Source organism: Paraburkholderia sp. LEh10 (assembly GCF_017814945.1).
In the GTDB taxonomy this organism is placed as follows: Bacteria; Pseudomonadota; Gammaproteobacteria; order Burkholderiales; family Burkholderiaceae; genus Paraburkholderia.
Window position 1 is genome coordinate 1 of sequence record NZ_JAGIPX010000065.1, and the last position, 44,268, is coordinate 44,268.

Here is a 44,268-nt window from a genome sequence, read left to right on the forward strand (position 1 = left end):
ACGGCCGGTCGATCATCAACGCGACGGCGACCATCGGCGACGGCTTCCAGACGTCGCCGTCGTCATCGCGCAGCATGGTGGGCGTGGGTGTCGGCATGGTGCACCGGTTCTGATACCGTTCGACGTTCATCGAGCAGAGCAAGCAGAGCAGGGCGCCGCAATCGCGGCGCTTTGTTTTTTGGGGCGCGTGACGCAATGTACCGTGAAACAACGGACACAAGCGCAGCGGGACCGAGGCTTGCTCGCCGCGTCGGCTGCGGGCAAGCTGTCGCGCGAACGTGGACTGTCACCGTCTTGCTCAGGGCGATAGGGCGGCGATTAACCGCGAGACGGGGACGCTCATCGACGCGCCGACGCCTGTCGACAGCAAACCGCCATCAAGATGGCGCATGCTGGCCCAGCGGCTGCATGCAGTCCAGCGGCGTGAAGATGCCGGTCGGCTGCTACAATCCTGCGTCATTGCAATGAAGGTGAACACATGGGCTTTGAACAACTGGCGAAACTGAGGGACCAGCTCGCCAAACAGGCAAACGCACAACGCAAGCAGAAACAGGCCTCCGAGCGGCATCCGTCGCACGCGGGCGACAAGGATGCCAAGGCGAAGGACACGAAAGCCAGAGACGCCAAACCTGCGGCCAGGACGGCCGACAGGCCTGCTGCGAAGACGGGTGCCCGCAAGCCGGAGCATGCTCGCCCGGCAGCGAGGCAGAATCAAAATCCCGTCGATCCCGTCGTGCATACCATCGGCAAGTTGCAAAAGCGTTTCCCGCTGGCGTTTCCGAAGAATCCCGCGCCGAAGGTGGCACTGAAGATCGGCATTCTCGAAGATCTGCTCGCGCAGGCGGGTGAATTGAAGCTGACCGAGCAGGAAATCCGCGATGCCGTCAGTACCTGGTGCCGCGGCAGCCGCTATTGGGCGAGCCTGACGGAAGGCGCGCCGCGCGTGGATCTGGCGGGCGCCGAGACGGGCAAGGTCACCGCAGCGGATTCGGCGTTTGCACGGCGTCGATCGTCGGGCGGGCGGACGAGGCCCGCGAAGGCCAACGAGGAAGCGGCAGCAGCGGCGAAGACGGGAGATGAAGATGCGTCGACGGCGGGCGACAAAGGCAACGCGCCGGAAGCGGATCAGGCGCAAGGTTGATGTTATCGGCGGCCCGTACTCCAAAACGGTGCCGCCATACAGGCTGCTGCGTTACCCGGTTTTTGCGGTCAGCCATGATCGCTCGCTGGCGCGCGGTTGTTCCGGGCGCGGCTAACAGCAGTGATTGCCTTGGAACGCCGCATGCGCAATGCCGACATCGAGCGACCAGACGGGAGGTTTGCGATGTCCACATCAAATGCGCCTAGTGCGCCTGGGCGGACGTTCGTCGACGTGTAAAAGACGCACAAGGGAGCGTGATTTCCTGCACCGCACCTAAGCAAGACCTCCTGAAGACGGCGAAGCAGAACGCCGCCGATGAAGACGCCATGGAAGCGCTAGCGGCATTGCCCGGACGGAGATTTTGAAAGCGCGACGGCAGTGGCGAATGCGATAGGCAGTCGTGAGTGAGAATGCCGTGGTGCTGTTATCGGCGGGGTGAAACTGGCTAGGGAATGACGGTCATCAGTGACATGGTACTCAGGTGAACACGGCTAAATATAATTTGACATAATCTTAATTATCAACATTCAGACTGTAGGTCCCAAATAGAAATGTCGGGTTTTGCCATTGCTGGCAAGCCCACAACCTCGCCTTCATGAATGCACACCGCGAAACCGGCTGGCGCGAGCCGTCGTTGACAGACGACGGCAGAATCCGTGACTTTATCGTGACAGGCAACGACACATGAGCGTTCCCGTTCCGTTGTGTACAACCCCGCTCAATCGAAGTCCGCCGTGCCGCCGCCAAGCGGCAAAGTCACGCGGAAGACGGTTTCCGTGGGACGTGAACAGGCTTCGATCGTACCGCCGTGCCGATTGACCACGATACGATAGGCGACGTGCAGCCCCATTCCCACGCCATGTCCCTGCACAGCGCTGGCCGGCTTCGACGTAAAGAATGGCTCGAATAGATGACGCATGGCGTCTTGCGGAATACCCGGTCCCGTGTCGGCAATCTCGACTACGGCACGGTCGGAATCGCGACGTGTGCGGATAGTCAGCTGGCCACGCCCGCTCATCGCCTCAACGGCGTTTTCGATGATCCGTGTCCACACCTGATTGAGTTCGCTGCCATATGCGGGAACACGTGGCAAATCGCGGTTGAAGTCGCGCACTATCGCAACGCCTGACTTGAGTTCATGCGCCATCACGGTCAATGTGTCTTCGATACCCTCGTGAATGTCGACTTCCTGCCGCGGCCCCTGGTCCATGTAGGTATAAGACTTGACTGCTTTCACAATATCGGAGATCCGGGTTGCGCCGCGCGTCGCATCGCGCATCACCGAGCGCAGCTCCAGAACCTTTGCGATCCACGAGATGGCAGCATCGAGTTGATCCGTGCTGAGGCGGCCGGCCAATTGCCCGAGGTCATCGGATGTGATCCCGTGCGCGACCAGGCATGGCGCGACAAGCCACGGTTTCGCCATGCCATGCGCAGCAAGCCAGTCACCGAGCAGCGACTCCGCTTCGGCGTGCCGCAGTGCATCCGTGGCGCTCGCGGCGGCCTCTGTTGCGCTGCGCGCAGCAAGCGCTCTCAATTCATCGACAGCGTCGCGAGGAACCGCGCGCACCCCAAGCGCGAGAGCCGAGTCCTCGAGCGCATCGAGTCCGGCAAGCATGTGGTCGAGCGAGCGTGCCACGGCTGAAGCAGGATTGTTCAGCTCGTGCGCGAGTCCCGCCGACAGCTTGCCCAATGCGGCCAGTTTCTCGCGATTCAGCCCAGCCGTTTCGAGCGCGGTGAGCCAGTCGGTCATCACGCGGGCGACGACGCGGGTGAAAGAACCGCATGACACGAAAAGTTCACGGAAGGCCGCCTCCGGAAGCCGCGCGATCCGGCAATCGGTCGCCGCCTTGAGCGTCGCCGGAAAGGGGATCGATGCAACCATGCAAGGTGTGCCGAAAATTTCGGGAGCGCTATAGCGTTCAGCGGAAAGCTCGCCGGCGGCTGCCCTCGTCGTCCTGACCTCTCCATCGAGCAGGACCAGCAGATTGCTGCTCATCTCTCCTTCCTCGAGCAGCACGTCCCCGGATCTGGCGGCGAATTCCGTCAGGTTCTCGCACAGCCATTGAAGACGCTCACGCGGAAGGTCCGCAAATACGGGCATCCCGCTCAGTTCGTCGAGTTCGATCATGATTCGCTCCCGCCTCGCGACGCAAACACAAGCGAAAAAGCCGGCGAGCGCTTCGTTGTGCAGCGTCCCCTGCTGGATGCGGCGCGCCTGTACTTATCATAGGCAGTCGGAACGGCGGTCGGCTCGCGCAGAGTGTTGTGTCCATAGCCACAGCGAAACATGACGCGCTTTATCTGGCAAATGGCCGATCCTGACGGGGCCCTCTTTTCCTTCCAAGTTCTGTGTTCATCACACTTGCTATCTTCGACGATTTCGGTCTACCTTAACAATCCAAAACATACTGGAGGGCGTATGGTGGAACCGAGTTCGCGTCTTCACATAGTCAGCGATCCTGTCGAGTTTCGCGCTCTGCGGCGGGAGTGGGACGAGCTCTGGTCAAGAGCGGAAGGCCGCTACCACCAGGCTTTTGCCGTTTGCTGGCTGTGTTGGACCAAGGTCGCCGAACCACGCGGCCGGAAGCTGTGTTGCATCACCTTGCGCGAACACGGGCGGCTTGTCATGGTATGGCCGCTCGTCGTGTACCGGAGGCTTTGCTGGACGGTTGTGCGTCCCCTTGCGAGTGAATCGACGGACTACACGAGCATCCTCATTCAAGACGCGCAGATGGCTTCAAATGTGATTGAGCGCGCGTGGGCGGAGGTCCAGAAGCAATTCGGCGCCGATATCATTCTTCTACCCTATCTCCACGCCGACACCCGGTTGTTTGAACTGGCGTCCACGAAGCGTGGCGTCGTCACAAAGACACCGCACCCGGCAGCCGTCGGCTTGCTCAGCCGCGAGACCGATTGGGATTCGTTTAGCGCTTCGCTTGGGCGATTATTCAAAAACAAGCCCGGTGCGCTGGAACGACGCCTGGCGAAAAAAGGCGACTTGAAAATTCGCTTTCTTGGCCCCGAAAACGCGGAAGAAAACGCCCGTCTCGTGGACTGGATGTTCGACTGCAAGCGCAAATGGGCCGATCATGCGGACAAAAAAGGAGAATGGCTATATTCGGCCGAATATAGAAACTTTCTTGTCGCCCTGCTCAATCAGACAGAAAGCGAGGTCTCGGCCCGGCTAGTGGTCGTGAGCCTCGATGGCGCGCCGATTGCCGTCGATATTCTCGGATTGGGCAAGACCTGCGTGGACGACCTCATAGCGGGCTTTGATCCCGCCTATTCGTCGCATTCGCCCGGTGCGGTTGCGACAGAACATTGCGTCAGATGGGCGCTCGAACATCACCTCGACTTCGATTTCGGCGCAGGCACCGAAAAGTACAAAAGCTACTGGAGCCGCGGCCACATCTTGACCGTGTGGAGCCTGCAAATAGCCAATACGCGTTGGGGACTGTTTGCTCTTCAACTAGAGAATCTCCGTCGGCGCTTTACTGCGGGACCGCACACTGGCGAAAAAGAAAAGCTCCCGCTTCGCCTTAAGGCCGCGCTAAAGAGGGTCAATAGAATCACGCATTCAATTGTGAATTGGGCGTGAAATAACAACCAGGTACGCAGCGCAGAAATTCGGCGCGCGCTCACTCACCGTGAACGCGCGGGGACTTCATCGCAAGTTCCACGGTCGCGGTCAGGCTTGCGGCAATTTCGCGGGCTCTTCGTTTTTCGTCATCGCCGATTCGCTGCGCAACGCTCGCTTCGACAATCCTGATACCGGGCCTGCGCGTCACGCCATCTATATCGGGCCGCCGCACAAGAATCTGAGCGGCGCGGAGCAGCCGGCTAGCCTGTCTCGATCCCGAGCGCGGTAATCAGCCGCTCGCGCCGCGACAATGCCTGCAACGACCGCTTGCCCAGGTGCGTCGCGACGAGACTCAGCAGCCCTTCGCAAAAGATCAGATACGCGCCCATGCTGTTGCTGAAGAAGCTGCTCTCATGCGGAATCAGAAACGCGTGGCGCGCGGGCGGCACCAGCGGCGACGCGAGCGTATCGGTGATCGCGATCACGGTCATCCCCGCTTCAGCGGCCGCGACGGCGGCTTCTGCGACACTGCGCGTATAGGGCGCGACGCTCGTCACGACGACGACGTCACCCGGCTGCAACTGCGCCAGCCCCTCGGCAACGCCCAGTCCTTGCGCGTCGAGCAAGGCGGCGTCAGTGCGGATCATGCCGAGCCCATAACAAAGAAAGCTGGCGAGCGCACTGAACTGACGCAAGCCATGCACGCGCACGCGCCGCGCGTCCGCAAGCAAGGCCGCCGCGCCGCGCAGATCGGCTGGCGAAAGGCGCGCCAGAAATGCCTCGACGTTGCCGATCGACTCGTGCGCCAGTTGCGCGACCACTTCCACTTCGGCCGATGAGCCGCCATTAGCGGGCGTGTGCGCGCGCCCCCTGTTGCCCGCGACAAGCCGTTGCGCCTGATCCGTATAGAAATGCCGATGACGCTGCGCAAGGCTGTCGCGAAACACGCTCTGGAAATCCGCGAAGCCCGCGTAGCCGAGCTTCGTGCTCAGCCGCGTCAACGTCGATGCGTTCACGTCGAGTGCCGCCGCCAGATCGGTAATGGTGCGCACGGCGACTTCCTCCGGCCGTTCGAGCAGTCTCGCGAGCACCGTATGCGCCTTGCCGCCGAGCGATACGTCCGCCTCGTCGCGGCCGATCCGCAACACCAGTTCGCGCAGCCCGTCGACACTGCGCGGCGCATCGCCTGTCGCGTCAGGCGCCTCCGGCACCCTCGCCTCGTCCTTGTTCGCAGCCGTGCGGCGCGTCTTGCGTTTGTCTGTGTCCATCGATCAACCGATATCGGGGCGGCGTCCCTGGCCGTTCATAGACGTTCCATTCTATGTGAGACGCTCCCATCACGATATCGGCGGTTGCGAGCGTGTTCTCGTCGTCGGGATCGTCGGGGTCGGCGCGGTAGATCGGCAGCGATGCGTCGTGCGTGTCGGCGAGAATCGCCAGCGGATCGGGCGCGCACCCGGCTTCCCGCGCTTCGTTCAGCAGCGCGTCGCCGCGCCGTTGACGCTCGCGCGACGAGTCCGTCACCACTTGTGCGAAGCCGCGCATCGCAGGATGGATCGCGTGGTTCGCATGCAGCGAGGGCTGCGCGATCTCGTGCACCGAGCAGCCGTGCGCGCTGTACTCGACACTCAGCAACGCGGGGCTCGCGCGATGCGCGAGCGTCAGATGGAAGCCGCCCGCGCGCGGGTTATCGCGCAACACGGCAACGGCTTCATCGAGCGTCGACGCATCCAGCACGGCGCGCGTAAGCACCATGCGCGGCACGCCCGCTTCGATGCGCCGCTGCCGCAGATTGTTCACCGTGACGGCAAGGCCCGCGTCCGTCACCGCGAACGTGTGGCCCGGCAGCGAGCCGGGATACACGAATGCCGCAAAGCGGGGGCTGCCGTCGATGCGGCACTCGGCGATAGCGCAATGTCCGGCGAAACCCGGGTCGCCGTCTTCGTTGTGGCTGATGCGCGTCGCGCTGCCTGATGATGACTGAGCCGGCAATTGAACCGTCGTGCAGCCATCAGGGGACGCCGCCCACACATCACCCCGGCAGTTCCACAGGAAGACCTCGTCGAAGGGCACGCGCAGGCCATCCGCAAGCCCTTGCAATTCCGACCAGACACGCGGAAAACGCTGCTGCACGTGCGCGGCCAGTGCGGCCGCAATCGGCGTGCCGCGCGAACGCATCACGTCGCGCCACGCGGCCGTCTGCATCAGGTGACGATGCACGGCCAGAGCGCCGAAGCGCCCTAGCGCGTGGCCCGCCTCATACGGCGAGCCTGAAACTTCGATATAACCAAATGCGGGCATCTGGGACGATCATTCGACATGTTGAAGGAAATCGCGCAAGCGCTGATTGGGCGGATTGTCGAGCAGTTCGACGGGCGGCCCGTCGACGGCGATATGGCCGTGCTCCATGAAGATCAGCCGCGTGCCCACTTTGCGCGCAAACGCCATCTCGTGTGTCACGACGACCATCGTCATGCCCTCCTCCGCGAGCGACTGCATCACGCGCAGCACCTCCTGCCGCAGTTCGGGATCGAGCGCCGACGTGGGCTCGTCGAACAGCATCAGCTTAGGCTTCACGGCGAGCGCGCGCGCAATCGCGACGCGCTGCTGCTGGCCGCCCGACAGCTCGCTTGCATAGTGATCGACGCGCGCGGCGAGCCCCACCTTCGTGAGCAGCTCGCGGGCGAGTTCGTCGGCGTCGTCCTTGCGCAAGCCGCGCACCTGGCGCGGGCCGAACGCGACGTTTTCGAGCGCCGTCAATTGCGGAAACAGATTGAACTGCTGGAACACCATGCCCGCTTCCTTGCGGATTTCGCGGACCCTTTTCGCGCCGCCGAGCACGCTGATTCCATCGACGATCAGATCGCCGCCGTCGATCTGCTCCAGCGCATTGATGCAGCGCAGGAGCGTCGATTTGCCCGAGCCCGACGGACCGATCAATACCACGACTTCGCCAGCGCGGATGTTCAGATCGATGCCGTCGAGCACCGTGGTCTGACCGAAGCGCTTCGTCACCTTTTTGAACTGCACCATATCGAGCGCGCTCATAGCATCCGCATCCTTTTTTCCATCGTGCGCAGACAGAACGTCAGCACACCGATCATGCACAGATAGATCACGGCCACGGCCGTCCAGATTTCAACCGCGCGGAAATTCGCGGCCATGATCTCCTGGCCCTGACGCGTGAGTTCGCCGACGCCGATCACGATAAACAGCGACGTATCCTTCAGGCTCACGATGAACTGGTTGCCGAGCGACGGCGTCATGCGTCGCACCGCGACGGGCCCGACGACGAACGCGAGCACGCGCCACATCGGCATGCCGAGCGCGAGGCCTGCTTCCTTCAGGCCGCGCGGCACCGACAGGAACGCGCCGCGCACGATCTCGGCGATATACGCGCCCGAGTTGACGACGATCGACACGACAGCCGCCGTCATCGCATCGACGCGCACGTTCAGCAGCACGGGCAGCGCGAAATAGATGAACATCACCTGCACGACGATCGGCGTGCCGCGCACGAATTCCACGTACGCGAATGCGATCCTTTGCACGAGCGCGTTGCCGTACGCGCGCATCAGACCGAACAGAAAGCCGACGACAAGGCCGCCCGCCAGGCCCACGACGGTAATCAGCACCGTCAGCTTCGCGCCCTGCAACAGCGCGGGCAACGCGTCGGCGACGACGGACAAATCGAACTGCATGACTTCTCTCCTACTTTGATCCGATGTCTACTCTGATGCGCTGATGATCGCACCCGCGATGAATCAGGACTTCGCCGGCTCGACGCCGAACCACTTCTTGTAGATCGCCGCATAGCGGCCATCAGCCTTGATCTTCGCGAGCGCCGCGTTGACCTTCGGCACCAGCGCACTGCCCTTCGGGAACGCGATGCCGTATTGCTGCGCCATCATCTGCGGACCGACCGCCTTCACGCGTCCCTTGCCCGCCGTGTTGATGTAGTAGAGAACGTTCGGCGTGTCGTGCATCGCCGCATCGACGCGTCCCGTCTGCAGTTCCAGATAGGCGTTGTCGATATTCGGAAACTGGCGCAGATCGGTGCCCGCGAAATGCGCCTTCGCGTAGTCCGCCGCCGACGTGCCCGTCTTGATCGCGAGCGATTTGCCCTTCAGGTCGTCCGCCCCCTTGATCGCGCTCGTGGCGGGCACCATCAGCATGAAGCCGCTGTCGTAATAGCCGTCGGAAAAGTCGATCACCTTCTTGCGCTCGTCCTTGATCGTGATGCCCGCGAGCGCGACGTCGACGTTATGCGTCTGCAGCGCGGGAAGGATGCCGCTGAAGTCCATTGGCTGCAGCTTGTAGTCGATCTTCAGGTCCTTCGCGATCGCCGACCACAAATCGATGTCGAAGCCGACGTACTTGTCGCCCTGCTTGAATTCGAACGGCACGAACGCCGTGTCGCAGGCGACCAGCAAGGTCTCGGCGCGCGCCGCATGACCAAGGACGGAAACGGCGACGAGTGCAGCCGCGGCGAGCTTTGCTACGAGTTTCATGACGATCCCCTTCGGAGTTGGGTTGACGAACGACAGCAAACCGATTTGCGCTGAGTATCTTAGTGCAAATTAATTTGCGCAATAGGGGCGAACGCAAATCTGATTGCGAGGGTGGTAAACCCTGGTGAGAATCGTCGGCGAATCGTCGGCGACGAATGGCGCTGCGCAATCAGGAAGTCGCTGAGCTTCAGCCGGAGGCAAACGAAAAAAACGCGTGTCGCCGAAGGGTTGCAACGCGCATTTGCAAAACTGACGGATGTCTGGCGATAACCCGCAATATCAGCCGCGTGCCGATTGATGGCGGCCACGCGCAGGCTTGCGCAAGCGCTGCGCGCGCACGCGCTCAGTCAACGATCTGCGGCTCGTCGATCGCGCGCGTCAGCAGGTCGAGAAACGCCTGCATCGTTTGCGGCAGCGTGCGCCCCGCCATCGTCTGAACCTGCAGCGTGCGCTGATGCAATTCCGCATTCGTGATCGGCACGGCCGCGAGCCCGTCCACGTCGAGGCGGCTGCGCACCGTCAGATAGCCCGTCAGTGACGGCATCCGTAAGGCACACAAAGCTTTGCAGCGCCGCCGGCATGCCCGGACGCATCGCGGCGTGCGCATCGAGGTGTGCGCATCGCGGCGTGCGCATCGCGGCGTGCGCATCGCGGTGTGCGCATCGAGGTGTGCGTCGCGGCAGATCACATTGCGCGGCCGACGATCAACGGGTCCACAGCGCCGATCAGGTTCAGGTCGCGATTCGCGTAAGGCAGCTTGTGCAGCACGTAGCGCATCGCATTGAGCCGGGCGCGCTTCTTGCAACCGGATCGCACGACTGTCCATGGCGTATCCGCCGTGTCCGTATGCGTGAACATCGCCTCCTTGGCCTGTGTGTATTCGTCCCATTTGTCGAGCGATGCCAGATCGACGGGACTGAGCTTCCATTGCTTGAGAGGATGCACCTGGCGTTCCTTGAAGCGGCGCGCCTGTTCCTCGCGGCTCACCGAGAACCAGAACTTCACGATATGAATACCGCTTTGCGCGAGGTGCCGCTCGAAGGCAGGGACCTGTTGCATGAACTCGGTGTACTCGCCCTGCGTGCAGAAGCTCATCACGCGTTCGACGCCCGCGCGGTTGTACCATGACCGGTCGAACAGCACGATCTCGCCCGCCGTGGGCAAATGCTGAACGTAGCGCTGAAAATACCACTGCCCACGCTCCAGTTCCGTCGGTTTTTCGAGCGCGACCACGCGCGCGCCGCGCGGGTTCAGATGCTCCATGAAGCGCTTGATCGTTCCGCCCTTGCCGGCGGCGTCGCGCCCTTCGAAAAGAATCATCACGCGCTGCCCCGTTTCGCGCACCCACGCCTGCAGCTTCAACAGTTCGACCTGCAAGCGATACTTCTGCTTCTCGTATGCCTTGCGCGACATCAGGTTCAGATACGGATAACCGCCTTCGCGCAACGCGGGCGAAAGTTCGTCGTCGGGATGGCGCCGCATGCCCGCTGACCAGGTGGAAGGATTGCCTTCCAGCAGAAGACTCCGCAAGGCGCTGACCTCGTCGGCGGACATGCCGTCCATCAAGGTCCTCACCGCATCGATCAGCGTGTCCGCGTCTTGCAATGCATTGGCTTCGAGCACCGCCTGCATGTTGTTGGCGAGCAGATCGTTGGCGGCGTCGATCGCATGGCTGGTTTGCGCAAGCTCGGCCGATCTTGCCGTCTTGCCGGGAATGGTGTCACCGCGCGACGCGCGGCGCGAACCGGAGGGATCGGCGGCATGCGCCGGTGTTGGAGGCGCTTGCGCCGGAATTGCTGAATTGTCGTGATCGGCTGTCAACTTCATCGGCTCCTGTTTGAATTGTCATCGAATCCCGAACTGCCTTCCGTGGCGAACGGGCGGTCCGTCACGCTGTGGCATCGGCCTTCTTCAGGATTACGTAAATTCTGTCCTTTAGCTGCAGCTTTTCTTTCTTCAGGATTTCGATACTGAGGCGCTCGCCAGGTGTAACGCCCGTTTCCATGTTCCGAACCTGGTGATCCAGTTCGTTATGACGCTCGAAGAGCCGCGCGAAATGGGCATCTTCCGTCTTAAGGCGCGAGATCAGATCGCGATACTCAGGAAACATGACACCTCCTCAGAGTGACAGTGAGATCGTTCGATCATTGTCGCATCGTGACGAGTCCTGGCAACTCATACGGACGGCTAATGAGTGTGTCACGTGGTCGCATTCCGGGCGGTGAATGGATGCGCGCCTGCCTGTCGCCAACGTGGGATGACGGGCATCAAGCCGTTGCGCCGGCGCATTTGACAAAGCGTGAATGTTCGAATGCGCGGCGCTCAGTGCAAGCTGGGCATCGCTCGCGCGGCCTCACGGTCCCGCGCGATCGAGCGATGTGAGGATCTCATGCGCGGCGGCCACCCGGTCTGCGATCGGGAAGTTCCGAACGCCACATCTGCGCCAAAGGCATTGGTCGAGCCCGTCTTGTTGATTCATGCCTCATACGCACGCCGAGCGCCCTGCTCCGACGACTCACATCTCCGTCAGATGTGCAGCCGCTGATGTTTCGCGAGATCGTCCGCCGATCTTGATGGAGGGCACCATCATCACCGACAACACCGCTGCCGCGCAGATCACGACGATCGACAGGAAGGTCAGATGCAGCGAATGATGGAGCGCCGCGCGCACCAGCTCGTTGCTGGCCAGCGCCGTCTGCGCGGCGCCCGGCGTGACATCGAGCAGGGAGCGCAGCTGCTCGGACGTGATCGATGTGCCCTTGAAATGACTGAGCCCGAAGTTCAGCACCGCGCCGAAGATGGCCGCGCCGAGCGTGCTGCCCAGATTGCGTGAAAACAGATTCGAGGCCGTCGCCGAGCCGCGTTCGAGCGGCTGCACGATCTCCTGGATCAGGATCAGCGAACTGACGCTCACAATCCCCATGCCGAGGCCCATCACCAGCGAACCGACGCCCGCCACGACGGGCGAGCTTTGCGGATTGAGCACGGCGAACGCGATCGCGCCGAGCGGCAGAAAGAAGCTGCCCGCCACCATCGTGCGCCGCAGCCCGAGCCGATGAAACGACTTCGCGGTAAAGGTCGCGCCCGACGGCCAGCCGAGCATCACCATCGTCAGTGCGAGACCCGCGACCACGGGCGACTGATGCAGCACGCCCTGCACGTACATCGGCAGGAACGTCGTGAGCCCCATCAGCGCCATGCCCGACAGCACCGTCGCCGCATTGCACGCCGCAATCGGGCGGTGGCTCCATAGCGAGAACGAGATCATCGGCTCCGGCACGCGCCGCTCGTGCCACACGAACGCCGCGCCGCTCACGACGAACAGCGCGACTTCGAACAGCGCGCGGCCATCGTCTTGCGAGCCTGCATCCGTGAGCGCCATCATCAGCGCGCCGATGGCGACGGTGAAGAGCACGGCGCCCAGCAGATCGATAGACGGACGCTGATGGCGCTTCTCCTCGTGCAGGTACGAAACGAAGCCGAACGCCGCGAGCAGGCCGATGGGCACGTTGATCCAGAAGATCCACGACCACGACAGATCGCGGATCAAAAGGCCGCCCGCCATCGGCCCGATCACGGCCGAGATCGCCCAGACGCTGGCGAGGTAGCCCTGGATCTTGCCGCGCTCGCGCGCCGGATACAGGTCCCCTACGATGGTCAGCGTCACCGGCTGGATCGCGCCCGCGCCGATGCCCTGGATCAGACGGAACGCGATCATCGCGGGCATCGACCACGCGAAACCCGCGCCGAGCGAACCGATCAGGAAGATCGCGATGCCGACGAGCACGGTCGGCTTGCGGCCGTACAGATCGGCGAGCTTGCCGAACACGACGGTCATCGCCGTCTGCGCGAGCAGGAACGACGAGAAGACCCAGCTGTAAAGACGCAGTCCGCCGAGTTGCGTGACGATTTGCGGCATGGCCGTCGATACGATGGTCGCTTCGATAGCCACCATCGCCATCGACGCCATCACGGATGCGATGACGAGATGACGCTTCGTCTGAGGATGATTCGACATGGGGACGAGGTTGTAATGTGCAGCGCGAAAGCCGGCAGCGCGTGATGTCTACGCTTGATGTCTACGCTTGCGCGAGCCCGGTGCGGGCAAAGGAAACTATGCTACCGCTTAATTGCGTCGCTTGCACTTGGTTGTACGTGCATCCACAAAGCGCAAATGGATTCTCACGGTATGGCGCCATTTCACTCGCAGGCGGCCGCGAGCCGCCGCGCGAGCGCCTGCGCACCCGGCATGTCGAGCCGCAGCGACGCATATGCGCTGCGCTTCACGTCGTCGGGCAAGGTCCAGTCCCACTTTTCGTTGTCGATGTTACCGATCGCGCGCAGCGCGTCGGCTTTCTGCGCAGGCGTGAGCGACGCGATCCGTTGCAGCGTGTCCTTCACCGCGTCGGCGCGCACGCTGACCACCGGGCCGAGATTCCATGCGTCGAGTCCTTCGGCACGCAGCAGCACGACGAGCGCATCGTTGATCCCGTCGCCTGACCATGTCGCGAGTATCGTGTTGCCGCCGTGCCTGAACACGGCGCGCGTGGCCAGTTCATTCGACGCGAAATAGCGGCGCGCCTCTTCGAGCAATTCGCGCCCCGTGGTATCGAGAAACACGACGGGCGCCTGATCGTTGAGCACATTGAACATCTCGCGCCGCACTTCATCGTGCACGAGCGAACCGCCGCCGTCGAACACGGGCGGCACGCCGCCCTGATCCGCCTTCACGTATACCGTTTTCTTGCCTGCATCGACTTCCTGCACGCGCCAGCGCTGCCCGCCGAACACGAGGCCCTGGCCCGGCGTCAGCGGACGCGACACGGGCAGCGAGCCCAGCACCTTCGCGCCCGCGATGATGCGGAACTCGTCGTCGGTCGTAAAAGATGCGTAGAACTCATAGTGATTGACGAGCCGCTCGCCCGCCGGGCCATGCAGCAGCAGGCCGCCCGCTTCCTGCACGAGCAGATCCTTCGCGCCGAGGCCGCGCAGGATCGCGGCAAAGCTCGCCTTGTCGATCGCACTGAACGGGCCTTGCGCAACCAGTGTGTCCCACAGTTCGCTCGCGCGCGCGCCGCCGCGTTCGGCGATGACCGAGAGAATCTGCTGCACGAGCGTCGACGGATGCATGCCGCCCGCGCGCGGCGGCTCGAACCAGCCGCGCAGCAGCAGATTGATCATCGCCACCGATTGCACGAGACCTTCGCGCAGCCGGTCCGAGAGGTCGGCGTCGCTGTGCAGTTCCGCTTCGACGCAGTAGCCGCGCAGAATCGCCGCCTCGCCCTTGCGCCGGCCCGAGCGCCCGAGCCGCTGCCGAAGGCTCGCCACGGATGGCGGCGCGCCGACCTGCACGACGCTCTTCACCGCGCCGATATCGATGCCCAGTTCGAGCGTCGTCGTGCAGACGGCGCTCGCGGGCCGGTCGCCTGCCTTCAGCGCCGCTTCCGTCTGCTCGCGCAACTCCTTCGACAGGCTGCCGTGATGCGGCCAGAACTCGTTCGGATAGCCGTCGCGCTCACACGCGCGGCGCAACAGGTCCGCGTACAGCTCGACTTGCCGGCGGCTGTTCGGAAAGATCAGATTGTTCGAGCCGCGCAGCACCTTGTACATGTGACTCGCGACCTCGACGGTGCTGGCGGGCACGATGTCTTCGAGACCCGGGTTCTCGATATCGGGCTCGACATGGATGCGCGGCGGCTTCTCGACATAGCCCTTGAGCAGGATCTTCAGCTCTTGCCCTGCATTGCCCGACTCGATGATGTGCACGTCCTGCGCGGCTCCCGGGCGCAAGAATTCCGCGGCGAGCCGCATGTCGCCGAGCGTCGCCGACAGGCCGACGCGCGGCACCACGCGAGCACATGCGCGATCGACGCGCTGCATCAGCGATTGCAGCTGCATGCCGCGTTCGGAGCCGATGAACGCGTGCAGCTCGTCGACGACGACATAGCGCAGCGCGCCGAACGTCGCGGCCAGCGACGCGCCGCGCGTGACGAACATCGCTTCGAGCGATTCCGGCGTGATCAGCAAGACGCCTGCGGGCTTCTTCAGAAAGCGCTGCTTGCGTCCCGACGACACGTCGCCGTGCCAGCCCGTGACGGGAATGTCCAGCGACTCGCACAGCTTGTCGAGACGCGACCATTGATCGTTGATCAGCGCCTTCAGCGGACTGATGTAGAGCACCGAGCCGCCGCACGGCTCATCGCGCAGCAGGTTCGACAGGATCGGCAGAAAGGCCGCTTCCGTCTTGCCCGCCGCCGTCGCGGCGGCGATGATCACATCGCGCCCGGCATCGATCAGCGCGGGCACCGCCCGCTCCTGTGCATCGCGCAGCTCGGTCCAGCCTTCGCGCCAGATCCAGCGGCGAATGCGCTCATCGAGCAGATCGAAGCTGCGCGAGTCAGTTGAGCCGGAAGCTGGCAAGCTCATCGTCGCTGTCGGAAGCGGCGTCGTTGACGATGTCCGCCGCGCCGCCCGTGTCGCGCTCGATCTCCATGCTGCCGATCAGCCCGCGCCACTCGGCCGACGGGTTCTGCTCCAGCACCGAGAGCAGATTGATGAACGCGGTGATCGTCGTGCGCGGCGTGCGGAAGTAGGCTTCGCCGAGGCGCGTCGCACAATGCGCCATGAACGCGGGAATCGCGTCCTCGGGCACGAGCGCCTTGCTCGCGTCGCCGAACGCGTAGACGAGGCGCAGCTTGTCGAGCAGCACGTAGAAGTCTTCGGGCGTGAGCGCGGCGAGGCGGATCACGGGCCCGCTATAGTCGACGAGGCCGTTCGTCGCGAACGTGTTTTCGGCGAGGCGCGATTGCAGCGCCGCGTAGCTGTAAAGACCGCGGCGCGTGTCGAGCAGAAACTCGGGCGTGCCGCCGAGCACGAAGCCCAGTCCCTCGGCCGTGCCTTGCAGCGAATCGTTCAGGATGCGCAGGATCTGCTCGTAGTTGGCGTTGCGCGACTGCACGTTGGCGAGCTTGTACAGGTTCACCATCTCGTCGAGACACACCATCAGGCCGCTATAGCCCGCCAGCCGCACGAAACGGCCAAGCAGCTTAAGCTGGTCGTACATGTTCGCGTCGTCGACGATCGTGCGCACGCCGAGGGCCTGGCGCGCGTCGGTGCGCGTGGCGAACTCGCCGCGCAGCCAGCGCACGGCATCGCTCTTGAGCTTCTCGTTGCCTTCCTCGAAGCCCCGGCAGTAGGCGGCGATCACATCGGCGAAATCGTAGCCGTTGACCATTTCCGTCAACTGCGAAAGCTGCGCGCGGATCACTTCGTCGCTCGCGCGGCCCGTTGCCTTTGCTTCCGTCTTCGCCTGGCCGATGAACTTCTCCACCACGCCGGCAAGCGCGCCGCCTTCGGGCTTCGTGCGCGTCGCCATGTTCTTCACAAGTTCCGCATAGAGCGAGCGCGCCTGGCCGCCGGACGCATGCAGGCGCCGGTCGGGGTTCAGGTCCGCGTGAACGGTGACGAGCTTTTTCTCGAGCGCGATCGCGCGCACGAGGTTCAGGAAAAACGTCTTGCCCGCGCCGTACTCGCCGACGACGATGCGAAACGCCGAGCCGCCGTCCGCGACGCGCTCGACATCCTTCAGCAGCGCTTCGAGTTCGCGCGCGCGCCCGACCTGGATCAGATGTTGCCCGATGCGCGGCACCACGCCGGCACGCAGGGATTGCAGGACCGCATCGCGGTCCCTGGGGCGAATCGTTGTCATGCGGCCAACCTTTGTGCGACTTCCTGATTGATTTCGACGGGATCGTCCCCGTCCGTGAGCGGCTCGTCCCAATGGTCGAGCGACGCCTCGTTCACCTGTTCGATCGCGCCGTCGAGCATCAGTTCGAGACGCGACGCGGCGGCGGCGAGCTCAGCGCGCGCCCACGACGCACGCGTCATGAGCAGGCGCAGGAACGACGAATGGGCGTCGTCGAGGCCGAGCAGCGAAGCCTGTGTCGCTTCGGACGGTTGCCGGACGTCGGGCGCGGGCGGCGCGGGCTCAGCGTGCGCGGCGGCTGGTTGTGGCGCAAGCATCTGCTGTTCCTCGCCTGCAGCCGGCGCCAGCGCATCCGGGTCCGCCTGCTGTGCCAGCGCATGGCCGGACGCTGTCTTGAGCGTGCCATGCGCTTCCTCGACGAACACGTCCGCGAGCATCGCCGACACGCGCGCCGTTTCCTCCTTGAGTGCGGCGATGCGCGTCGCGTCGAGCACGAACTCGTGCTTCGGCATGGCGGGCTGCGGCGCGCTCGCGTGCTGGTTCGCTGCCGGCCGCGCGGCCGGCCTGGCCGCCGTCTTAGCGGCCGTATTCGCAGCCGTATTAGCGGCCGTATTAGCGGCCGTCGTGAGGCTCGCCGCCGACCCGGGCGCACCGATCGCGTGCTGATGCAGATCGCTGTAGAGACGCTGCCAATCGATGCCGAGCATCCGATACACCTTTTCCAGCAGCCGCACTTCGTTGCGCGACACGACGCCGTCCGCGTTCGCCGTATGCACGAGGAACGAGGCGATCGTCGCCTTCACGTCCGGCGACAGCGGCGCGAGCTTCTTCTTCAACCCGGCGCTCGCCGTCGGTTGGGCGAGTTGTGCGAGATTACGCGCTTTCAGCCGCGCGCGCTGTTGCGCCGACAAGTGCGGCCATTGGTCGATCTGCCATTCGATCACGGCCGTCTCGCGCTGCGTCGCATCGCCGTCCGCGCGCGCGACGGTCGCGGCGAGATCGACGATGATCGTCGCGACCTCGTATGCGTCGTCGATGGGCAGCGCCGTCGCGCCCGGCTCGATCGCGAAAAGCGCGACGGCATCCGTCGGCTTCGGCGTGCGTGCGCCGAGACGCACGTCGGGCTCGACGGCGATGCCCGCTTCGGCCAGCGCCGTCGTGAAGATCACGGCCTTGTCGCGCGTCATCTTGCCGCCCGAACGGAAGCGCGCGAGCACGGCGCCGAACGTGCTGACGGCCGTGTCCTGCGCGACTTCCGCGGCGAGCGCGTTGATTGCGTCGTGGGTCGCTTGCGGCCACATGTTCGCGGGCAGCATCAGCGTCGCTTCGAGCGTGCCTTGCGCTTGCGGATAGCGGCCGAGATAGCGGCTGTAGGCATCGAGCGCGGCGGCGCTTTCGTGCATCAGCAGCTGCAGCTTGTTGCGCGTGCCGTTGACGGCCGCGATGTCGGGCAGGCCGATGAGAAAACCCGGCACGGGCACGCTCTTCAACGCGCGAAACGACGGCTGCGGCGATGCATCCAGTTTCGTGCGGTTGGCGGGCAAAATCATGCCGTCGCCAAAGCGCTCGCGATACTGCCGCGTGAACACGCGGTCGAACTCTTCAGGGCAACGCGTGACGGCCGTGCGGCGCACCATCATCGGATCGAGCTTGACCCACGCAAGCGCCCAGTCCGCCGGCAGCGGATGCTGGTCGAGCGCCGCCTGACCGAACGCGACGCGCACGTTCAGCGGCACCTGATAACCCGTCGCGAGGCCGTCGGGCGCGGGCTGCAAATACATCCGCGTGTGCCGCGACGCCATCAGCGCGAGCGAGTCGATCAGGCCGCGCACATGCTTTTGCCATGCGTAGTTCGCATCGAGATTGAGCAGGCGCCGCAACTCTTTCGCGATTGCGTTGAATTCGTCGCCGCCGACCTTGCCGGCCGCGCCATCGACGAGCACGCGCCGCTCCAATCCGTACAGGTAGAAAAACAGATAGCCGGTGTTGATGTCCGACTTCTTCCGATCCGACGCGAGCCATTCGAGGTAAGTGCAGCGCTGCTCCGGCGTGAGCCCGCCGTAGCTCAGGCCGATGCCGCCGAGCCCCGCCGCCCGGTCCGCACCGCCGCTGGCGACATCGAAACGCATGTCGATCACGCAGGCATCGATCGAATCGGCATGCGAGCGCTGCACGTCGCCCGTGTAGAAGAAGCCTCCCGCGATTTCGATGCCGTGGATGTCCACAGCCTCGCCGGGCACGACCCAGCGCGCCGGCGAGCGCGCGGCCGGCCGTGAGGACGACTGCATATCGGGCCGCGCGCCGCCGGGCGCGGAGCCGATGCGGTAAGCGTCGGCCGTCGCGCCGGATAGGTTCATCGATACCAACGGCTCATCTTCATAAGAGCCGGGAGAACTTGTCATGAAATAGCCTGGCTCCTCACGAGCCTTGGGAGATCCGGATGAAAACAGCGACGCAAACGCGGAACCTGGCCGGCGGCGAAGACAGGCGCTGGGACGGCTCGTACAACTCAAGCGGCTCGTCGACACGATGCGCACCACGCAACATGTCTTTCAATGCAAGCTTGAATGGGAACCCACGATAGCCAGCCCAGAGCGCACACATGCGCCGGAATGGCCAGCGTCGGAGCGACGGAGGGAACGACACGCGCACGCCCATCCGACGCAAGGACCGCAAAACCGGGCATCCCGCCGAAATCGACGGCTGCGCCCCTCCCGACACTGCTTCGCCCGCGGCTCATTGTTCTTTCGTCTTCATCGCCGGGAATCCGTTGCCCGGCGCGGTCGCGACCTTTGATTATATGATTTTTTTCAAGATCGCTCCGGCGGCGCTCAAACGGCTGTTCGCGCGCCATCAGGCGGATGTCCGAAGCACAATACCACCCGCTGGATTACAAATGCCTTGGTGCGCGAGCAAACAATCTGACCCCAACCAGATCGCATATTTTGCAAGCTTAATTTACGAACTGGAGTTACACTCAACGACATACTTTCACGCAAGATGACACACGCAGGCGCCCGCCTCCTTTCGCGTCCTCGCGCTTCATGCGTCGTACTTTTCCCACCGTCTCTCAGGTTCTGGACGGCCCTCGGAATGCCAGAACCTATTCACGCCAGCGGAAGCTGGCGTCTTTTTGTGCGAAGAAAGAAACGACACGTTCTGTCCAGCACCCGCATTCGCACCCGCACTAACCGCCGCCCCTTGCGCTGCTTGCGCGCCCTGCGCACCTTGCGCGGCTTGCGCACCTTGCGCCGCCCCCGGCACGACGGTCGCGAGCGGACGACGCCGCACCGTCGCATAAGTCGCGAGGGCCAACCCGCACCAGATCAGACCATAGCCAGTCAGGTCGATCGTGGTCAGCCGTTCGTGGAAGACGGTGAGCGCGAGGATGAAAGTGACAGTCGGCGTCACGTATTGCATGACGGCCGATTCCGTCAGCGAGACGAGCGGCATTGCATACGCGTAAAGCGCGAGCGGCACGACGGTCAGGGGCCCTGCGAGCATCATCAGCACGGCCGCGCCGGCGCCGAACGACGTGAACGCGAGCGTGTGACTGGACGACAGGAAGGCGAAGTAGCCAAGCGCGAACGGCATCATCACGACCGTCTCGCGCCAGGTGCTGACGATTGCGTTCTTCGTCGGCCACACCTTGCGCGCGAGGCCGAGCAGCGAGAACGTGACCGTCAACAGCACGGCGAACCCAGGCACGCCGCCATGCGCATAGCATTGGACGAAAGTGCCGGCCAGTCCAAGCGCTAACGCGGCAGCTTTGAGACCATTAAGCCGCTCGTTAAGAAAAACGATGCCGAGCGCAGCGGAGAGCAGCGGATTCAGGAAATATCCAAGACTCGCTTGCAGTGCATTGCCCGTGACCGACGCGAGGATATAGACGACCCAGTTCGCCGACAACAGCAACGCGGGCAACAGCGCGAGCGCGAACGAGCGCCAGTCGCCCATTTGCCGCCGCAACGCGGGGTTGAGCGCGATCACCAACGACAGCACCGCGAACGACCAGAACACGCGATGCGCGAGCATCTCCGGCGGGCTCACTTCTTTCAGACGCCAGTAGTACAGCGGCATCAGGCCCCACCAGCACAGCGCCACGAGCAGCGCGGCGTATCCGGCGCCCTCTTTCTGCTTCTGATTGTTTGCGTTCATTCCTGTAGCGCCTCGTCGAGTCCGTCGATCAGAACTTCCACTTCGTTCATGCCAAAAATCAGCGGCGGCGACAGGCGCAGCGAATCCGGCGAAGCGGAATTCGGCATCGCCAGCACGCCGCAGTCGATCAGGTCCAGCCACACATCCGTCATGCTTATGTCGAGTTGCGGGTCGAGCGCGACACTCAGCGCGAGGCCTTGGCCGTGCAGCGTCAGGCGCGAGCCGAAACGCTCGCCGATGCGCTCGCCGATCAGCGCGCCCATCGCCGCCGCGTTCTCGACGAGTCGCCCGTGTTCGACGAGATCGAGCACGATCAGTCCGCAGTGGATCGCGAGCCGGTTGCCGCCGAACGTCGAGCCCTGCACCTTCGCCTTGCCCGGCGCGCCGAACACGGCGTCGAAGTCACCGTCGTTCATCAGCACGGCCGACAGCGGCACGAGCCCGCCCGTCAGTCCCTTCGACACGACGATCATGTCGGGTGCCGCTGTCGCCACGCCGTTGGTGCCGATCGCATCGATGCCGAACCAGGTGCCCGTGCGCCCCAGTCCGCAATACACCTCGTCGGCGATCAGCTTCGTGCCCGTCGCGCGGCATAGCGCGGCGAGCCGCGCCGAGGTGTCCGCCGTCCAGTGCTGCGCCGACGACGAGCCCGCGACGGGCTCGAACACGACGGCCGCGACCTTGCGGCTCGACAGCACGTCTTCGAGCGCGGCGAAGTTGGCGGCGTCGACGTGATGCACGTTGCCCGGTTTCCACGGAAGCGCTTCTGTCCAGAACGGATTGCCCGTGACGAACGACGAAAACATCGACAGACCATGAAACGACCCGCGAAACGAAACGACATCGCTGCGCTGCGTGCTCGTCATCGCGAACTTCACCGCGCTTTCGACGGCCTCCGCACCCGTGGTCGCGAAAAACACCTTCTGATAGCGACGGCTGGACAGCGCGAGCAGCTTTTCCGCGAGCGCCCGTTGAGCGTCGGCGCATTCGAACGGAAAGACGTTCAGCGACGTGCGCTGCAGCGCTTCGCCGAAGCGCGCGAGCAACGCCGGATGCGCATGGCCCAGATTCGCCGTGCCGAATCCCGCGAGGCAGTCGAGCAGCGCGCGGCCGTCCGCCGTTTCGATATAGCAGCCGTCGCCGCGCGCGCCCGTCATGTCGAGGCCCGCCTGGTCGAGAAACGACGCCCAATATGGATTGACGGGATCGAAGCGCGTGCGCTGCCCGGCTCCGTGCCCGGACTCGCGATCAGACTTCAAGCGACCTCCTGCCGTCATGCAGCCCATGAAACTGGAGCTGCTTCTGGTCGCCATAAAAGAACGCGACCGATTCCAGTTGCCGCATGTTGACTTCGAGCATGAACAGCGCCGCTTCGAGGCTGTAGCGCTGCTCCGCCGCCGTGACGTGCGCAACGTCGGCGAGAAACAGTCGCGAGAGGCTCGGATGATTCAGCTCGTCGTTCGTCTCGCCGTGCTTCGCGACGATGTCGCCCGCTTGCAGCGCGTTTTCGACCAGCGCGGCGATGTGCGCATGAACGGGACTGTGTTGGTCGCGCAATCCTTCCGTCACCATGATCGATGCGAAAAACGCCGTGGGCATGCGATGCGCGAGCACCGTGTAGGCGTCGATGTACAGCGCCGTCAGCGGCAGCGGGACGCAAGCGCGCACGTCCGCTTCGTTCATGCCGAGCGCGACGCAAGTGGCCAGCTCGAACGCTTCGTGGCCGTACTCTTCCTGAAAGTACTGGAAGAGCCGCGCGCGCAGATTGCGGTTCAGACGGCGCGACAGCAGCGGCCCAAGAATCTCGACGAAGCGGCCGGTGACGTGATACTGCTCGATGTAGAGCCCTTTCACGAGCGGCGTGATCTCGTTGCTCGCCAGCGCCGCCGAAGCATACGCATTGCTGCCGAGTTGATCGAGCGCCTTGACCAGCAGGCGCTCTGCGCGCGCGGCAAGCGTGAGGCCGCTGCATGCTTGAGTGATGCGTCCCGTGTTCGCCGACGTCATTCGCCTGCCGACGCGCAACGGCGCAATCTCGACGAAATGCGCGAACGAGACCAGGTACGTTTCGAGGTCGACGGGATCGAGCGAGGCGACGCTGCGAAAATTCTCGGGCACCGCGTCTTTATGGCCGCGCGATCTGGCCGCGGCCGTCACGGGGAACCAGCAGACATGCCGGAACACTTCGCCCAGCAATCGCTGCCACGCGATCACGAGTTGGGGCGCGTTCTGGCGCGCGTACGCGAGCTGAAAATAGATGGCCTGCAACGCGAAGTTGCCGGCGAAGTTGCCGGCGAAGTTGCCGTCGGCCTCGTCCGCAAACGGAAACGCGCCAGGCGCTGCGTCGCGCTCGTCATCTGTGAGCATCTGATGAACGGCGGCGAGCGTGTCCTTGTACATCGCGAAGCGCCGCTCGACCACGTCGGCAAGCCGCTGCCCGACTTGCGCGCACAACGCGATCGCGCGCTCCGCAGCCGATGTGACGCTGTCGATGCCGGAGTCGGTCTCCTCGATCAGCGACAGCGCATCGAGTTGCACCGTCAGCGCGCGAACCCACGCGGGGCACGCGCCGTCGCCCAGCTTCGTCCAGATCTCCGACGATGGCCGCATCAGTTGCGCGACGACCTCGGCAACCTCGTCGCGCGCCACGCCTTCGAACGAGAGATCGACGGCGTCGTCGCCGACGCCGATCGTCAATACGTCGTCGCCGCCCGGCGCGATCTCGCATGGCACCAGCGCGGGCCGTCTGTAGCGATCGATATCCCAGCGTTCCATGACGGCTCTCAGGCGAAGATACGCGGCTTGACGACCGTCTGCCCGCCGTAGTAATCGAGAATCTGGTTCTCTTGCAGCACCATTGTTTCGATCGCGAGCATCACGTGCTTCTTGACGGTCATCTGTTCTTCGGGCGAGATGGCCTCGATTTCGGAGAGCAGGCTGAGCGAAATGTCTTCGTGATCGAACTCGTCGTTGATCGCCGCGTGACGGGCGATCGGACGCCAGAAGCCTTCCGGGATGCCCGTCTCGCGGCAATAGTTCGCCAGTTCGATATGAAAGCTCACGCTCGGCTGCTCGAACAGGAACAACAGCGACTTGAAGCTCAACGGATGCTGACGCGCATATACGCCCAACGACGCGCACAGCGCAAACGTGGCGGGCAGCGGCACCAGATAGTCGAGATTGTCGGTGCGGATCGAGACGGCGTGCAGCGATTGCCGCAGCATGTCGTCGTGATTCAGTTCGGAGGCGAGAAAGCCCTGCAGCAGCTTCTGCACCTTGACGGGTTCGGCATGCGCGAGCGCGGGCGCGATCAGGCCGGGCGCTTCGCGCACAATGTAAAAGTACTCGAGCGCATAGCCGGTCAGCGCGCTCTTCGGCAATGTGCGATCGCAGAGCCCCTGATAGAGCCGCGACTGCGAATTTGCTTCGATTGTTTCGGCAGCGAATTTTCTGAGCCGGTGATAGAACTCTTCGCCCGACAGACATCCTGCGGGTGCGGGAAACGCGCTCTCGGTCAGCAGGCCGAGCCGGTCGAATTCCTCGATGAGTCCGTCGATCTCGGGCGCAAGCTCCGCATGGCGGCGCTTGAGTTCAGAAACCGGCGTGTTGCCGCGCTTGAGCGAATCGACGAACGACATCAGCTCGCCGCGCTTGTCGGCGACGACGGAGCATGACTGCTCGCGATAGTCGATGGTCAGGCCATTGTCTTCCTGAACCAGTTGCACGCCGGGACGAAAACGCGGCGCGGCGAAAAGATCGGCTGCGGTGGTGGCCTGCATCACGCCTCCCCATTGACGTCGAGTTTGCGCAACAGCGCCGGCGACGTCGAATAGTGTTCCCAGATGCCCGTATAGAACTGGTCGTAGAGTTCGATGAACAGATGTGTTTGCGCGCGCATGCGCCGCACGTCCGGGTCGGCGATCGCGGGAATGCGCGAGAAGATCTTGCGCGTCAGGCTGCCGTGGCCGCCGTGCAGATTGATATCCGAATGCGCCTTCACGGGCTTGAGCAGCGCAGGATCGACGCCGATCCGATACGCGGCGTCGAGGAAGGAATCCTGCTTGATATCCTTGCCTTCGAGAATGCCGAGCGTCGAAAAGAAGAACAGCGGATCGCTGTGCGCCCAGTACGCGAGCGCGTTGCATAGCGCCATGGTCTGCGGCAGCGGCACGGTGCACGCGAGATCTTCGCGCGTGACGCCCAAGGTGGTCAGCGCCTTGAGCAACAGTTCGTCGTGACCGTACTCTTCGGCGTAGAACTCGTTCATCGCGAGCCGCACGCCCGTATTCGCGACATACGAAAGAACAGGCGCGTCGAAATAGCTCTCGCGGAACAGAAAATGGTAGTTCTCCACGATCATCCCGTGGACAACGTTGAGCGGGATGTCGTCGCGCGTGGCCGCCGACGCGCACTTCTCCCAGAACACGTTCTTGTAGAGCGTGCAATACAGCAACTCGTTGGCGAGATCTTCGAGTTCGAGCAGCACGTCGAGGCCACTGCGGGCGAGCGCCGGCTTGACCGCACGCACCAGTTGCAGCTCCTTCAGACGGTCGAACACTTTCTGTTCATACGGCGAGTGGCGCGCCAGTACTTCTTCGGCCTTGATGCCCGAGCGCAATGCGCTGATGAGGGGCGCCGCGTCTTCACCGTCGACGGACGCCGGAAATTCGTATTGATGCTCGTCGTCTTCGATGACGAGCAAAGGCGACGTGCTGAGACACTTTCCCGCCAGCACAAACGCTTGTGGTTCAAAGATGTCGTCGATCACGACAGCCTCCGTTCGTGGCCGGCACGCGAAGGTGCCGGCGCATCTGTTACAGGTGAACGGGAATCAGCACGGGACGAGCCTTGCGCGGCTTGACGACGACGGTGACCTTCCTGTCTTCCTGGCGGTCCGATTGCACCTGTGCCTGCGATTGCTGTTGCGGCTGAACTTGTTGAACCTGCGTTTGGGTCGTCATTTTCAATCTCCTTCGGTTGGCGGTTAACTCTGCACTGCTTAACAAGCTGTCCACGAACGTGGCCAGTTCTTTCGCACCCGGAGCCAGAAACCCAGAGCCGTGTGGCGGGCAGCATCGTCCCGCCACGGCGGCAGGTCGATGAACGCAACAGGCTTATATATGTAGCCCCGTTCTCCGTCGTGGATCCTGACACCGGGAGCGGCTTCTTTACGGTCCGGTTCCGGTTCAGTCAGACGTGTGTGTTTATCTGTTCGATGCCGTCTGCGCGGCAATCACTTCGTCATCGAAGGCGCGCCCGAGTGTCACACGGGCATCGCAGCCTGATGCTCCGACGCGCAAAACGGGCGCTCCCGCAACGGGAGCGCACCTCAGGGTCGATATCACACTGGACGGTCCGGTTGGATTCTCGTTCGCGGCCGCCTTTCGATGGTTTCTCTCAGGTTCGGTTCTCTCAGGTTCGGTTCTCTCAGGTTCGGTTCTCTCAGGTTCGGTTCTCTCAGGTTCGGTTTCTCTCAGGTTCGGTTTCTCTCAGGTTCTGCTGGGCCGTATCTGTTTGCACGGCCTCGGAAATTCGTTGGGTACAGTTTCGCTTTTGCAAATCACTTAAAGTGTTCGTTCGATTTCGCCAGCGTTCGGCGAAAACACGAAATGTTAACCAAGTAACTGATTCATATGGTTTTTCAGGTAAAAATTCGTGCGAACAATTTAGCTCGTTGGGCCTATTGTTCCGGTAAACTGCGATGACTGGAATGAACACTTTCGATCAATTTGCGCGAAGTGTTCGGTGAACTTGCGCGAACACTTCTACAGCAGTATGGGACCGGAGTAAGCCGTTGAAGCACCCACTCTGGTCGACAGGGAGGCGAATGAAAATCACGCTCGACGTCGCAACCGCCACCCCGCTGACGGAACAGATCGTCGGCCAGGTGGAGGCGCTGATCCTTTCGCGCGAACTGCGCGTCGGCATGCGGCTGCCGTCCATCCGCAAATTCGCGGCTGAGCACAACATCAGCCGCTTCCCGGTTATCGAGGCCTACGACCGGCTCGCCACGCGCGGCTTGTTGCAGCCGAAGCACGGCTCGGGCTACTACGTCGCCGAGCAGTTCGAAAAGGCGCCGCGTGTGACGCGCGGGCTCGACGCGATCCGCGCCACGCCCGAATCCGACCAGATCCTGCGCCAGTTCGAGCGGCCCGACGAGGTGCTGAACCTGTCGATCGGCTTTATTCCCGAGGCGTGGCGCGATGTCGAAGGCATTGCGCAGGCGATCCGCCAGGCGTCGCGCAGCGATGCCCGCAGCCTGATCGACTACGCGATCCCGCAAGGCGACCCGGTGCTGCGCCTGCAGATCGAACAACGTCTCGCTTTCGTCGGCGTCGCGGCGGAGCCACAGAACATCATGGTGACGAACAGCGCAAGCGAGGCGCTCGACCTCGTCGTGCGGATGCTGCTCAAGCCGGGCGACACCGTGTTCGTCGAAGATCCCGGCTACTTCAACCTGTTCGGCCTGCTCAAGCTGCAGGGCATCGAGCTGGTCGGCGTGCCGCGCCTGTCCACGGGCCCGGACATCGACGCGATCGAAGCGCTGCTCAGAGAGCACCGGCCCAAGCTCTTTTTCGTCAACACGGTCTTTCACAACCCGACGGGCACGAACATCGCGCCTCACGTCGGCTTCCGGCTGCTGCAACTCGCGCAGGAGCACGACTTCATGATCGTCGAAGACGATGTCTATGCGGATTTCCAGGCCATCCCGACGCAGCGGCTCGCGTCGCTCGACCGGCTCACGCGCGTCGTGTACATCGGCGGCTTTTCGAAGAGCCTGTCGTCGTCGCTGAGGCTCGGCTATATCGCCGCCGAATCCGGGCTCGTCAAGCATTTCGTCGAGGTGAAGGCGCTCACGAGTCTCGGCGGCACGCGCTTTAGCGAGCGCGTCGTGGCCGCGCTGCTCGAGCGCGGCACCTATCGCAAGCATCTGGAGCGCTTGCGCCGGCGCGTGAACGGCGCCATTTCGACTGCGGTGGAGCTACTCGCCCAACTGGGCTGGGAAGTGTTCGACGAGCCCTGCGGCGGCACGCTGGTGTGGGCGCGCGTGCCCGGCGTGCCGAACTCCGAAGTGTTCGTCCCGGAAGCGGCGCGCGCCGGCATAACGGTGCAGCCGGGCAGCTACTACCGACCGCACGGCGAGCCGACGCCGTGGGTTCGCTTCAATACCGCGTATCTCGACAACGAGCGGGCGACGGGCTTCCTGCGCCGCGCGGCAGCGATGGGCGGTTGATCCGGGCAGTTGATTCGGGCGGTTGATTCGGGCAGTTGATTCGGGCAGTTGATTCGGGCGCCGCGCCGTGCCGAGCGACGCTGCTGCGCCCGTCGCGCGGCAGGGTCACAGCCGCGATGGACAGGTTCGAGCGCACAGGCGGCGGTGATTGCGCGCCCCGCGGCGGCCGCACGCAGGCTCAGCCAAGCTTGGCCAGATTCAACCGCCCTGCTGCCGCCCGAGCCGTGCACGCGCTTCGCTGACGCTCTCGAACCGGTCGTCTTCGTCGTTGAAGACGGAGATGCGTCCGTGGCCGATGTCGTAGACCCAGCCCTGCACGTCGAGCCGTTTTTGCGCGAGCCGCCCCGCTACGGACGGATGCGTGCGCAGATGCATCAGCTGCAGCCGGATGTTCTCCTCGACGAGCGCCTGCACCAGATGATCGCTGTCGACATTGCGCGCCTGCACGACACTACGCGCCGTTGCCGCGTTGCGCAGCCACGCATTGACGGTCGGCATCTCTTCCGCCGTCATCGGCGCTGTGCCCGCGAGGCCGCGCATCGCGCCGCAATCGCTGTGTCCGCACACCACGATTTGCCGCACGTTCAGCGCCAGCACCGCATATTCGACGACGGCCGACACGCCGCCCAGCATCTCGCCGTAAGCGGGGACGATATTACCGATATTGCGGCACACGAAGAGTTCGCCGGGATGGGTCTGCGTAATCATTTCCGGCGACACGCGCGAGTCGGCGCAGGTGATGAACAGCGTGTGCGGCGCCTGGCCTTGCGCGAGACTTTCGAACAGTGCCTGCGTGGCGGGAAAGACGTCGTCACTGAACTGCTCGACGCCGTCCAGGAGGTGCAGCAGATCCGACTTCGCCGGGTCGCGAAGCCGCCGGGTGTTGGGCATATCGTCCGACATGAGGCTTTGTCCCTTCGTAGCGCATCGAGTTGATGGATGAAGGAGTGTACGACGGGATGGCGTCAGCGATCAGTCACAACTGCGTGCAGGCAAGCCATGCCGGCCTCATGCGCGCGAGCGGCGCGCCAATAAAAGAAGCCCCGGCCGGACGTGATCGGAGCGGCGCGGGGCTCGACAAAAAAGCTCGCCTGTTCTCAAGAGGCGGGTCCACGTTACCCGCGTCAAAAAAACCGATCAATCGAAAAAAACCCCGGTCGCCGGGTTCCGGGCGACCGGGGGAAGCTCTCTCGCGCGCGAAGGGAAGCATCGCGCACAGGAATCACTGTAGCCGTTCGCGCGCGGTGGATTAATCACCCGCGCGGAAACGGTCCTTTCCAGGCCGCGCAAACGCCCGCGATCGACGCATCCACGCAACCGCGCGCGATGCGTTCGCGACCATCCCGCCGTCATCTCGCGCGAGCTCGCGGCGGATGCGCACGCGCCGCGCAATCGGCGCAGATGCCCTGCAACGCGAGCGCCCTGCCGTCGAAGCGCAGCCCGAACTTCTTCGCGATTGCATTGCGGCGGCGGTTGATCGCCGGGTCGGAGAATTCCTCGACGCGGCCGCACACGACACACACGAGGTGATCATGCGGCTTGCCCGTATTCAGTTCATAGAGGCTGTGATGCTTGCCAAGCGGCACGCTCGCGACAAAGCCCGCCTCGACCAGTTGGTTGAGCACGCGGTAAGTGGTGGACAGATTCATCCGCTCGCCGTGCGCGGCGATACGCCGATGAATCTCTTCCGCGCTGAAATGGCCGTGCTCCGCGTGCTGCAGATAGTCGAGCACGGCGATCTGCGCCGCCGTGCCTAACAGGCCGGCGCGCTTGAGCACGTCGACGGGATGTGTGGGGGGGCGTGAACGAGGCGGCATGCGCAGCCGTTCTGCATCGAATCGAGGGAACCGGCTTTCAGCCTATGACATCGCCCCGGACATTTCCGGAACCTAGTTGATTGCGATTCGCATTCGACGGAATGGCCGCGCCGCCGACGAAGCGCCACGCGCGCAACACAACGCGCGCGTGGCCTGCGCGCGGCCGACAAAGGAAAAATCAGCGCGAACGATCGCGCGCGGGCGCGTCGCCGCGACGCGCAACGTGATGTGCAGCGCGATGCCGGGCGGCCCCCAGCATGGACTTCTCGTGCCACGCGTTGCGCCGGTTGCGCACCACCTCGGCCGCCTGCCACGACGCGAGCGCGGCGCAGCCGAACACGACCTCGCGCATGCGCTTGACGATCGCAAGCGACAGAGCCGTCTGCTCATCGACGCCGAACATCCGCGCGAGCAGCACGACCACGGCCTCCTGCACGCCGAGCCCCGACGGCACGAAAAACGCGCCCTGGCGCGCCGCCTGAGTGAGCGCCTCGACGGCAATGGCGCCCCCGATCGAAACGGGATGCCCCAGCATCCACAGCGCGAGATACACCTCCGACGCGCCCATCAGATAGCCGGCAAACTGCCAGACAAACGCGCGCAGCAACAGGCGCGGTTCACGCAGCAGCGTGTCGATGGCGGCGTCGAGCCGCTCGCCGAGCATGGGCTGCGCGCCCCAATGCGCGCTCATCGGCAGACGCGCCGACCAGCGCTCGAGCGCGCGAAAGAGCCCGCCACGACGCAGCAGCACGAACACCACGATGGGCAGCGGCAACGACAGCAACAACGCCGCGCCGATCGTCACGAGCAGATCGTCGTGCCCTGTCTGCGCGAGGACCAGCACGAGGCCGAGCGCGGCGAACACATACTGCACGCCCAACGTCACCAGCACTTCGACGATCACGGACGCGCCCACGACACTCGCATCGCCGACCCGCCAGCGCGCCAGCCGCACGCCGACGAACTCGCCGCCGATGCTCGCCACGGGCAACAGCCGGCTCACCGCCTCGCGCACGGTCGCGACCCACCACAGGTACATCAGCGACGCCCGCTTGCCGAGCAGCAGCCACCATGCCAGCGCGTCGAGCAGAAGCGGCAGTGCATGCAGCGGCACGAGCCACAGCAGCACGAAACCCGCCGAACCCACGGCATTCAGCACGTCGCCCATGCCGCCATGCAGCGCGAGCGCGATCAGCACCGCGATGCCCACGGGCAAACCTAACCATCTGAGCCACTTCATCATACGTAAGGCCGCTGCGAGAACACATCGGCGAATCCGCCGGTGATGGCCCCGCTCGCGGCAATAGCCGATGCGACACGCTCGGACAGCAACGCATCGAGTTCGTCGCTGTGCCGGTACGTCTGCATCGTGGGCGTGATCGCCCCTTCCCCGGCCACGGCCGGATGACTGTAAATCTCGCCGACGCCTTCAGGCAGCCGCGCGAGCGCGGCGAGCAGCGCCGCCTCGTCCATGTTTCCCGTCTGCGACATGCCGACCACGTAATCGTTGTGCGCAATCCCTGCATTATCCAACTGCTTGCGCACGCGGGCCATCCAGGGCTTGATCCAGCGCGGCGCGCCGGGCTCGTACGGCAGGCGCATCGCCCGCAGCCCATATTCGCTGCCCACTTCGATGATCAGCGCGAGCACGGTCGGATGCAGATGAAAGTGCTTGTGCGTGTTCACGTGATCGAGCTTGAGGCCCGTGCGCGCGAACGCCTGGAATTGCGCGCGGATTTCCGCTTTCAGCTGACGGCGCACTTCCGGCACGAGGAAAAAGCGCAAGCCGTCGCGCACCATCCGGTCGCCGAGCCGGCCTTGCCGGTTGACGAGCGCCGGGATCAGATGGGTCGCGAGTATCGGCACGCCGTCGGCCAGCACGATATGCAAGCCCACCCGCAAGGTCGGATTGCGCTGCGCGCGGCGCACGGCATCGGCAGCGGCGGGCGCCGACACCATCAGGCTCGCCGCCGTCAGCACTCCGTTCTGATGCGCGCGCTCGACGGCTTCGTTGATCCGCGGATGCAGACCGAAGTCGTCGGCCGTCACGATCAGCGCGCGTCGCGGTTTGTGCGCCGCGCCCGGCGTCATGCCTCGTGAGCCCGCAGGAAGCGGAAGAACTCGACGCCTTCGCGCAGGCGCCGCTTCATCATCTCCCAGCTCATCAGCATCTCGCGCACGATCTCCCAGATCTTCGACGGCCGGAAATAGAACTCGCGATAGAACTGTTCGAGCTGGTGATAAATCTCTTCGCGCGACAGATGCGGATAGCCGATGGCCGCGAGCTGCACACCCTCCTTGCTCACCAGGTTGATCACCTTGTTCTCTTCGAGCCAGCCGTTTTCGACGGCCTGCCTGTAGAGCGTGGTGCCCGGATAAGGCGCGGCGAGCGACACCTGGATGGTGTGCGGATTGATTTCCTTCGCGTACTGGATGGTCTTGCCGATCGTCTCTTTCGTTTCGCCCGGCAGGCCGAGAATGAAGGTGCCGTGAATCTTGATGCCGAGCTTGCGGCAGTCTTCGGAGAAGCGCCGCGCGATATCCGTGCGCAGCCCCTTCTTGATGTTCAGCAGGATCTGGTCGTCGCCCGATTCATAACCGACGAGCAACAGGCGCAGACCGTTTTCCTTCATGATCTTCAGCGTCGAATAAGGCACGTTCGCCTTCGCGTTGCACGACCACGTGACGCCGAGCCTGCCGAGACCGCGCGCGATCTCCTCGACGCGCGGCTTGAAGTCGGTGAAGGTATCGTCGTCGAACATGATCTCCTTCACTTCAGGCATGTTGTCGCGAATCCATTTCACTTCTTCGAGCACGTTCTCCACTGAGCGCGTGCGATAGCGATGCCCGCCCACCGTCTGCGGCCACAGGCAGAACGTGCAGCGCGAACGGCAGCCGCGTCCCGTATAGATCGACACATACGGGTGCTTCAGATAGCCGATGAAATAGTTGTCGATCTTCAGATCGCGCTGGTAGACGGGCGCGACGAACGGCAGCTCGTCCATGTTCTCGAGGATCGGGCGCGCTTCGTTATGCTCGATCGAACCATCGGCGGCGCGATAGCTCAAGCCCTTGATCTGCGCAAACGGCAGACCTTCGGCGAGCTCCTTGCAGGTGAAGTCGAACTCCTCGCGGCAGACGAAATCGATCGCGTCGCTGGCCGTCAGCGAGTTGTGCGGATCGACGGCGACCTTTGCGCCGACCATGCCGATCAGCACGTTCGGCGCGCGCGCTTTCAACTGCTCGGCGAACAGCGCATCCGTCGGGAACGACGGCGTGCTCGTGTGAATGACGACGAGTTCATACTCCTGCGCGATCGCCAGCGACGCTTCGACGGACAGGCCATCGGCGGGCGCATCGAGCACGCGGCTGCCCGGCACGAGCGCGGCCGGCTGCGCGAGCCATGTCGGATACCAGAACGAGCGGATTTCGCGCTTCGCCTGATAGCGCGACCCGGCGCCGCCATCGAATCCGTCGTACGACGGGGCCTGCAAAAATAGCGTCTTCTTCATCTTCGTTTTCCACGAGTTTCAATTGAGCCGAATACGGGGGGCCGAATACGGAGCCGATCGCGCAGCCGATTGCGCATGACTGCATCGGCAGCGCGTTCAACGGCCGTCGGATACTTCGAGTGCCTTGACGGGCTCGGTCCGGAATACCGTCGCGGGAAGGTCCGCGTCCTCGACGGGCATGCGCACGCCGCGCCACACCACCGTCGAGCCGAACGACCCCGCCATCCACTGCGCGAACAGCAATGCATCGCGCACGGGAATCAGCGCGAGATCGCGCCAGAACATACTCCGCTCACCGCTCATCATCGCATGCAGCACGACGCGCGCCGATACGCCCACCACCGTCGCGGCGGCGAGCGCGGCCCACGCCTGCGGATGCGCAAACGCGCCGTGCGGCGCACGGCCGCCGCCATGCAGTTCGAACGCGAGCCACGCGCCGCACAGCATCCACGGCAGCGTGATCGTCACGAACAGGAACGTGAAGCCCGCGCGGTTCACCGAGCGGATCGTGCGCAGCCAGCGCGTTTCGCGATCCCACAAGGCCGGCAAGGTGCTTTCCGTGACATCCGTTTCGACGATCACGGGCGACAGCACCGTGCGCAAGCCGAGTTCGCGCACGTGCTCGGCGAGCCAGTAGTCATCGGCGAGCGTGTTGCGCAGCGTCTCAAAGCCGCCGATGCGCTCGAGCGTCTCGCGCCTCAACGCGAGCGTCGCGCCAAAGCCGAAGCGCGTCGAGCCGAGCGCGTGCGCGACGCGCACCGACGGCACAAACCATTCGTTGATGAACTGTGCGCCCACGCGCGACCAGAATCCGGCAATGCCCTTCGCGCGGTAAAGGCAGGTGACGATGCCGACCTGCGGATCGACGAGGGGCGCGCAGACACGCTGCAGATAGTCGGCTTCGACGGCGATGTCGCTGTCTGCGAGCACGAACGTGTCGTAGCGCGCCGACTGCGCGAGATTGATCAGATTGCTCACCTTCAGATTGGTCCCGTGAACGCGCGGATCGATCACGAGTGAAATACGGCAGCGCGGATACGCGGCCTGCAGACGGCGCACGATCGCGACGGCGGGATCGTCCGCGCGCGACACGCCGCAAACCAGTTCGAAGCATGGATGCATCTGCTCGCAGAATGTTGCGAGATTTTCGAAGAGCCTGGGCTCTGCGCCGCACAACGGCTTGAGCACGCTCACGCGCGTGGGCGCGCGGCGCCGTTCGCGCGCGGCGGCATACGCGCGCGAGACCAGTGAGGCGATCACCGCGACCACGGCATAACACGCCGCAATCAGCGCCAAGGCGGTCGGTAGCCAGTAGATGTGGTATAGCGAGTCCTGCATCATTCAATTGCTCCGGCCAAAAACTTCAGAAGCTGGCGCCTGTGCGACGCCGCAACCCTGTGCACACGTGGGGCGACATTCGTCGAGGCGCTGTCACCATCCCGTCCGGTTGACGGGAACGTACGGCATGCCGGTGAAATGCAGATGAAGGATGACCAGGCTGCGCGCCGGACACATTGCAGACACACATACGCCGTCGCCTTGCCCGACGAAATGCGCATGGCGCCGCCGCATCGCCGCGCGAAACGCAATGCCTGCCGCATGGCGCGTCACCAGAATGGCAGCCAGCAACAAGGTGAACGTAAGCATCCGGAATGACATCGTCTCGAACAGCGTCTCCGGAAAATCGCAAAAGAAAAGCAGGCTCATGACCGCGAGGTCGATAACCGTCGCGGCAAGGCAAGCGGTGACGAGATGCGCGCGGATCATTTCAACAGTGGTCTGGTTCATCACACAGCAGCCCTACATGGCGCGCACCGGCTCGCTGCGCTTACTTCGAAAGTGTGAAGCCTGCGTGACGGTGCGACGGATTCGAGCGTGCCCGACGTCTGCGGACACGGCATGCCGATGGTAGCGAGCCGATTCTGAAGAAAGTATTAAGCCCTTTTGCAGCGTGCGCGTTTCGTGCGGCTTGCATTACATTGCGCACAGCTTACGGAAGCATCCGTTGCAACACGTCGTCCTTGCGCACGAGGTGATGAAAGAGCGCGCCGCCCACATGCAGTACGACGAGCGCAAGCAGCACCCATGCGAGCCAGCCGTGCACGTCGCCGAGCGCGTGGCCCGTCGGCGAACCGGACTGCGTCAGATCGGGATAACGCACGGCGCCGAAGAGCTTCACCGCCCAGCCGCGCGACGATGCGTTCGCCCAGCCCGCAAGCGGCACCGCGACCAGCAACGCATACAGCAGCGCGTGCGTCGCGCGCGAGACGAACGCCAGCGACGGCGGCAACGCCGCGGGTTGCGGCGCATGCGTCGCGCGCCATACGATGCGGCACAGCACGGCGGCGACAATGGCCGCGCCGACGCCGAGGTGCCATGCGATCAGGCCGTCGGGCAAGGTATTGCGATGCACTTCGGGCATCGTCCAGCCGATCACGAACTGCGCGGCGACCAGCAGCGCGACCAGCCAGTGCAAAAGGCGTGCGATGCCGTCATAGGCGGGGCGTCGTATGGAGGTATCAACGTTCATATTGGTTCTCGTCGGGATGAAGCGGCGCACAACGCTCGCGCACATACGGGCAGGCCGCGAAGCTGCGATCCTAAACAGCCGGATCTGAAGAAATGCTTAAGGTCCCGTACTGCCTTGATCCATACGTACATATGTCCCACACGCGCTAGACTGCTACCCATCGAGACACGCCCGCCATGCGGGCAGACAGACCTATCATGCGCATTCTCCTCGTTGAAGACGACGACCTGATCGGCAGCGGACTCGAAGTCGCGCTGCGTAACGCGGGGTTTACCGTGGACTGGGCACGCGACGGCCAGCATGCCGATCTAGCCCTCGCGACCACGCATTACCTGCTCGTCATCCTCGACCTCGGGTTGCCGAAGCTGTCCGGCATGGATCTGCTGAAAGCGCTGCGCGCGCGCGGCAACGACGTCCCCGTGCTGGTGCTGACCGCGAAGGACACGGCCGCCGACAAGGTGCGCGGCCTCGACGCAGGCGCCGACGATTACCTCGGCAAGCCCTTCGATCTCCCGGAACTCGTGTCGCGCTGCCGCGCGCTGATTCGCCGCTCGCAGGGGCGCAGCACCGATCTGATCGCATGGCGCGATCTGAGCGTCGACCCCGTTGCGCAGACGGTGTCGAAAGATGGCGCGCGCGTGCCGCTCACGGCACGCGAATGGGCCGTGCTGATCCACCTGCTGACGCACGCGGGCGTGCCGCAGCCGCGCTCGCGCATCGAGGAAAGCCTGTACGGCTGGCACGAGGAAGTCGAGAGCAATGCCGTCGAAGTGCATGTGTCGAACCTGCGCAAGAAGCTCGGCAGCGACGTAATCCGCACCGTGCGCGGCTTCGGCTACATCGTGGACAAGACATGACGCGCATGCGATCGACGTCGATCCGCCGCCGCCTGATGTGGTTGATTCTCGTCAGCGTCGGCGCGGTATGGGCGGTGATGTTCGCGTGGAGCTTCAGCAACGCGACGCGCGAGGTCGACGAATGGGATGACGCGCGCCTCGTTCAGCTCGCACATCTGCTCGTCGAGCTCGACGGCCACAATCTCACGCGGCTCGCCGCCACGGGCGTCGACGTGCGCAACGAGTACACGCGCGCGTCGCCCGCCGTCGACGACGACTCCGATGCAACGCCGCGCTATGCGCTTTTCGACGTGCGCGACGCGGCGGGCCGCGTGATCGCCGAAAGCCCCGGGCTCGCCGCGATGAACCGGCCCATCGAGCCGGGCGAGGCGGCCGAAGGCGTGCACCGGCTGACGGTCGGCGCACAGATGTGGCTCGCGTACGCATTGCGCGACAGCGCCACGGGCCGCACCGTGCGCGTGCTGGAGCCGGCCAACGTGCGCAGCGATCTGTCGACGGGCGTGGCGAGCCGCATCGCGCGGCCGATCGTCGTCGCCCTGCCCGTGCTCGCGCTGCTCGTGTGGTTCAGCGTCGGGCACAGCTTCAAGCCGCTGTCGGCGATCTCGAAGGCGGTGCGCGCACGCGATGGGCGCAATCTGGAGCCAATCCAGGTCAATCCCGCGCCCGCTGAAGTGAGGCCGCTCGTCGAAGCCATCAATCAGCTGCTCGCGCGCCTGCAACTGTCGATCATGCGCGAGCGCGCGTTCACGGCCGATGCCGCGCACGAACTGAAGACGCCCCTTGCCGCGATCAAGGTCCAGGCGCAGGTCGCGCTCGCCGCGCAGGACAACGCGCAGCAGCGACAGGCGATGCAGCGCGTCGTGCAGGGCGTGGACCGCAGCGCGCATCTCGCCGAGCAACTGCTGCTGCTCGCGCGGCTCGACGAGCGCGAGACGATCACGACGTCAGCCGTCAGGCTGCACGAGGTCGCGAACGAAGCCGTAGCGTTTCGCGCGCCGCACGCGGAAGAAAAATCGATGGCCGTCATGCTGGCGGGCGACCGCGACGCCGAAGTCTACGCGGACCGCGCGCTCGCGCGCACGCTGATCGACAACCTGCTCGACAACGCGATCAAGTACGGCGATGTCGGCGGCCGCGTGCATATCAGCGTGCTGGCCGATGCGCAGACCGTGTCGGTGACGGTCTCCGACAACGGCCCAGGCGTCTCCGACGAAGAACGCGCGCGCCTCACCGACCGCTTCTTTCGTGGCTCGACGGCATCGGCGAGCGGCAACGGCAGCGGTCTGGGGCTGTCGATCGTCGCGCGCATCGCCGCGCACTTCAATGCGCAGATTCATATCGGCTCGGGCATCGGACGGCGCGGGCTTGCCGTGCAGATTGCGTTTCCGCGCGTGCCGGCCATGGGATCGGGCGAGGCGGCGCGGTGATGCGGACATGCGCTGGTGCGTGAGCGTCATCGCGCTTTGCACGACGCACTGCATCTTCATTTCGAGCACGGATGGCAAACATTCCAGATCAGCTTCGAAGGGAAAAAGCTGCTGATCTACGGATTCCGTTAGCGGACAGCGAAGGTTCGATAAGAGACGCGACGATGATGCGGGCCCGTGGCGTCCTCATGCGGGGTGATGATTCGCGAATGGCTCGACAGGCCGCGCGCGCGACGCGACGTCGCGTGTTTGCGATGCTGCTAGCGTCAGGGAAAGAGCGGCAGCGACATCGGCACATCGACGCGGACGGCTTTCCTGCGCCCAGGCTGCGCGGTGCGGGGCTTGCGCTGGCGAAGCGGCGCGCTTGCGTGCTCAAGGCCCCGGCAGACGCGAACCAGCGCGGATGAAAACGCGGCGGGTTGCGCCATCAACGATGGCAGAGATGCCTCCAGTTCGATGAGCAGGGCCGGCAAGGTCTGCGCCGGGGAATGCATGGTCTTCCGTGGTCGGTTTGTCATGGACGCCTCTCTGGAACGCTGCGGCACTGTATCACAGCGCGGCGACACGCCAGCCGAACCCGGCCGGCCATGCGCTCGCGCGCACGGCGGCAACGCGATAGATACGACGCCTGCTCCCACATCGGGCAATGCATGTCATCCGTAGGCAATGAATCGCGCGGTGGCGTGTGCGCATCAAAACCGCAATTCATGGCCTTGATGCACGACCGCAATGCACCGCCGCGACGCGAAGCCGCGACGTCACGCGTGCGCGTCGTCCGCCTCCGCGAGCATCGTGCCGCGGCACGTTGCCGATCCGCAGCGGCAGGTGTATTGCCGGCGCGTTTCTTCATCTTGCGGATCTTCGACGGACAGGCCGTAGGAGATAAACAACTCCTCGCCGCGCTGGATATCGACAGTGGCTTCGATAAAGACGCGCCCATCGATTTCGACCGCCTCGCAGTTCGCGTTGCACGCATGATTGATCCAGCGTGCGCTATTGCCGCCGACGCTGCCGTCGATCACGCGCCCATCCGACAGGCCGAACACGAACGTGTGCCCATACTCGCCGCTGCGCTGGATGCGTCGGGCGGCGCGCCGCCATGACGTGACTTCGCCTTTGTATTCGATGATGCGTTCGCCCGCCGTAAGCGCGCACAACGCAAACACACCTTTACCGTGAATCGGCGACCGCCTGACTGTTAAACGACGCATGGATGGCTTTCGAAGAGGAATCACCGTTCAGTATAGGGCGCGAAAAATATGCGCTGTTATCGATGTGCATATGTTCGTCCTCTGCCCCTCTCACGTGCAGCGAATCTGTAACACACGCAGGTTGCCAACGCGGTTGCGATAACGGCCGCTCAGGAACGGGATCAGAAACAGGATCAAGAACAGGTTCGGAAACAGGCTTAGAAACAGGCTCAGAAGCAGGCTTAGAAGCCGGCCGCGTCGCGCTTCACGACCGCGAAGCTGATGGGCACCGCGCCGCGCGCGCTCGCGCTGCGCGGCTCGTATCCGCCGCGCGCGGATGCCGCGGGCTGCATGTCGCGCGAAAGCCGCGCATACAGATCGGGCCGTCTCGCACCCAGCCAGCGATGGCCGGGGCTCGTGGCGATCAACGCCGGGTCCAGGTCCGCGACAACCATGTCGCCGCCGCGCACGCCTTGCGCGACGATGTGCCCGCACGGATCGACGATCGCGGCGGCAGCATCCTCGCTTTCGTGCTCACCGCGCCGCGCGCCATCGCAATAGACGACGAACATGCCATTGTCGAGCGCGCGCGCCGGCAACATGCGGCGCATCCACACGTCGCCTGCCGCATCCGTTGCGCCCGACGGCGCATGCGGCGCAACCAGCAGCCCCGCGCCGAGCAGCGCCGCCATCCGCGCGTTCTCGACCAGATAGTTGTCGCCGCCGACCAGCACCGCGAGCCGCCATCCCCGGCGCGTGTCGAACACCGTGAAGCGATCGCCGCACGCGATATGCCGCTGGCCGTCCGTTTGCAGCTTGCGATGCACGTGACGCTCGCCGCCTGGCAGATACATCGCATAGCTGCTGTGCAACGCGCCGTTCGCGCCACGCTCGATCAACCCCACGCCCGCCGCCACGCCCGTGCGCTCGACGGCATCGGCGACGGCCGCCAGCAGAGGACTGTCGACACTCGTGGCGAGCGCGCTCAAGTGCGCGCGCCGCGCCTTGCGCAGCCCGGACGAAACAGGCTCTTCGATGCCGCCCGTCAGGCACGCCTCTGGAAACACCGCGAGCGCCACGCCGTCGAGGGCCGCATGTTCGAGCCTGGCGACGACGTGCTCGACGTTGTGTTCAATCGCGCCGCGTTGCGCCGCGAAGGGAATCGAAGCGACACGCAGCGTCGCAGTGGGCAACGAGGACATGGACATGACGGGCCTGGGATCTGCATTGAAGGAACGCCTCCATTGGACCGCTCACGATTACATAAGTAAAATGAATAATTCGGTCGATACGATAACCCCTACAAATGGAAATCCGGTTGCTGCGCGCATTCCTGACAGTCGCCAGTCTGCGCCATTTCGGCCGCGCCGCCGAAGCGCTGCACTTGAGCCAACCCGCGTTGAGCAAGCAGGTTCTCGCGCTCGAAGAGAGCCTCGGTGGACGGCTCTTCGAACGTGGCCGCCACGGCGCGGAGCTGACGACGTTCGGCGCGGCGTTCCTGCCCGATGCCGAAACGCTCGTGCGCGATGCCGACGATGTGCTCGCCCGCGCACGCGAGTCCAGCAGCGGCCGGCGCGGCCATCTGCGCATCGGGCTCGGTCTGTCGACGCTCACGCTCGCGCCATCTTTGATCGCCGCGTACCGCAAGCAGCATCCGAACATCGGCGTGACGTTGAACGACCTGTCGTCGGCGGAGCAGACGCGGCGACTGTTCGCGGGCAAGCTCGAGGCCGGCTTTCTGCGCCTGCCCGCCGACGCGGGCCTGTCGGCGTTCCCCGTCATCGACGAGTCGCTTGCGCTCGCCGTGCCGCAGCACGCGAAGTGGAAACGCCTGCCCGCGAAGCTCGACGAGCTCAACGATCTCGGTTTCATCGGGCTCGCGCGCAGCCGCGGGCCGGGGCTTGCCGGCGTGATCGACGCGTGGTGCGCCGAGCGCGGCTTCGCGCCGCGCGTGATCCAGCAGACGGACGATATCCAGTCGGTGCTGGCCGCCGTGGCGGCGGGCGTGGGCGCGGCGTTTCTGCCGTCGCGCGCGCAATACCTGTTGCGAGACGCGCGCGTGTTCCGGCTGAAAGATGCGTCCGCGCAATGGCGCGTCGGTCTCGCGTGGCAAACGCAGCGTGACGATCCCGTTGTCGCGCGCTTCGTCGAGTACGTGCGCGGCGCGACCAGGCACGCCGCGTAGCGTAGGCGTGCGGGTCGCGGCCGCCTAGAGCGTGAGGCGCGCTTCGAGGCCGCCGCCCTCGCGATTGCGCAGCGTGAGCGTGGCGCTCATCGATTGCGCGAGCTGCTTCGCGATGGCGAGCCCGAGTCCCGTGCCGCCCGTCTCGCGATTGCGCGACGTCTCGACACGGTAAAACGGCTGGAACACGGCATCTAGCTGGTCGTGCGGAATGCCCGGGCCGCGATCGAGCACGGCAATGGACAGTCGTTGCGCGCGCGTCGCATCCACATTCACCGCGACCGTCACTGCGTCGCCGCCCGAGTACTTCAGCGCGTTGTCGATCAGGTTGCCGAGAATGCGGCGCAGCGCCTGCGGCCGCGTCGTCACTGTCGCGCCGACTCGCCCTGTCAGCGACACGGGGTCGCCCGCATCCGCATAGTCGCTGACGATGCTCTCCAGCAGCGCGTCGGGATCGACGCGGCAGGGTTTTTCATCGGCGCCGTGCAGCGTGCGCGCATACGCGACGCCTTCGCGCACGAGCAGCTCCATCTCCTTCAGATCCTTTTGCAGACGCGCGCGCTCCGTTTCGTCGTCGAGCAGATCGGCGCGCAGGCGCATCCGCGTGATGGGGGTTTGCAGATCGTGCGAAATTGCCGCGAGTATCTGCAGACGCTCGCGCATGTAGATGCCGATACGCGCCTGCATCGAGTTGAATGCCTTCGACGCGCGCGCGACTTCCTCGGGGCCGTCTTCCGGCAGCGCAGCGGGCGCGAGGTCCGGCCCGAGCGTATCCGCGGCGCGCGCGAGACGCTCGAGCGGCCGCGTCGCGAGGCGCACGGCGACCCATGCGCAACCCGCGAGCAGCGCCAGTTGCGCGGCCAGCACGAGCGGCAGCCACGGCGACAGCGGAATGCCGTGCATCGGATGCATGTCGATGGTGAGCGGCGTTCCGTCGCTCAACGTCAAGTGCACTTCCAGATGTTCGCTGCCGCCTGGCACTGAGTTGGCCGTCACGTTGTAGCGCGCGCCGACATCCTTCGCGATCGTCGCGCCGATTTGCTGCGACAGCTTCGCGTCGGGCGGCATGCCGCTCGTGCCCGGACCGAGCACGAAACGGTAGCTGCGCCGCGCGAGCTTCGGCAGCCATTCGACACGCTCGGCGGGCGTCAGCCGATCCAGCAGCGCCACCGAGCTCGTCACTTCCTGGCCGATATAGCCGACCATCACGTGCATCGTGGCTTCGTTGCGCTCGGTCATCGTCAGCCAGAACGACAGCGTCTGCGCGGCGAGCAGCCCCGCAACGAAGATCAGCGATAGCCGCATGAAGAGCGTGCGCGGCGGCCACAGGCTGCGCAGCCGATCATGCAATTGACCTCGCAGTTGACCTCGCGATTGACCTCGCGATTGACCCGATACTTGCGTCATCCGTTGCCGTCCTCGGCTGTGACGAGCGACGAGAACACGTAGCCCTCGTTGCGCAGCGTCTTGATGTAGCGCGGCTCGCGCGCGTCGTCGCGCAGGCGCTGGCGCACGCGGCTAACGAGCAGATCGATCGAGCGGTCGAACGGCTCCGTCTGCCGGCCTTGCGTCAGCGTCAGCAACTGATCGCGCGTGAGCACGCGCTGCGCATGATCGACGAACACGCGCAGCAGCCGGTACTCTGCGCCGCTCAACGCGACCATCGTGCCGTCGCTATCGATCAGATTGCGGCCGATCGTATCGAGCCGCCAGTCGCCGAAGCGCAGGTAGTGCGACGTGGCCGCCTGCTCGTTGCCGGGCGGCATCATGCGCGCGCGGCGCAGGATTGCGCGGATGCGCGCGAGCAGCTCGCGCACGGCGAAGGGTTTCGCGAGATAGTCGTCGGCGCCCATCTCCAGGCCGACGACGCGGTCGGTCTCTTCGCTCAGCGCGGTCAGCATGAGGATCGGGATGGTCTGGAACTCGCCCGCGCGCAGTTCGCGGCACAGGTCGAGGCCGCTTTCGCCCTGCAGCATCAGGTCGAGCACGATCAGGTCCGGCCGGTCGCCCGCGAGCGCGGTGCGCATCTGACGGCCGCCGGAGGCGAGCGTCACGCGCACGCCATTCTTGCCGAGATACGTGCCGACCAGTTCGCGGATGTCACGGTCGTCGTCGACGATCAGAACGTGGTCTGGGTTTTCCACACGGGGCTCCTTCCGATTTTTTGTCTGCGACGCGATGAGGTTGGTGTTTGGCGCTGCGCTGGCATCCGCGATTGCGGTTTGCTCTTTTGCCGCTGTCGCTGGCATCCGCGATTGCGATTTGCTCTTTTGCCGCTGTCGCTGGCATCCGCGATTGCGGTTTGTTCTTGCCGCTGTCGCTGGCATCCGCGATGCGGGTTGTGTTTTGCCGCTTTCGCTGGCATCCGCGATGCGCCTCGCGGCGCAGGCGTCGCCCCTGTGCGGGGCGGCACCTACTTTC

The 44,268-nt window shown here is 64.4% G+C and carries 40 protein-coding genes; 8 read left to right on the forward strand and 32 right to left on the reverse strand.

Translation table 11 applies throughout. The features are described from left to right. Nucleotides 1-478 precede the first annotated feature (478 nt). The gene (locus J8I87_RS35100; RefSeq protein WP_209936895.1) at nt 479-1,141 is read left to right on the forward strand and encodes a ProQ/FinO family protein; all 663 of its coding nucleotides are present in this window, start codon (nt 479-481) and stop codon (nt 1,139-1,141) included. A 254-nt stretch (nt 1,142-1,395) separates the two neighbouring features. Further along, nucleotides 1,396-1,506, forward strand: a complete 111-nt coding sequence (locus tag J8I87_RS46450; RefSeq protein ID WP_209936896.1) for a DUF2795 domain-containing protein — start codon at nt 1,396-1,398, stop codon at nt 1,504-1,506. 353 nt (nt 1,507-1,859) lie between these two features. Here J8I87_RS46450 and J8I87_RS35110 read toward each other — a convergent pair whose 3' ends face one another. After that, on the reverse strand, nt 1,860-3,272 hold the full coding sequence (locus tag J8I87_RS35110; RefSeq protein WP_209936897.1) for a cyclic nucleotide-binding domain-containing protein: 1,413 nt from the start codon (nt 3,270-3,272) through the stop codon (nt 1,860-1,862). 159 nt (nt 3,273-3,431) lie between these two features. Between J8I87_RS35110 and J8I87_RS35115 the strand changes: the two genes are divergently transcribed. Next, nucleotides 3,432-4,742 (forward strand): GNAT family N-acetyltransferase, encoded by a 1,311-nt coding sequence (locus J8I87_RS35115; protein ID WP_209936898.1) that lies wholly within the window; start codon nt 3,432-3,434, stop codon nt 4,740-4,742. A gap of 242 nt (nt 4,743-4,984) precedes the next feature. On the opposite strand, the gene J8I87_RS35120 is transcribed toward J8I87_RS35115, so the two are convergent. From J8I87_RS35120 to J8I87_RS35175, 12 genes are all read right to left on the reverse strand, one after another. After that, nucleotides 4,985-5,992, reverse strand: coding sequence for a MurR/RpiR family transcriptional regulator (locus J8I87_RS35120; RefSeq protein ID WP_209936899.1), 1,008 nt, complete (start codon nt 5,990-5,992; stop codon nt 4,985-4,987). Next, entirely contained in the window at nt 5,919-7,025 is a 1,107-nt protein-coding gene (locus J8I87_RS35125; protein ID WP_209936900.1) for a C45 family peptidase, read from the reverse strand. The genes J8I87_RS35120 and J8I87_RS35125 overlap by 74 nt, the downstream gene beginning before the upstream one ends. Nucleotides 7,026-7,034: 9 nt before the next feature. Then, complete coding sequence (gene glnQ / locus J8I87_RS35130) at nt 7,035-7,772, reverse strand: glutamine ABC transporter ATP-binding protein GlnQ (RefSeq protein ID WP_280923131.1); 738 nt, start codon at nt 7,770-7,772, stop codon at nt 7,035-7,037. Beyond that, complete coding sequence (gene glnP, locus J8I87_RS35135; protein WP_209936902.1) at nt 7,769-8,425, reverse strand: glutamine ABC transporter permease GlnP; 657 nt, start codon at nt 8,423-8,425, stop codon at nt 7,769-7,771. The genes glnQ and glnP overlap by 4 nt, the downstream gene beginning before the upstream one ends. Nucleotides 8,426-8,488: 63 nt before the next feature. After that, a complete protein-coding gene (gene glnH / locus J8I87_RS35140; RefSeq protein ID WP_209936903.1) occupies nt 8,489-9,235 on the reverse strand; it encodes a glutamine ABC transporter substrate-binding protein GlnH in 747 nt (248 codons plus the stop codon). A gap of 343 nt (nt 9,236-9,578) precedes the next feature. Continuing rightward, on the reverse strand, nt 9,579-9,779 hold the full coding sequence (locus tag J8I87_RS35145) for a hypothetical protein (protein ID WP_245254378.1): 201 nt from the start codon (nt 9,777-9,779) through the stop codon (nt 9,579-9,581). 140 nt (nt 9,780-9,919) lie between these two features. Then, entirely contained in the window at nt 9,920-11,062 is a 1,143-nt protein-coding gene (gene ppk2 / locus J8I87_RS35150) for a polyphosphate kinase 2 (protein ID WP_209936904.1), read from the reverse strand. A gap of 61 nt (nt 11,063-11,123) precedes the next feature. After that, complete coding sequence (locus J8I87_RS35155; RefSeq protein WP_209936905.1) at nt 11,124-11,345, reverse strand: YdcH family protein; 222 nt, start codon at nt 11,343-11,345, stop codon at nt 11,124-11,126. Nucleotides 11,346-11,750: 405 nt separating this feature from the next. Beyond that, nucleotides 11,751-13,253, reverse strand: coding sequence for an MDR family MFS transporter (locus J8I87_RS35160; protein WP_209936906.1), 1,503 nt, complete (start codon nt 13,251-13,253; stop codon nt 11,751-11,753). A 182-nt stretch (nt 13,254-13,435) separates the two neighbouring features. Then, on the reverse strand, nt 13,436-15,661 hold the full coding sequence (locus tag J8I87_RS35165) for a DEAD/DEAH box helicase (protein WP_209936908.1): 2,226 nt from the start codon (nt 15,659-15,661) through the stop codon (nt 13,436-13,438). Further along, nucleotides 15,633-16,943 carry an ATP-binding protein gene (locus tag J8I87_RS35170; RefSeq protein ID WP_209936909.1) on the reverse strand — a complete coding sequence of 437 codons (1,311 nt, stop codon included), beginning with the start codon at nt 16,941-16,943 and terminating at the stop codon, nt 15,633-15,635. The genes J8I87_RS35165 and J8I87_RS35170 overlap by 29 nt, the downstream gene beginning before the upstream one ends. Then, entirely contained in the window at nt 16,940-19,342 is a 2,403-nt protein-coding gene (locus J8I87_RS35175; RefSeq protein WP_209936910.1) for a TerB N-terminal domain-containing protein, read from the reverse strand. Before J8I87_RS35175 ends, J8I87_RS35170 begins: the two co-directional genes overlap by 4 nt. A gap of 200 nt (nt 19,343-19,542) precedes the next feature. Between J8I87_RS35175 and J8I87_RS35180 the strand changes: the two genes are divergently transcribed. Then, nucleotides 19,543-19,944, forward strand: a complete 402-nt coding sequence (locus J8I87_RS35180) for a hypothetical protein (RefSeq protein WP_209936911.1) — start codon at nt 19,543-19,545, stop codon at nt 19,942-19,944. A gap of 38 nt (nt 19,945-19,982) precedes the next feature. Here the strand turns inward: J8I87_RS35180 and rarD are convergent, their stop codons facing one another. Genes rarD through J8I87_RS35210 form a run of 6 tightly spaced genes read right to left on the reverse strand, consistent with a single transcriptional unit; the run spans nt 19,983 to nt 26,059 of the window. After that, a complete protein-coding gene (gene rarD, locus J8I87_RS35185) occupies nt 19,983-21,098 on the reverse strand; it encodes an EamA family transporter RarD (RefSeq protein WP_209936912.1) in 1,116 nt (371 codons plus the stop codon). Further along, complete coding sequence (locus tag J8I87_RS35190) at nt 21,095-22,357, reverse strand: aspartate aminotransferase family protein (RefSeq protein WP_245254379.1); 1,263 nt, start codon at nt 22,355-22,357, stop codon at nt 21,095-21,097. The genes rarD and J8I87_RS35190 overlap by 4 nt, the downstream gene beginning before the upstream one ends. Beyond that, nucleotides 22,347-23,873 (reverse strand): hypothetical protein, encoded by a 1,527-nt coding sequence (locus tag J8I87_RS35195; protein WP_209936914.1) that lies wholly within the window; start codon nt 23,871-23,873, stop codon nt 22,347-22,349. The genes J8I87_RS35190 and J8I87_RS35195 overlap by 11 nt, the downstream gene beginning before the upstream one ends. Nucleotides 23,874-23,881: 8 nt before the next feature. Next, on the reverse strand, nt 23,882-24,877 hold the full coding sequence (locus tag J8I87_RS35200; protein ID WP_209936916.1) for an iron-containing redox enzyme family protein: 996 nt from the start codon (nt 24,875-24,877) through the stop codon (nt 23,882-23,884). Next, nucleotides 24,877-25,866 carry an iron-containing redox enzyme family protein gene (locus J8I87_RS35205; RefSeq protein WP_313067831.1) on the reverse strand — a complete coding sequence of 330 codons (990 nt, stop codon included), beginning with the start codon at nt 25,864-25,866 and terminating at the stop codon, nt 24,877-24,879. Before J8I87_RS35205 ends, J8I87_RS35200 begins: the two co-directional genes overlap by 1 nt. 46 nt (nt 25,867-25,912) lie before the next feature. After that, a complete protein-coding gene (locus tag J8I87_RS35210) occupies nt 25,913-26,059 on the reverse strand; it encodes a hypothetical protein (RefSeq protein ID WP_209936917.1) in 147 nt (48 codons plus the stop codon). A gap of 866 nt (nt 26,060-26,925) precedes the next feature. On the opposite strand from J8I87_RS35210, the gene J8I87_RS35215 reads away from it, so the two are divergent. Beyond that, on the forward strand, nt 26,926-28,332 hold the full coding sequence (locus tag J8I87_RS35215; protein ID WP_209936918.1) for a PLP-dependent aminotransferase family protein: 1,407 nt from the start codon (nt 26,926-26,928) through the stop codon (nt 28,330-28,332). Nucleotides 28,333-28,530: 198 nt separating this feature from the next. On the opposite strand, the gene J8I87_RS35220 is transcribed toward J8I87_RS35215, so the two are convergent. From J8I87_RS35220 to J8I87_RS35255, 8 genes are all read right to left on the reverse strand, one after another. Further along, nucleotides 28,531-29,235, reverse strand: a complete 705-nt coding sequence (locus J8I87_RS35220) for a carbonic anhydrase (protein WP_280923132.1) — start codon at nt 29,233-29,235, stop codon at nt 28,531-28,533. Nucleotides 29,236-29,681: 446 nt separating this feature from the next. Next, nucleotides 29,682-30,149, reverse strand: coding sequence for a Fur family transcriptional regulator (locus J8I87_RS35225; protein ID WP_209936919.1), 468 nt, complete (start codon nt 30,147-30,149; stop codon nt 29,682-29,684). A gap of 178 nt (nt 30,150-30,327) precedes the next feature. After that, nucleotides 30,328-31,392, reverse strand: coding sequence for a lysylphosphatidylglycerol synthase domain-containing protein (locus tag J8I87_RS35230; protein WP_209936920.1), 1,065 nt, complete (start codon nt 31,390-31,392; stop codon nt 30,328-30,330). Beyond that, nucleotides 31,389-32,240, reverse strand: a complete 852-nt coding sequence (gene hpnK, locus J8I87_RS35235; RefSeq protein ID WP_209936921.1) for a hopanoid biosynthesis-associated protein HpnK — start codon at nt 32,238-32,240, stop codon at nt 31,389-31,391. Before hpnK ends, J8I87_RS35230 begins: the two co-directional genes overlap by 4 nt. Then, nucleotides 32,237-33,661, reverse strand: a complete 1,425-nt coding sequence (gene hpnJ, locus J8I87_RS35240) for a hopanoid biosynthesis associated radical SAM protein HpnJ (RefSeq protein ID WP_209936922.1) — start codon at nt 33,659-33,661, stop codon at nt 32,237-32,239. The genes hpnK and hpnJ overlap by 4 nt, the downstream gene beginning before the upstream one ends. Nucleotides 33,662-33,757: 96 nt before the next feature. Further along, the gene (gene hpnI / locus J8I87_RS35245; RefSeq protein ID WP_209936936.1) at nt 33,758-34,999 is read right to left on the reverse strand and encodes a bacteriohopanetetrol glucosamine biosynthesis glycosyltransferase HpnI; all 1,242 of its coding nucleotides are present in this window, start codon (nt 34,997-34,999) and stop codon (nt 33,758-33,760) included. Nucleotides 35,000-35,092: 93 nt separating this feature from the next. Then, the gene (locus J8I87_RS35250) at nt 35,093-35,449 is read right to left on the reverse strand and encodes a hypothetical protein (protein WP_209936924.1); all 357 of its coding nucleotides are present in this window, start codon (nt 35,447-35,449) and stop codon (nt 35,093-35,095) included. Nucleotides 35,450-35,651: 202 nt separating this feature from the next. Continuing rightward, nucleotides 35,652-36,191 carry a cytochrome b gene (locus J8I87_RS35255; RefSeq protein ID WP_209936925.1) on the reverse strand — a complete coding sequence of 180 codons (540 nt, stop codon included), beginning with the start codon at nt 36,189-36,191 and terminating at the stop codon, nt 35,652-35,654. A 197-nt stretch (nt 36,192-36,388) separates the two neighbouring features. On the opposite strand from J8I87_RS35255, the gene J8I87_RS35260 reads away from it, so the two are divergent. Then, nucleotides 36,389-37,048, forward strand: coding sequence for a response regulator (locus J8I87_RS35260; RefSeq protein WP_209936926.1), 660 nt, complete (start codon nt 36,389-36,391; stop codon nt 37,046-37,048). Further along, nucleotides 37,045-38,475, forward strand: a complete 1,431-nt coding sequence (locus tag J8I87_RS35265) for an ATP-binding protein (protein ID WP_209936927.1) — start codon at nt 37,045-37,047, stop codon at nt 38,473-38,475. Before J8I87_RS35260 ends, J8I87_RS35265 begins: the two co-directional genes overlap by 4 nt. A 266-nt stretch (nt 38,476-38,741) precedes the next feature. Here the strand turns inward: J8I87_RS35265 and J8I87_RS35270 are convergent, their stop codons facing one another. From J8I87_RS35270 to J8I87_RS35280, 3 genes are all read right to left on the reverse strand, one after another. After that, nucleotides 38,742-38,969 carry a hypothetical protein gene (locus J8I87_RS35270; RefSeq protein ID WP_245254380.1) on the reverse strand — a complete coding sequence of 76 codons (228 nt, stop codon included), beginning with the start codon at nt 38,967-38,969 and terminating at the stop codon, nt 38,742-38,744. Nucleotides 38,970-39,233: 264 nt separating this feature from the next. Then, the gene (locus J8I87_RS35275) at nt 39,234-39,686 is read right to left on the reverse strand and encodes an SET domain-containing protein (RefSeq protein ID WP_209936929.1); all 453 of its coding nucleotides are present in this window, start codon (nt 39,684-39,686) and stop codon (nt 39,234-39,236) included. A 221-nt stretch (nt 39,687-39,907) separates the two neighbouring features. Further along, the gene (locus J8I87_RS35280; RefSeq protein ID WP_245254381.1) at nt 39,908-40,873 is read right to left on the reverse strand and encodes a nitrilase-related carbon-nitrogen hydrolase; all 966 of its coding nucleotides are present in this window, start codon (nt 40,871-40,873) and stop codon (nt 39,908-39,910) included. A gap of 98 nt (nt 40,874-40,971) precedes the next feature. On the opposite strand from J8I87_RS35280, the gene J8I87_RS35285 reads away from it, so the two are divergent. Next, the gene (locus J8I87_RS35285) at nt 40,972-41,850 is read left to right on the forward strand and encodes a LysR substrate-binding domain-containing protein (protein WP_209936930.1); all 879 of its coding nucleotides are present in this window, start codon (nt 40,972-40,974) and stop codon (nt 41,848-41,850) included. A gap of 24 nt (nt 41,851-41,874) precedes the next feature. Here J8I87_RS35285 and J8I87_RS35290 read toward each other — a convergent pair whose 3' ends face one another. Both J8I87_RS35290 and J8I87_RS35295 read right to left on the reverse strand, forming a co-directional pair. Further along, nucleotides 41,875-43,152, reverse strand: a complete 1,278-nt coding sequence (locus tag J8I87_RS35290; RefSeq protein WP_209936938.1) for an ATP-binding protein — start codon at nt 43,150-43,152, stop codon at nt 41,875-41,877. 98 nt (nt 43,153-43,250) lie between these two features. Next, complete coding sequence (locus J8I87_RS35295) at nt 43,251-43,991, reverse strand: response regulator (RefSeq protein ID WP_209936931.1); 741 nt, start codon at nt 43,989-43,991, stop codon at nt 43,251-43,253. Nucleotides 43,992-44,268 lie beyond the last annotated feature (277 nt).

What these genes read in the sequence shown, in the direction of transcription:
- J8I87_RS35100 (WP_209936895.1), top strand. Translation starts at nt 479, where the DNA reads ATGGGCTTTGAACAACTGGCGAAACTGAGGGACCAGCTCGCCAAACAG.
- J8I87_RS35110 (WP_209936897.1), bottom strand. Translation starts at nt 3,272, where the DNA reads ATGATCGAACTCGACGAACTGAGCGGGATGCCCGTATTTGCGGACCTT.
- J8I87_RS35115 (WP_209936898.1), top strand. Translation starts at nt 3,432, where the DNA reads ATGACGCGCTTTATCTGGCAAATGGCCGATCCTGACGGGGCCCTCTTT.
- J8I87_RS35120 (WP_209936899.1), bottom strand. Translation starts at nt 5,992, where the DNA reads ATGGACACAGACAAACGCAAGACGCGCCGCACGGCTGCGAACAAGGAC.
- J8I87_RS35125 (WP_209936900.1), bottom strand. Translation starts at nt 7,025, where the DNA reads ATGCCCGCATTTGGTTATATCGAAGTTTCAGGCTCGCCGTATGAGGCG.
- glnQ (WP_280923131.1), bottom strand. Translation starts at nt 7,772, where the DNA reads ATGAGCGCGCTCGATATGGTGCAGTTCAAAAAGGTGACGAAGCGCTTC.
- glnP (WP_209936902.1), bottom strand. Translation starts at nt 8,425, where the DNA reads ATGCAGTTCGATTTGTCCGTCGTCGCCGACGCGTTGCCCGCGCTGTTG.
- glnH (WP_209936903.1), bottom strand. Translation starts at nt 9,235, where the DNA reads ATGAAACTCGTAGCAAAGCTCGCCGCGGCTGCACTCGTCGCCGTTTCC.
- J8I87_RS35145 (WP_245254378.1), bottom strand. Translation starts at nt 9,779, where the DNA reads ATGCCGTCACTGACGGGCTATCTGACGGTGCGCAGCCGCCTCGACGTG.
- ppk2 (WP_209936904.1), bottom strand. Translation starts at nt 11,062, where the DNA reads ATGAAGTTGACAGCCGATCACGACAATTCAGCAATTCCGGCGCAAGCG.
- J8I87_RS35155 (WP_209936905.1), bottom strand. Translation starts at nt 11,345, where the DNA reads ATGTTTCCTGAGTATCGCGATCTGATCTCGCGCCTTAAGACGGAAGAT.
- J8I87_RS35160 (WP_209936906.1), bottom strand. Translation starts at nt 13,253, where the DNA reads ATGTCGAATCATCCTCAGACGAAGCGTCATCTCGTCATCGCATCCGTG.
- J8I87_RS35165 (WP_209936908.1), bottom strand. Translation starts at nt 15,661, where the DNA reads ATGAGCTTGCCAGCTTCCGGCTCAACTGACTCGCGCAGCTTCGATCTG.
- J8I87_RS35170 (WP_209936909.1), bottom strand. Translation starts at nt 16,943, where the DNA reads ATGACAACGATTCGCCCCAGGGACCGCGATGCGGTCCTGCAATCCCTG.
- J8I87_RS35175 (WP_209936910.1), bottom strand. Translation starts at nt 19,342, where the DNA reads ATGACAAGTTCTCCCGGCTCTTATGAAGATGAGCCGTTGGTATCGATG.
- J8I87_RS35180 (WP_209936911.1), top strand. Translation starts at nt 19,543, where the DNA reads ATGCGCCGGAATGGCCAGCGTCGGAGCGACGGAGGGAACGACACGCGC.
- rarD (WP_209936912.1), bottom strand. Translation starts at nt 21,098, where the DNA reads ATGAACGCAAACAATCAGAAGCAGAAAGAGGGCGCCGGATACGCCGCG.
- J8I87_RS35195 (WP_209936914.1), bottom strand. Translation starts at nt 23,873, where the DNA reads ATGGAACGCTGGGATATCGATCGCTACAGACGGCCCGCGCTGGTGCCA.
- J8I87_RS35200 (WP_209936916.1), bottom strand. Translation starts at nt 24,877, where the DNA reads ATGCAGGCCACCACCGCAGCCGATCTTTTCGCCGCGCCGCGTTTTCGT.
- J8I87_RS35210 (WP_209936917.1), bottom strand. Translation starts at nt 26,059, where the DNA reads ATGACGACCCAAACGCAGGTTCAACAAGTTCAGCCGCAACAGCAATCG.
- J8I87_RS35215 (WP_209936918.1), top strand. Translation starts at nt 26,926, where the DNA reads ATGAAAATCACGCTCGACGTCGCAACCGCCACCCCGCTGACGGAACAG.
- J8I87_RS35220 (WP_280923132.1), bottom strand. Translation starts at nt 29,235, where the DNA reads ATGTCGGACGATATGCCCAACACCCGGCGGCTTCGCGACCCGGCGAAG.
- J8I87_RS35225 (WP_209936919.1), bottom strand. Translation starts at nt 30,149, where the DNA reads ATGCCGCCTCGTTCACGCCCCCCCACACATCCCGTCGACGTGCTCAAG.
- J8I87_RS35230 (WP_209936920.1), bottom strand. Translation starts at nt 31,392, where the DNA reads ATGATGAAGTGGCTCAGATGGTTAGGTTTGCCCGTGGGCATCGCGGTG.
- hpnK (WP_209936921.1), bottom strand. Translation starts at nt 32,240, where the DNA reads ATGACGCCGGGCGCGGCGCACAAACCGCGACGCGCGCTGATCGTGACG.
- hpnJ (WP_209936922.1), bottom strand. Translation starts at nt 33,661, where the DNA reads ATGAAGAAGACGCTATTTTTGCAGGCCCCGTCGTACGACGGATTCGAT.
- hpnI (WP_209936936.1), bottom strand. Translation starts at nt 34,999, where the DNA reads ATGCAGGACTCGCTATACCACATCTACTGGCTACCGACCGCCTTGGCG.
- J8I87_RS35250 (WP_209936924.1), bottom strand. Translation starts at nt 35,449, where the DNA reads ATGAACCAGACCACTGTTGAAATGATCCGCGCGCATCTCGTCACCGCT.
- J8I87_RS35255 (WP_209936925.1), bottom strand. Translation starts at nt 36,191, where the DNA reads ATGAACGTTGATACCTCCATACGACGCCCCGCCTATGACGGCATCGCA.
- J8I87_RS35260 (WP_209936926.1), top strand. Translation starts at nt 36,389, where the DNA reads ATGCGCATTCTCCTCGTTGAAGACGACGACCTGATCGGCAGCGGACTC.
- J8I87_RS35265 (WP_209936927.1), top strand. Translation starts at nt 37,045, where the DNA reads ATGACGCGCATGCGATCGACGTCGATCCGCCGCCGCCTGATGTGGTTG.
- J8I87_RS35270 (WP_245254380.1), bottom strand. Translation starts at nt 38,969, where the DNA reads ATGCATTCCCCGGCGCAGACCTTGCCGGCCCTGCTCATCGAACTGGAG.
- J8I87_RS35275 (WP_209936929.1), bottom strand. Translation starts at nt 39,686, where the DNA reads ATGCGTCGTTTAACAGTCAGGCGGTCGCCGATTCACGGTAAAGGTGTG.
- J8I87_RS35280 (WP_245254381.1), bottom strand. Translation starts at nt 40,873, where the DNA reads ATGTCCATGTCCTCGTTGCCCACTGCGACGCTGCGTGTCGCTTCGATT.
- J8I87_RS35285 (WP_209936930.1), top strand. Translation starts at nt 40,972, where the DNA reads ATGGAAATCCGGTTGCTGCGCGCATTCCTGACAGTCGCCAGTCTGCGC.
- J8I87_RS35290 (WP_209936938.1), bottom strand. Translation starts at nt 43,152, where the DNA reads ATGCGGCTATCGCTGATCTTCGTTGCGGGGCTGCTCGCCGCGCAGACG.